The organism is Xenorhabdus sp. PB61.4 (assembly GCF_963894935.1).
In the GTDB taxonomy this organism is placed as follows: domain Bacteria; phylum Pseudomonadota; class Gammaproteobacteria; order Enterobacterales; family Enterobacteriaceae; genus Xenorhabdus; species Xenorhabdus stockiae.
The window spans coordinates 1-57671 of the sequence record NZ_CAWQJR010000046.1 but is presented as its reverse complement, the minus strand read 5'-3'; the positions used below and the strand labels follow the sequence as shown (position 1 = coordinate 57671).

50 protein-coding genes, 1 tRNA gene and 1 other RNA gene are annotated in these 57671 nt (G+C 42.5%); 19 read left to right on the top strand and 33 right to left on the bottom strand.

All coding sequences use genetic code 11. The annotated features are described in order from the left end of the window. Window positions 1-96 precede the first annotated feature (96 nt). From AACX68_RS03935 to xerD, 7 genes are all read right to left on the bottom strand, one after another. Window positions 97-792, bottom strand: coding sequence for an aspartate/glutamate racemase family protein (locus AACX68_RS03935; RefSeq protein ID WP_228858420.1), 696 nt, complete (start codon window positions 790-792; stop codon window positions 97-99). A gap of 286 nt (window positions 793-1078) precedes the next feature. Beyond that, window positions 1079-1151 (bottom strand) — tRNA-Gly (locus AACX68_RS03930). Between the two features lie 170 nt (window positions 1152-1321). Continuing rightward, window positions 1322-2836: a lysine--tRNA ligase gene (lysS, locus tag AACX68_RS03925; protein WP_228858419.1), complete on the bottom strand. Its 1515-nt coding sequence runs from the start codon at window positions 2834-2836 to the stop codon at window positions 1322-1324. 9 nt (window positions 2837-2845) lie between these two features. Next, a protein-coding gene (gene prfB, locus AACX68_RS03920) for a peptide chain release factor 2 (RefSeq protein ID WP_228858418.1) occupies window positions 2846-3944 on the bottom strand; the annotation gives its coding sequence in 2 pieces (ribosomal slippage) (window positions 2846-3868 and window positions 3870-3944; 1098 coding nt in all). A 214-nt stretch (window positions 3945-4158) separates the two neighbouring features. Further along, window positions 4159-5892: a single-stranded-DNA-specific exonuclease RecJ gene (gene recJ / locus AACX68_RS03915; protein ID WP_228858417.1), complete on the bottom strand. Its 1734-nt coding sequence runs from the start codon at window positions 5890-5892 to the stop codon at window positions 4159-4161. An 83-nt stretch (window positions 5893-5975) separates the two neighbouring features. Further along, window positions 5976-6677 (bottom strand): bifunctional protein-disulfide isomerase/oxidoreductase DsbC, encoded by a 702-nt coding sequence (dsbC, locus tag AACX68_RS03910; RefSeq protein ID WP_228858416.1) that lies wholly within the window; start codon window positions 6675-6677, stop codon window positions 5976-5978. A 74-nt stretch (window positions 6678-6751) separates the two neighbouring features. Next, window positions 6752-7630: a site-specific tyrosine recombinase XerD gene (gene xerD, locus AACX68_RS03905; RefSeq protein ID WP_228858428.1), complete on the bottom strand. Its 879-nt coding sequence runs from the start codon at window positions 7628-7630 to the stop codon at window positions 6752-6754. Between the two features lie 169 nt (window positions 7631-7799). Here xerD and fldB point away from each other — a divergent pair, with 169 nt between their 5' ends. Beyond that, window positions 7800-8318, top strand: a complete 519-nt coding sequence (gene fldB, locus AACX68_RS03900) for a flavodoxin FldB (RefSeq protein ID WP_099111413.1) — start codon at window positions 7800-7802, stop codon at window positions 8316-8318. A gap of 43 nt (window positions 8319-8361) precedes the next feature. Here the strand turns inward: fldB and AACX68_RS03895 are convergent, their stop codons facing one another. Together AACX68_RS03895 and sdhE are read right to left on the bottom strand one after the other, a co-directional pair. Then, window positions 8362-8802: a protein YgfX gene (locus AACX68_RS03895; RefSeq protein ID WP_228858415.1), complete on the bottom strand. Its 441-nt coding sequence runs from the start codon at window positions 8800-8802 to the stop codon at window positions 8362-8364. Then, window positions 8783-9049 (bottom strand): FAD assembly factor SdhE, encoded by a 267-nt coding sequence (sdhE, locus tag AACX68_RS03890; RefSeq protein WP_099111378.1) that lies wholly within the window; start codon window positions 9047-9049, stop codon window positions 8783-8785. The genes AACX68_RS03895 and sdhE overlap by 20 nt, the downstream gene beginning before the upstream one ends. 395 nt (window positions 9050-9444) lie before the next feature. Between sdhE and ygfZ the strand changes: the two genes are divergently transcribed. Continuing rightward, the gene (gene ygfZ / locus AACX68_RS03885) at window positions 9445-10443 is read left to right on the top strand and encodes a tRNA-modifying protein YgfZ (RefSeq protein ID WP_228858414.1); all 999 of its coding nucleotides are present in this window, start codon (window positions 9445-9447) and stop codon (window positions 10441-10443) included. A gap of 15 nt (window positions 10444-10458) precedes the next feature. Beyond that, window positions 10459-11067: an HD domain-containing protein gene (locus tag AACX68_RS03880; RefSeq protein WP_228858413.1), complete on the top strand. Its 609-nt coding sequence runs from the start codon at window positions 10459-10461 to the stop codon at window positions 11065-11067. 66 nt (window positions 11068-11133) lie between these two features. On the opposite strand, the gene AACX68_RS03875 is transcribed toward AACX68_RS03880, so the two are convergent. The 8 genes from AACX68_RS03875 to AACX68_RS03840 all read right to left on the bottom strand — a co-directional run bounded on the left by AACX68_RS03875 (window position 11134) and on the right by AACX68_RS03840 (window position 21314). Continuing rightward, window positions 11134-11856 carry a type 1 glutamine amidotransferase gene (locus AACX68_RS03875; RefSeq protein ID WP_228858412.1) on the bottom strand — a complete coding sequence of 241 codons (723 nt, stop codon included), beginning with the start codon at window positions 11854-11856 and terminating at the stop codon, window positions 11134-11136. A 117-nt stretch (window positions 11857-11973) separates the two neighbouring features. After that, the gene (gene gcvP, locus AACX68_RS03870; RefSeq protein ID WP_228858411.1) at window positions 11974-14850 is read right to left on the bottom strand and encodes an aminomethyl-transferring glycine dehydrogenase; all 2877 of its coding nucleotides are present in this window, start codon (window positions 14848-14850) and stop codon (window positions 11974-11976) included. Between the two features lie 91 nt (window positions 14851-14941). Next, a complete protein-coding gene (gcvH, locus tag AACX68_RS03865) occupies window positions 14942-15334 on the bottom strand; it encodes a glycine cleavage system protein GcvH (RefSeq protein WP_228858410.1) in 393 nt (130 codons plus the stop codon). A 47-nt stretch (window positions 15335-15381) separates the two neighbouring features. Then, window positions 15382-16479, bottom strand: a complete 1098-nt coding sequence (gcvT, locus tag AACX68_RS03860) for a glycine cleavage system aminomethyltransferase GcvT (protein ID WP_228858409.1) — start codon at window positions 16477-16479, stop codon at window positions 15382-15384. Between the two features lie 369 nt (window positions 16480-16848). After that, on the bottom strand, window positions 16849-18081 hold the full coding sequence (gene ubiI / locus AACX68_RS03855; protein ID WP_228858408.1) for an FAD-dependent 2-octaprenylphenol hydroxylase: 1233 nt from the start codon (window positions 18079-18081) through the stop codon (window positions 16849-16851). 24 nt (window positions 18082-18105) lie between these two features. Continuing rightward, entirely contained in the window at window positions 18106-19296 is a 1191-nt protein-coding gene (gene ubiH / locus AACX68_RS03850) for a 2-octaprenyl-6-methoxyphenyl hydroxylase (protein ID WP_228858407.1), read from the bottom strand. Between the two features lie 84 nt (window positions 19297-19380). Then, on the bottom strand, window positions 19381-20691 hold the full coding sequence (pepP, locus tag AACX68_RS03845) for a Xaa-Pro aminopeptidase (RefSeq protein ID WP_228858406.1): 1311 nt from the start codon (window positions 20689-20691) through the stop codon (window positions 19381-19383). A gap of 47 nt (window positions 20692-20738) precedes the next feature. Next, window positions 20739-21314 (bottom strand): YecA/YgfB family protein, encoded by a 576-nt coding sequence (locus AACX68_RS03840; RefSeq protein ID WP_228858405.1) that lies wholly within the window; start codon window positions 21312-21314, stop codon window positions 20739-20741. 242 nt (window positions 21315-21556) lie between these two features. Between AACX68_RS03840 and zapA the strand changes: the two genes are divergently transcribed. From zapA to AACX68_RS03825, 3 genes are all read left to right on the top strand, one after another. Continuing rightward, complete coding sequence (gene zapA / locus AACX68_RS03835; protein ID WP_086955933.1) at window positions 21557-21862, top strand: cell division protein ZapA; 306 nt, start codon at window positions 21557-21559, stop codon at window positions 21860-21862. 209 nt (window positions 21863-22071) lie between these two features. Continuing rightward, a non-coding RNA gene (gene ssrS, locus AACX68_RS03830) (6S RNA) lies at window positions 22072-22256 on the top strand. Between the two features lie 50 nt (window positions 22257-22306). After that, window positions 22307-22903: a 5-formyltetrahydrofolate cyclo-ligase gene (locus tag AACX68_RS03825; RefSeq protein ID WP_099111389.1), complete on the top strand. Its 597-nt coding sequence runs from the start codon at window positions 22307-22309 to the stop codon at window positions 22901-22903. A 70-nt stretch (window positions 22904-22973) separates the two neighbouring features. Here AACX68_RS03825 and serA read toward each other — a convergent pair whose 3' ends face one another. Both serA and rpiA read right to left on the bottom strand, forming a co-directional pair. Further along, a complete protein-coding gene (serA, locus tag AACX68_RS03820; protein WP_228858404.1) occupies window positions 22974-24215 on the bottom strand; it encodes a phosphoglycerate dehydrogenase in 1242 nt (413 codons plus the stop codon). 270 nt (window positions 24216-24485) lie between these two features. Beyond that, a complete protein-coding gene (rpiA, locus tag AACX68_RS03815) occupies window positions 24486-25145 on the bottom strand; it encodes a ribose-5-phosphate isomerase RpiA (protein ID WP_228858403.1) in 660 nt (219 codons plus the stop codon). A 195-nt stretch (window positions 25146-25340) separates the two neighbouring features. On the opposite strand from rpiA, the gene AACX68_RS03810 reads away from it, so the two are divergent. Next, window positions 25341-26246, top strand: a complete 906-nt coding sequence (locus AACX68_RS03810) for a LysR family transcriptional regulator ArgP (protein WP_228858402.1) — start codon at window positions 25341-25343, stop codon at window positions 26244-26246. Here the strand turns inward: AACX68_RS03810 and AACX68_RS03805 are convergent. Both AACX68_RS03805 and argO read right to left on the bottom strand, forming a co-directional pair. Then, window positions 26243-26971 (bottom strand): oxidative stress defense protein, encoded by a 729-nt coding sequence (locus tag AACX68_RS03805; protein WP_228858401.1) that lies wholly within the window; start codon window positions 26969-26971, stop codon window positions 26243-26245. The two genes, AACX68_RS03810 and AACX68_RS03805, sit on opposite strands and share 4 nt — an antisense overlap. Window positions 26972-27189: 218 nt before the next feature. Continuing rightward, window positions 27190-27813 carry an arginine exporter ArgO gene (argO, locus tag AACX68_RS03800; RefSeq protein ID WP_228858400.1) on the bottom strand — a complete coding sequence of 208 codons (624 nt, stop codon included), beginning with the start codon at window positions 27811-27813 and terminating at the stop codon, window positions 27190-27192. 351 nt (window positions 27814-28164) lie between these two features. Here argO and AACX68_RS03795 point away from each other — a divergent pair, with 351 nt between their 5' ends. Continuing rightward, a complete protein-coding gene (locus AACX68_RS03795; RefSeq protein WP_228858399.1) occupies window positions 28165-30051 on the top strand; it encodes an enterotoxin in 1887 nt (628 codons plus the stop codon). 110 nt (window positions 30052-30161) lie between these two features. Here AACX68_RS03795 and mscS read toward each other — a convergent pair whose 3' ends face one another. The 9 genes from mscS to ampD form a co-directional block, all read right to left on the bottom strand. Continuing rightward, window positions 30162-31034 carry a small-conductance mechanosensitive channel MscS gene (mscS, locus tag AACX68_RS03790; protein WP_099121376.1) on the bottom strand — a complete coding sequence of 291 codons (873 nt, stop codon included), beginning with the start codon at window positions 31032-31034 and terminating at the stop codon, window positions 30162-30164. 97 nt (window positions 31035-31131) lie between these two features. After that, entirely contained in the window at window positions 31132-31503 is a 372-nt protein-coding gene (locus AACX68_RS03785; RefSeq protein ID WP_228858398.1) for a YacL family protein, read from the bottom strand. A gap of 164 nt (window positions 31504-31667) precedes the next feature. Continuing rightward, a complete protein-coding gene (gene acnB, locus AACX68_RS03780) occupies window positions 31668-34265 on the bottom strand; it encodes a bifunctional aconitate hydratase 2/2-methylisocitrate dehydratase (RefSeq protein ID WP_228858397.1) in 2598 nt (865 codons plus the stop codon). Between the two features lie 430 nt (window positions 34266-34695). Beyond that, entirely contained in the window at window positions 34696-36123 is a 1428-nt protein-coding gene (gene lpdA, locus AACX68_RS03775) for a dihydrolipoyl dehydrogenase (RefSeq protein ID WP_099121379.1), read from the bottom strand. Window positions 36124-36325: 202 nt separating this feature from the next. Then, complete coding sequence (gene aceF / locus AACX68_RS03770; protein ID WP_228858396.1) at window positions 36326-38191, bottom strand: pyruvate dehydrogenase complex dihydrolipoyllysine-residue acetyltransferase; 1866 nt, start codon at window positions 38189-38191, stop codon at window positions 36326-36328. Window positions 38192-38204: 13 nt separating this feature from the next. Continuing rightward, window positions 38205-40868, bottom strand: coding sequence for a pyruvate dehydrogenase (acetyl-transferring), homodimeric type (aceE, locus tag AACX68_RS03765; protein ID WP_099125297.1), 2664 nt, complete (start codon window positions 40866-40868; stop codon window positions 38205-38207). 240 nt (window positions 40869-41108) lie between these two features. Next, the gene (pdhR, locus tag AACX68_RS03760; RefSeq protein WP_228858395.1) at window positions 41109-41873 is read right to left on the bottom strand and encodes a pyruvate dehydrogenase complex transcriptional repressor PdhR; all 765 of its coding nucleotides are present in this window, start codon (window positions 41871-41873) and stop codon (window positions 41109-41111) included. 1080 nt (window positions 41874-42953) lie between these two features. Then, the gene (ampE, locus tag AACX68_RS03755) at window positions 42954-43808 is read right to left on the bottom strand and encodes a beta-lactamase regulator AmpE (protein WP_228858394.1); all 855 of its coding nucleotides are present in this window, start codon (window positions 43806-43808) and stop codon (window positions 42954-42956) included. Further along, window positions 43805-44356, bottom strand: coding sequence for a 1,6-anhydro-N-acetylmuramyl-L-alanine amidase AmpD (ampD, locus tag AACX68_RS03750; RefSeq protein WP_228858393.1), 552 nt, complete (start codon window positions 44354-44356; stop codon window positions 43805-43807). The genes ampE and ampD overlap by 4 nt, the downstream gene beginning before the upstream one ends. Window positions 44357-44690: 334 nt before the next feature. On the opposite strand from ampD, the gene ppdD reads away from it, so the two are divergent. The 6 genes from ppdD (at window position 44691) to yacG (ending at window position 49768) form a co-directional block, all read left to right on the top strand. Beyond that, window positions 44691-45113, top strand: a complete 423-nt coding sequence (gene ppdD, locus AACX68_RS03745) for a prepilin peptidase-dependent pilin (RefSeq protein ID WP_228858392.1) — start codon at window positions 44691-44693, stop codon at window positions 45111-45113. 125 nt (window positions 45114-45238) lie between these two features. Beyond that, on the top strand, window positions 45239-46747 hold the full coding sequence (gene gspE / locus AACX68_RS03740; RefSeq protein WP_228858391.1) for a type II secretion system protein GspE: 1509 nt from the start codon (window positions 45239-45241) through the stop codon (window positions 46745-46747). Between the two features lie 29 nt (window positions 46748-46776). Beyond that, on the top strand, window positions 46777-47976 hold the full coding sequence (gene hofC / locus AACX68_RS03735) for a protein transport protein HofC (protein ID WP_228858390.1): 1200 nt from the start codon (window positions 46777-46779) through the stop codon (window positions 47974-47976). Window positions 47977-48164: 188 nt separating this feature from the next. Further along, on the top strand, window positions 48165-48788 hold the full coding sequence (gene coaE / locus AACX68_RS03730; protein WP_228858389.1) for a dephospho-CoA kinase: 624 nt from the start codon (window positions 48165-48167) through the stop codon (window positions 48786-48788). Further along, window positions 48781-49539 (top strand): cell division protein ZapD, encoded by a 759-nt coding sequence (gene zapD / locus AACX68_RS03725; protein WP_228858388.1) that lies wholly within the window; start codon window positions 48781-48783, stop codon window positions 49537-49539. Before coaE ends, zapD begins: the two co-directional genes overlap by 8 nt. 31 nt (window positions 49540-49570) lie before the next feature. Next, complete coding sequence (gene yacG / locus AACX68_RS03720) at window positions 49571-49768, top strand: DNA gyrase inhibitor YacG (protein ID WP_086955899.1); 198 nt, start codon at window positions 49571-49573, stop codon at window positions 49766-49768. Between the two features lie 248 nt (window positions 49769-50016). Here the strand turns inward: yacG and mutT are convergent, their stop codons facing one another. Further along, window positions 50017-50418: an 8-oxo-dGTP diphosphatase MutT gene (gene mutT / locus AACX68_RS03715; RefSeq protein ID WP_228858387.1), complete on the bottom strand. Its 402-nt coding sequence runs from the start codon at window positions 50416-50418 to the stop codon at window positions 50017-50019. Between the two features lie 419 nt (window positions 50419-50837). Here mutT and AACX68_RS03710 point away from each other — a divergent pair, with 419 nt between their 5' ends. Then, complete coding sequence (locus AACX68_RS03710) at window positions 50838-52427, top strand: ATP-binding cassette domain-containing protein (RefSeq protein WP_228858386.1); 1590 nt, start codon at window positions 50838-50840, stop codon at window positions 52425-52427. A 170-nt stretch (window positions 52428-52597) separates the two neighbouring features. Here the strand turns inward: AACX68_RS03710 and AACX68_RS03705 are convergent, their stop codons facing one another. Both AACX68_RS03705 and gap read right to left on the bottom strand, forming a co-directional pair. Then, window positions 52598-53161, bottom strand: coding sequence for a TetR/AcrR family transcriptional regulator (locus tag AACX68_RS03705; RefSeq protein ID WP_228858385.1), 564 nt, complete (start codon window positions 53159-53161; stop codon window positions 52598-52600). 66 nt (window positions 53162-53227) lie between these two features. Then, on the bottom strand, window positions 53228-54226 hold the full coding sequence (gene gap, locus AACX68_RS03700; protein WP_228858384.1) for a type I glyceraldehyde-3-phosphate dehydrogenase: 999 nt from the start codon (window positions 54224-54226) through the stop codon (window positions 53228-53230). A 232-nt stretch (window positions 54227-54458) separates the two neighbouring features. Here gap and AACX68_RS03695 point away from each other — a divergent pair, with 232 nt between their 5' ends. Genes AACX68_RS03695 through AACX68_RS03680 form a run of 4 tightly spaced genes read left to right on the top strand, consistent with a single transcriptional unit; the run spans window position 54459 to window position 57646 of the window. Further along, window positions 54459-55622, top strand: a complete 1164-nt coding sequence (locus tag AACX68_RS03695) for a LeuA family protein (protein WP_228858383.1) — start codon at window positions 54459-54461, stop codon at window positions 55620-55622. 8 nt (window positions 55623-55630) lie between these two features. Further along, entirely contained in the window at window positions 55631-56221 is a 591-nt protein-coding gene (locus AACX68_RS03690; RefSeq protein WP_228858382.1) for a cysteine hydrolase family protein, read from the top strand. Window position 56222: 1 nt separating this feature from the next. Next, complete coding sequence (locus AACX68_RS03685) at window positions 56223-57233, top strand: TauD/TfdA family dioxygenase (RefSeq protein ID WP_228858381.1); 1011 nt, start codon at window positions 56223-56225, stop codon at window positions 57231-57233. Between the two features lie 11 nt (window positions 57234-57244). Further along, the gene (locus AACX68_RS03680; protein WP_228858380.1) at window positions 57245-57646 is read left to right on the top strand and encodes a cupin domain-containing protein; all 402 of its coding nucleotides are present in this window, start codon (window positions 57245-57247) and stop codon (window positions 57644-57646) included. Window positions 57647-57671: the final 25 nt, after the last annotated feature.

Here is a 57671-nt window from a genome sequence, read left to right as displayed (position 1 = left end):
TTAGTCGAGTGCATAATTCAGTGAGGTGTATATTTGAAGTTTGGTGCTGGTTGTTAAAAAGGCCGTAATTGTGGCCTTTAAAGATATCGATAATACCTAGTTTTCCAATGCCATCTTCACTGCTTTCTCAGCATGTATAGCCGCCGTATCATACAATGGAATATTTGTATCAAGTTGGCTCACAAGCAAGCCAATTTCAGTGCATCCTAAAATAATGGCTTCAGCACCTTTGGAATAGAGATCTTGGATGATATTCAAATAACTCTGCCGTGAATTTGGTCGAATTTCACCAACACATAACTCATCATAAATGACACGATGAACTAAATCCCTCTGCTCGTCGTCTGGCACAATGACTTCAATATCAAATTTATTAGTTAATCTCGCTTTATAGAAATCTTCTTCCATTGTGAATCGCGTTCCTAATAAACCCACTTTATTGATGCCATCACCAATCAATACTTCTGCGGTTGCATCCGCGATATGAAGTACGGGAATAGAAATGGATTTTTCTATATCATCAGCAATCTTATGCATTGTATTGGTGCATATCACCAAAAAATCAGCTCCACCAGCTTCAACAGATTTAGCCGCAGCACTCAATAACGTAGCAGCTTCATTCCAGCGGGAAGAACGTTGTAATTTTTCAATTTCATCAAAATCTACACTCAACAAACATACCTTAGCAGAATGGAGGCCTTTTAATTCCTCCTTGACTTTCCGATTAATTGTTTGGTAATAGCTAACCGTCGATTCCCAGCTCATTCCCCCTAGCATACCGATTGTTTTCATTCATTATCCTCAATTTTTTTAAATGATCTTGCCGAAATTTGTAATTAATCTTAATAAAAGATAAATTAGATAATGACATTATCATTGAGGATTTTTAATACAAACAATATTTATTATATAGCCCTTAATTCAGTTATTAATGGGTATCAGAAAACAAAAAAACCATACCCCCTAATTGGGATGCATTTCAATAGATAACAGTAGACGATAATAGAGTGTGATTTTGAACTATTCTTTGATTTTAATGGGATTAATGGACTTTAATTGACTGCGGGAGATGTTTATGTGGAGCGATGAAGGGAATCGAACCCTCGTCGTAGGCTTGGGAAGCCTCTGCTCTACCATTGAGCTACACCCGCATCAGAGATTTAACGCAAATAAATATATACTTCTTACCGAATATCAGCAACTGTTTATCAATTAAAAGCGGTTCAATTTTAATTCGACTACATCAATTTATCTTATATATAAAAATACGCCCTGCACATTTAACTGAGCAGAGCATATTATAGGTTTTAATCAAAAATGATTATTTATTCGGGCGCATAGCCGGGAACAGGATCACGTCACGGATGGTATGGCTGTCAGTAAACAACATCACCATGCGGTCGATACCGATGCCCAGTCCTGCTGTTGGTGGCATGCCGTGTTCCAGTGCAGTGACGTAGTCATCATCGTAGAACATCGCTTCGTCATCACCTTCGTCTTTCTGACGAACCTGCTCTGCAAAACGTTCTGCCTGATCTTCTGCATCGTTCAGCTCGGAGAAACCGTTACCAATTTCACGTCCGCCAATGAAGAATTCAAAACGATCAGTAATGAATGGGTTATCATCATTACGACGTGCCAACGGAGAAACTTCTGCCGGATATTCAGTAATGAATGTTGGCTGGATTAAGTGGCTTTCAGCGGTTTCTTCAAAGATTTCGCACTGAATACGACCCAATCCCCAGCCTTTATCAATTTCAATACCGATAGATTCAGCGATAGCCACTGCTTTATCCATATCATCCAGATCCGCCATGTTGGTTTCCGGGCGATATTTGCAGATTGCTTCTTTCATGGTCATTTTGACGAAAGGTTTGCCAAAATCGAATTCTTGTTCGCCGTATTTGACTAAAGTCGTTCCCAGTACATCCTGAGTCAAGGTACGGAACAGTTCTTCAGTCAGAACGATCAGATCCTGATAATCCGCATAAGCCATGTAGAGTTCCATCATGGTGAACTCTGGGTTATGACGCGGAGAAATACCTTCGTTACGGAAGTTGCGGTTGATTTCAAACACGCGTTCAAAACCACCAACCACCAGACGTTTCAGATAAAGCTCTGGTGCAATACGCAGATACATGTCGATATCCAGCGCATTGTGGTGGGTAGTGAATGGACGTGCACTCGCCCCACCAGGAATAGCCTGCATCATTGGCGTTTCGACTTCCATGAAGTCTTTACTGACCATGAAATTACGCAGTGCAGCCATAACGCGGGAGCGGATCTGGAATGTCTTGCGCGATTCATCATTGGAGATCAGATCCAGATAACGCTGACGATAACGCGTTTCCTGATCCGCCAGGCCGTGGAATTTATCCGGCAATGGGCGCAGTGCTTTAGTCAGCAGACGCAACTCACTACAGTGGATAGAAAGCTCACCCGTTTTGGTTTTAAACAACTTACCGCGTGCACCTAAAATGTCACCCAAATCCCATTTTTTGAACTGCTCGTTATAGATGCCTTCCGGCAGATCATCACGAGAAACGTAGATCTGAATACGACCGCCCATATCCTGCAAGGTCGCAAAAGAGGCCTTGCCCATGATACGGCGGGTCATCATACGACCAGCAACAGTGACTTCAACATTCAGTGCTTCCAGCTCTTCCTGCGTCTTATCATCGTATTTTGCATGCAGATCTTCAGAAATGTTTTCACGACGAAAATCATTAGGAAATGCGATACCGTTGCTACGCAGTGTAACCAGTTTCTCACGGCGTGTTTTCAGTTCGTTATTTAAGTCAGGAGCCTGCTCAGCCCCCTGCTGTTGTTGCGACATTTTAGTTCCTCATAGGCCAGCTTTTAAGCTTGCTTCAATGAATTTGTCCAAATCACCATCCAACACAGATTGCGTATTACGGGTTTCAACACCTGTACGCAAGTCTTTAATGCGGGAATCATCTAAAACATAAGAGCGAATTTGGCTACCCCAGCCGATATCCGATTTGTTTTCTTCCATTACCTGTTTATCAGCATTTTTCTTTTGCATTTCCAGCTCATACAGTTTGGCTTTCAACTGTTTCATCGCCTGATCTTTGTTTTTATGCTGAGAACGATCATTCTGACACTGAGTGACAATGCCTGTCGGTTCGTGGGTAATACGCACTGCAGATTCGGTCTTGTTGACATGCTGACCACCAGCACCAGAAGCACGATATACATCAATACGCAAATCAGCAGGATTGATTTCAATATCAATGTCATCATCAACTTCAGGGTAAATAAAGGCGGAGCTGAATGATGTATGGCGACGACCACCGGAATCAAACGGGCTTTTACGTACCAAGCGATGTACGCCTGTTTCAGTACGCAGCCAGCCGTAAGCATACTCACCGATGATTTTGATGGTAGCGGATTTCAAACCGGCTACATCACCATCAGATTCTTCGATAATTTCAGTCTTGAAGCCCTTGCCATCTGCCCAGCGCAGATACATACGCATCAGCATACTGGCCCAGTCCTGTGCTTCTGTACCACCAGAGCCAGCCTGTAGATCCAGATAACAGTTCGCGTTGTCATACTCGCCTGAGAACATACGGCGGAATTCAAGCTGACCCAGTTTTTCTTCCAGTTGTTCCAATTCAGCTATTGCTTCATTGAAAGTCTCTTCATCATCAGCTTCAACGGCCAGCTCCAGCAAGCCGCTCACATCTTCCAGTCCCTGTTCAAGCTGATCAATCGTTTCAACGATGCCTTCCAATGATGAACGTTCTTTGCCTAACGCCTGTGCCCGCTCCGGCTCATTCCAGACATCAGGCTGCTCTAATTCAGCATTAACTTCTTCTAAACGTTCTTTCTTGGCATCATAGTCAAAGATACCCCCTCAGAACTGCTGTCCGCTCAGACAGGTTCTGAATCTGGTTTTTTACCGGATTAATTTCAAACATATTTCGTGTCTTATACGTTGTGGTTTATAAAAACGATGGTTTTTATAGAAAGATGACCATAGATATTGTCGAACCGTGCATTGTAACGGATCTGACGCAGGGTTTATAGCATTTCAATTGATTTGGCACATAATCAAACCTGATTATGTGGCAATGGATTCAGGCTTTGTCTTATCATTTCGGCGATGTAATCCGAGCAATCACTCTGGCTTATTTAACAGGGCCAGATGTGCTGGATCAAAAGCTGAACATCACGATTACCCCGAAACTCGTTAATATCGAGTTTATAAGCCAATTCTACCGTTTTAACACTATTATCAGGCCAGTACTTGGTGTCAATGTTAAAAGCAATACCATCCAGCATTGGCCCTCCGCTTAATGGCTCAATCATGACTTTCAGATGCTTTTCACCAACAATCCGCTGTTGCAACAACCTGAATTTTCCGTCAAATACCGGCTCAGAAAATGCCTGACCCCAAGGGCCGCCATCCCGAAGAACTTCTGCGATCTCCAGTGATAGCTCTCCCAGTGTCAGCTCTCCATCGCTCCAGACAACACCTTCCAGCTGTGCTATATCCAGCCACTCAGCGACCAAGGCAGAGAAATGGCACTGAAACAGCTCAAATTTATCCTGCTCCAACGATAATCCGGCAGCCATTGCATGACCACCAAATTTCAGCATTAATCCGGGATATAAAGTATCAAGGCGCTCAAGAGCATCGCGCATGTGCAGCCCATTGATGGAACGGCCCGAGCCTTTCAGTGTGCCGTCACCCGCAGGAGCAAAAGCAATCACTGGCCGGTGAAAGCGTTCTTTAATGCGAGATGCCAGAATGCCGACTACTCCCTGATGCCACTCTGGATGATAAATGGCCAGTCCATAAGGCAATTCGGTATGTGTGCGCTCAATCTGGTCACAAATTTGCAAAGCTTCCTGCTGCATTCCTTGCTCGATTTCACGCCGGGTCTGGTTCAGCCCATCCAGTTCACAGGCAATCTGCCGGGCCTGAAGTATATCGTCAGTTAATAACAGCGTGACCCCAACGGACATATCATCCAGCCGTCCTGCGGCATTTAACCGTGGCCCAAGGGAAAATCCCAAATCACTGGCTGATAATTTTGCTGCTTCCCGTTTAGAAATTTCCAGTAATGCCCGGATACCGGCACAGCAACGCCCAGCACGGATCCGATTCAATCCCTGATACACCAAAATGCGATTATTGGTATCCAGCGGAACCACATCAGCCACTGTTCCCAGCGCAACCAGATCAAGCAGTTCCGCCAGATTGGGCAAAGGAATACCCTGTTGCTCAAACCAGGCTATTTTACGTAATTCGGCCCTAAGAGCTGACATCAGATAAAAAGCGACACCGACACCTGCCAGCGCTTTTGAAGGGAAGGAGCAATCCGTCAGATTCGGGTTAACAATGGCATCTGCGGTTGGCAATGTTTCTCCCGGCAAATGGTGATCTGTGACGATCACTTTAAGCCCATGCTGATGTGCAACCATGACACCATCATGGGAAGAGATCCCATTATCCACTGTGATGATCAGATCTGCGCCTTTTTTCACGACATCATTTACAACCTGCACACTCAAGCCATAGCCATCTTCAAAGCGATTAGGCACAAAGTAATCCAGATCTCGATACCCCATTGCACGTAACGCCCGAATGCTTAATGCGGTACTGGTCGCACCGTCAGCATCAAAATCACCAACAATAACAATGCGCCAATGTTGCTGTAATGCTTCAACAAGCAGAGAAACAGCCCTGTCTATACCACTGAGGGACTGATAATTGAGTAATCCTTTAGCACCGCGTTCTAACTCATCAGCCTGACGTATGCCTCGTGTGACATAAAGACGGCGTAATAGTGGATGGATACTATCAGGAAGGAGACTATAATCCGCCGCTGGACGGCGGCGGAGCTGTGTTTTTCTATTCACTGGATTAATTCATCACTGGATTTTAATGATTACTGAGTTTAATTCACCACGTATTATTTGCTTACAGCAAGATACTCTGGTGATTATTCACCATGCTGTGCCAATGCTTTAGCTAAATCTTTTGGCGGTAAAAAACCACTAATCAGAGTACCATCTTTGAGTACAATTGCCGGTGTTCCATTGATACCAAACTGTAAACCAAGTTCGTAATGCTTGGCGATATCCTTTTTACAGCTCTCAATAGGTGAAATTTTATCCCCTTTGAAAGCAGAATCCAGTGCTTTGTTAGCTTTCGCACTGCACCAGATTGATTGCATATCTTTAGCTGACTGGTGTTCCAGACCGTGACGCGGGAATGCCAGATAACGGACCGTAATTCCTTCGTCATTATATTCCTTCATGTTTTCATGCAGCTTACGGCAATAACCACAAGTGATATCTGTAAACACCGTGACGACATATTTTTCTTTCGGTGCTTTATAAATAATCATCTGACCTTTCAGGGCTTCCAGCTTTTCCACCAGAGATTTATTGACAATTTGCTTTGGAATTTTGCCGCTGATGTCGTAAAGCGGGCCCTGAAACATATAATGGCCATCGTTGGATAGATAAATCGTTCCATGCTGAGTTAAAACACTACTTACACCAGCAATCCCTGATGGGCTAATACTTTCTGCTTTGAGGCCCATATTTGATAATGACTGATTAATCATACTATTATCAGCAAATACATTACCGGTAAAAGCAGTAAGTATTAAGGAAAGACAAAACGCAATCTTTTTCATTTTTTGTTCCTTTTTCATCCCGCTTCGCAATTTATCCACAAATAACGTCCGTTGAACCGCTATTTATAAATGAGTTATCCGCGAGGATGATGTTGTTGGTGCAGCACCTTGAGACGCTCAGTTGCCACATGAGTATAAATCTGCGTTGTGGAGAGATCACTGTGACCCAGTAACATCTGCACAACCCGTAAGTCAGCGCCATGATTAATTAAATGTGTTGCAAAAGCATGACGTAAAACGTGGGGGGATAAACGTTCCGAATCAATGCCAGCCAATACTGCATAATGCTTGATCCGGTGCCAGAAGGTCTGACGCGTCATCTGTGTACCGCGTTTACTGGGAAAAAATACATCGGATACTATGCCATTCAGCAGCCACGGACGTCCATATTCAAGATATTGTTCCAGCCAGTACAGTGCTTCTTCGCCTAAAGGAACTAACCTTTCTTTGTTCCCTTTTCCCACTATTCTGACAACTCCCTGACGCAAACTCACATCTGATAATGTCAGCCCGACTAATTCGGATACCCGTAAACCACAAGCATAAAGCACTTCAAGCATTGCCTTATCCCGTAACTCTATCGGCTGGTCACTCGAAGGCGTATTCAGCAAGTTTTCAACCTGTTTTTCGCTTAAATCTTTCGGCAAGCGCTTAGGTAATTTAGGGGCAGATAAAAGTACAGTAGGATCATCTGCCCGAATGTTTTCACGATAAAGATACTGAAATAATCTGCGCATTGCACTTAACAAACGCGCTGAACTACTGGCTTTATAACCGCCATCTACCCGTTCAGCCAAAAATGATTGTAATTCAATGGACTGAACAGAAAGTAAATCATAGCCCCCATGAACTAACCAGTTATTCAGACACTGTAAATCCAGCCTATAAGAAGCAAGTGTATTTTCAGCCAGATCCTTTTCCAGCCAGATCGCATCCAAAAATTGTTCTATCAGAGGATCAGGTAACGGGCTTTGTTCCGGTACATCATTTTTTGATAAGTCATGTTTTTTTGGCACAAGCCCTCCTTTGTATCCGTGCCTTCCGGTCAGCTATTATGCCTGAAAAAGCAATTCTTCTGTTACAATGCCTCTTCTGATATTAAAAATTCACTGATAATTAATGATGAAAATTGGTCTATTTTACGGTTCTACCACTTGCTACACTGAAATGGTAGCAGAAAAAATACGCGATATTCTTGGTGAAGATCTGATTGACCTGCATAACGTCAAAGATTGTGACCCTCAATTGATGGAAGAGTATTCCGTCTTAATTCTCGGTATGCCTACATGGGATTTCGGTGAAATACAGGAAGACTGGCTGGCTATTTGGGATCAACTTCCATCACTGGATTTATCAGGCAAAATTGTTGCCATGTATGGTATGGGTGATCAAATTGATTACAGTGAATGGTTTCTGGATGCGCTGGGAATGCTGTATCACCATCTGCTACCTACTGGCGCACAATTTATTGGTTTCTGGCCAACTGAAGGCTATGAATTCACCAGCCCAAAACCACTGACTGATGATGGCAAACAGTTTGTCGGCCTTGCTCTGGATGATGTAAACCAGTTCGAAGAGACTGACGAACGTCTGAGCCAGTGGTGTATGCAAATATTGGCAGAGATGGAAGCGCTATTTTAATACCCGAAGTCCACCGGACATAAGATTAGTTATTCTTTATTGGTTATGTATCGGGATATTGACGCATCAGCTGGTTGAAATAGCGCCACATCTCCGGTGGCATACTGTCTGATGCCACCCATAACCGAATAGCAGATTTATGACGAAAATCTTCCGGTTGCTCAAACGCACACAGTGAAAGCATCATTCCATAACGGCTAAACCACGGCGGCTGAGTCATTTCCCACCTTGCATTTTGCCAATGTACTTTATTGCCCTTCAACAGTATCAATCGCCCCTGACACTGTTGAATATTTTTCTGGCTTCGTACCCAACTCACCATAATCATGACAAGGATTGGAATAACAAGCACTGGGAACCCGAAATAAAAGTTTTTAGCAGGCCACGGTGCGAATAAAGCAGCCAGCGCAATCATTCCATGTACACAGGAAGAGAACCATCGCGTCTGGCGGGATAACCTCAGTTTACTGTTCCACAGGGCCACGAGCCTGATTTCTGCTTTGGATCAATTGCACCATACCGAAAAGCGCTTCATCTTCCGGACGACCATGATTCATCAGCCAGTTGAACAGATCAGGGTCCGGACATTCCAGCAAACGAACAAAAATATGCTTTTCATCATCACTTAAAGAATCATATTCATATTCAAAAAATGGCATGATAGAAATATCCAGCTCACGCATTCCACGACGACATGCCCAGTGAATACGCGCTTTATTGTTAATATCCATGTTTAAAAAGCCTCTTGATTATTTTCATTCGTGCCATTGGTGCGGTAAAGCTTTTACTCGATTGCTGCAAAGAACCTCTACCACAAGAAATTACTGTTGCCTCTGTAAAAACAACGGTTGTAAGAATAGAGTGAAAGGTTAACAAGTTTACCGCTATTACAAAAATGATCACGATTGCAAAATTTCACATTCAGGCATAATTATCAGCGATTCCATACTGTTTTTCACTATTTACAGCCCTGGATTCTGTTTTATATCTACAATATGCGAGAGGCTTCGCAACAGGTTAACAATAAACATTCAACAGAAAAATAACCGGAATAACCCCTTTGCATTGGGCTTCATCTCTTTTACCATTAACGTTATTTCTCAGATAGCTTATGGCAGGAGCTGTTATGGCTTACCAAATTCCGTTTTCTGCACAATCCCCATCACCTTCCGCAACGCTCCCACTCACGTTAATTTCCCTTGATGATTGGGCAATAGTGACCGCAATCGGAGCTGATGCCGAAAAATATCTGCAAGGTCAGGTAACTGCGGATATTCATTCTCTGGATGCAAACCAGCATGTGTTATGCGCACACTGTGATGCCAAAGGTAAGATGTGGAGTAATCTGCGGCTGTTTCATCGCGGAGAAGGTTTTGCCTATATCGGACGTCGTTCCATATTGGATACTCAACTGGCTGAATTGAAGAAATATGCTGTATTCTCTAAAGTCACCTTCGCCAAAGATGAAGAAAGTATTTTACTTGGTATCGCAGGTTCAGGAAGCAGGGAAGCACTGGCGGCATTTTTTCCGGTACTGCCTGATACAGAAACAGCCGTTATCCAGCATGAAACCACAACCCTTCTCCACTTCTCTCTTCCAACAGAGCGTTTTCTTCTCATAACAGATAACGCAACCGCAGCTCAGTTAACAGAAACGTTAGTAGAGAAGTCTCAGGCACAGATGAACAATAGCCCACAATGGCTGGCGCTGGAAATTGAAGCCGGGTTCCCTGTTATTGATGAAACTAACAGTGCGCAATTTATTCCGCAGGCCACCAATCTTCAGGCTCTTGAAGGCAGTATCAATTTCCAGAAAGGGTGTTATACCGGTCAGGAAATGGTAGCCCGGGCTAAATATCGCGGAGCTAATAAGCGGGCCATGTACTGGCTGGCTGGCAACGCTTCTTCCCTGCCTGTGGCTGGTGATGATTTGGAGTGGCAGTTAGGTGATACATGGCGCAGGACTGGTACAGTTCTCGCTTCAGCCAGATTGGTCGATGATTCAGTCTGGATACAAGTCGTCATGAATAATGATATGGGGGCAGACAGCGTATTCCGCGTTCGTGAGGATGAACACTCCTCCCTTTCTATACAGGCATTACCCTATTCATTGGAAGAAAAATAATAATTGAGGTCTCTTATGTCAAAAACTGTAACCGCTATTGATTTTGGGCCATTTACCGATGTCATTTCCTTTATCATGGAACTGGACAAGTTAAAGAATGTATACCGCAAAACAAAGATCCTGAGTAATGAGCGTCATGAAAACTCTGCGGAGCATAGCTGGCACTTTGCACTGGCAGTTATCAGTTTTGCGCCCTATGCCGGCAATGTAAATATCAGCCGTGTCATCCAGATGGCACTGATCCACGATATTGTCGAAATCGATGCAGGGGATGTTATCGCGTTTGATTTGGCGGCCCGTGAAGCCATCCACGAGCAAGAAGTACAGGCTGCTAAACGTATTTTCGGTTTACTGCCGGAATCGCAAAGAGATCATTTTCTGTCACTTTGGCATGAATACGAAGATGGAGAAACACCGGAAGCATGCTTTGCTAAAATGCTCGACAGAGTCATGCCAGTGTTGATGAACCTACATAACAACGGTCAAAGCTGGGTAGAAAACGGTATTCGTTTTGAACAGGCCTTTAATTTACTCAGCTTCATTTCTGAGAGTTACCCTGAATTCTGGAAATATTTACTGCCACAACTGGAAGCCGCAAGAGAGAAAGGCTGGTTAAAAGAGTAATTGTTTATAATAACAACAAATTAAACGATTCAATTGCACCGTAATATGCGGTGCAATTTATCTGTATTAATTCATCATGAGATATTGTTCAGTCAGCTTATCGAGAAAAACAAATAATTTATTATTCATCTCACTATAATCATGAGTGCGCAATACTTCTGGTGTCTGAACAAATTTATATTCATTCGCTTTACTCAGTTCTTTTTCTGAGTTTTGGATAAGTAGCTCAACCACCTCTGTGGTCAGCTCCATATGGCACTGGAAAGCATAAACCAGATTTTGATATTCAATAATCTGTCTGGGGCAACCTTCACTAAAAGCGATAACTTTTGCATCTGGCGTTAAACCCGGCATGTCACCATGCCAGTGCCCTACTTCAAGCATTTCACCAAAATGGCTAAATTTGTTATTTTTCAGACCTTCTTCAGTGAGCATAATTGGATACTTACCAATTTCTTTTTCAGGGCTATTCGCAAAACCTGCGCCCAGTGCTGCCCCGATTAATTGCGCACCAAGACAAACACCAATAACGACTTTACCTGATGAAATGGCTTTTAAAATAAGCTGCTTCTCTGATGCTGCATCAAAATGTGGACACTCAGCGATTGTGGTTGCCGGGCTTTGTGGCCCACCCATCACTATCAAAAAATCAATATTATCCAGTGAATCCGGTAATTTTTCCCCAAGATAAACCCGTGAAAATGTGATTTGGTATCCCCTCGCCTTAGCCCAGTCTTCATATGCTCCCGGTGCTTCAAAATACTCATGTACAACAAAATGAATTCGCATTACGTTATTGCCTTAGAAAAGAATCAAACTATTTCTTGTAAATTTAAAATCAGGTAAACCTAAAAAAGCAGTATGAGACTCCTCTCAGTACTGCTTTTATTTTTTAAACTCTTTTAATTAACGATAATCGTCAATTGGTGCACAGGAACAATGCAAATTACGGTCGCCATAAACATCATCCAGACGTTTTACTGTCGGCCAGTATTTATTTTCTTTTGTCTCGGTGGTTGGGAAAACGGCAACTTCACGGCTATACGCGTGCTCCCAGTCAGAAACCAGCTCAGCCTGAACGTGTGGTGCATTCACCAGCGGATTATCTTCCAGAGGCCAATCACCTTTTGCCACTTTGTTGATTTCTTCACGAATTGCCAGCATGGCATTAATAAAGCGATCAATTTCCATTTTGCTTTCAGATTCAGTTGGCTCAACCATCAGAGTTCCCGCAACAGGAAATGACATGGTTGGTGCATGGAAACCATAATCAATCAAGCGCTTAGCGATGTCCATTTCACTGATACCGAACTCTTCTTTCAATGGGCGAATATCCAGAATACATTCGTGAGCAACATAACCATCACGACCGGTATAGAGGATGTCATAAGCCCCTTTCAGGCGAGCAGCAATGTAATTTGCATTCAGGATCGCAACCTGACTGGCCTGTTTCAGACCTTTTGCACCCATCATACGAATGTACATCCAGCTAATCGGCAAAATGGAAGCACTACCAAATGGCGCTGCGGATACTGCTCCCTGCGAGGTTAATGAATCCATTTCCACCACAGAGTGCCCCGGAAGGAACGGTGCAAGGTGTTTTTTCACACCAATTGGCCCCATGCCCGGCCCGCCGCCACCGTGTGGAATACAGAAGGTTTTATGTAGGTTAAGGTGTGAAACATCAGCACCGATAAAGCCCGGAGTGGTGATCCCTACCTGAGCGTTCATATTTGCGCCATCAAGGTAAACCTGCCCGCCATTTTGGTGAATGATGTCACAAACTTGGCGGATTGTTTCTTCGTATACACCGTGGGTTGATGGGTATGTCACCATGATACAAGCTAGTTCATCACGATGTTTTTCGGCTTTTTCCCGCAGGTCAGTCAGATCGATATTGCCATCTTTATCACAATCGACCACAACCACGGTCATGCCAGCCATATGCGCGGATGCCGGGTTTGTGCCATGTGCAGAGCTTGGGATCAGGCAGATATGACGGTGTTGCTCGCCACGGCTGGCATAGTAATGGCGAATAGCCAGTAAACCGGCATATTCTCCCTGAGCACCTGAGTTTGGCTGCATGGATACTGCATCATAACCCGTCAGCAATACCAGCCAGTTAGACAGCTGGCTAATTAATTGCTGATAGCCCTGTGCCTGTTCTGGAGGGCAGAAAGGGTGCAGATCAGTAAATTCAGGCCATGTGATTGGCATAATTTCGGCGGCTGCGTTCAATTTCATTGTGCATGAACCCAACGGGATCATCGCTTGGTTCAAGGCCAGATCTTTACGTTCCAGACTGTGCAGATAGCGCATCATATCTGTTTCGCTGTGATAACGGCGGAAGTTATCATGGGTCAGCATTTCATCATTACGCAGCATTGAAACCGGAACAGACTGGCTGCCTTCTGAAATTTCAAGATCAAGTGCATCAATATCTAACACCGTTTCAGTACCAGTTAAAACCTGAAACAGGGTTATCAAATCTTCACGACTGGTTTTTTCACTTAATGACACACCAATTGCACCAAGAATATCTGTGCGCAAATTGATGTGTGCTTTTTCAGCACGTGCCAGTATTGGTGTCTTATCGGTGACTTCTACCGTCAATGTATCGAACCACGTTTTGTGGCGCAGGGTTAAACCCGCTTTTTGCAGAGCTGAAGCTAAAATATCAGTCAGCCGGTGAATACGCCCTGCTATTCTTTTCAGACCTTCAGCACCATGATAAACCGCATACATACCCGCAATATTTGCCAGTAATACCTGAGATGTACAGATATTGGAGTTCGCCTTTTCACGACGAATATGTTGCTCACGTGTCTGCATCGCCATACGTAATGCACGGTTTCCGGCAGCATCACGGGAAACGCCGATAATTCGGCCTGGCATTGAACGTTTGTATTCATCACGACAGGCAAAGAACGCGGCATATGGGCCACCGTAACCCATCGGAACACCAAAACGCTGTGCTGAACCAAAGACAATATCAGCACCCTGTTTACCCGGTGCTGTCAACATGACCAATGCCATGATATCAGCAGCAACGCTGACAATAATTTTTTGCTGTTTCAGTTTTGTAATGAGATCACTGTAATCATGGACTTCACCGGTAGTCCCTACCTGTTGCAGCAGAACACCAAAGATGCCTTCCAGTTCCAGTACTTTTTCTGCTTTATCAACAATGACATCAAACCCAAATGTCGCCGCTCTTGTACGAACCACATCCAGTGTCTGCGGGTGAATATCATCAGCAACAAAGAAACGTTCGGCATTTTTCAGTTTGCTGACACGTTTTGCCATTGCCATTGATTCTGCCGCCGCAGTAGCTTCATCCAATAGTGATGCTGAAGCGAGATCTAATCCGGTTAGATCGATGGTCACTTGCTGAAAATTCAGTAAAGCTTCCAGTCTCCCCTGAGAAACTTCCGGCTGGTATGGTGTATATGCAGTATACCAACCCGGGTTTTCCAACAGGTTACGCAGGATGACCGGCGGGAGAATTGAAGGAGCATATCCCATACCAATATAAGACTGGTAACGCTTGTTCTGACCTGCAATTGCCTTCAGTTCAGCCAGTGCCTGTTGTTCTGTCGCACCATCTCCTACTGCTGGTGGTTCTGCCAGTGCGATATCACGGGGAACAATTTTATTAGTGAGATCGTCAAGGGAGCTTGCATCTACCATTGCCAACATTTCTTTTTGCTGTCCGGCAGAAGAACCAATGTGGCGACGAATGAATTCACCTTGATTTTCAAGTTGGATTAGAGTCTGGGTCATTGATAATAATTTCCTGAAACTAGCTAAAAACGGCACATATGAAAAACGCCCCGCTCACGGTATAGTTCCAGTGGTGCGGGGCGATAAATGCTTACTCTTCTTCTACCAGTAATGCCCGATAACCGTCTGCATCAAGCAGCTCAGACAATTTACTTTCATCAGTCATCTTGATGCGGAACAACCAGCCATCATTATAAGGCCCGCTGTTCACTAATTCCGGCGAGCCTTCCAGAGCCGGGTTAACAGCAATGACTTCACCACTCAGTGGTGCGTAGATATCAGAAGCAGCCTTAACTGATTCAACAACAGCGCAATCATCACCAACATTTACCTGCATTCCGATTTCAGGTAAGTCAATGAACACCATATCGCCCAATAACTGCTGGGCATGTTCGGTAATACCCACGGTGTATTCGCCATTTCCTTCAGAACGAACCCACTCGTGTGACTCGGTATATTTTAATTCAACGGGTACATGACTCATCGGTTCCATCTCCTTATTTTTTATTAATTAAAATGTTGCGACCAAAATCATCCTACAAGCGATTTACCCATCCGCACAAAGCCCGGTTTCACAACCTGAACTGGCATCTCACGATTACGGATCTGGACAACCGCCTGCTTTCCAACCCCTCGCGGTATCCGTGCAAGGGCAATACTGAATCCTAATGTAGGGGAGAATGTCCCACTGGTAATAGCACCAAAATGTGTTGCACCCGTTTCATCTGTAAAACCGACTGTTAACCCACTGCGCAATACACCTTTCTCACGCATGATTAATCCGACTAGTTGTTCTGTTCCGGCCTCACGTTGTTTTAACAGGGCTTCACGGCCAATAAACTGGCGATCTTCCGGTTCCCATGCGATTGTCCATCCCATGTTAGCCGCCAATGGAGAGATGGATTCATCCATTTCCTGACCATAAAGGTTCATTCCGGCTTCAAGACGCAATGTATCCCGCGCGCCCAATCCTGCCGGCTTGACGCCTTCTTTGAGTAATTGTTGCCAAAAATCAGCAGCTTGTTCCTGAGGCATGGCAATTTCATATCCGGACTCACCGGTATAACCGGTAGTTGCAATAAATAAATCACTGGCCTGCACACCAAAAAATGGCTTCATACCTGTAATGGCTTGTTTTTGTTCATCACTTAACAAAGATTGAACTTTAGATTGTGCATTCGGGCCTTGCACCGCAATGAGTGCCAAATCATCACGCACGGTGATCTCAACAGGGTATTTTTCAGCATGCTGTTTTATCCACGCTAAATCTTTCTCGCGTGTTGCTGAGTTAACAACCATGCGATAAAAATCGTTCGTGAAAAAATAGACAATCAGGTCATCAATAACGCCGCCGGAAGCATTCAGCATACCGGTATAGAGTGCTTTGCCTTTTTCAGTCAGTTTGGCAACATCATTTGCCAGAAGATAGCGGAGAAAATCACGGCAACCAGTACCGTGTAAGTCGACGATGGTCATATGGGAAACATCGAACATACCAGCGTCAGTACGCACCGAGTGATGCTCGTCGATTTGTGAGCCGTAGTGAAGGGGCATCATCCAGCCATGAAAATCTACCATGCGCGCGCCGCATGCCAGATGTTGCTCATATAATGGGGTGTGTTTTGACATTATTTCCCTCTTTCCATTCTTGACATGAAGATGTTCTTGATCTGAGTAAATACGGCGTATTAACCGACAAATATTGGATCATGAAGCAGAAAAACGGTTAACAGCGCAAACGATACCTTGGACTAGAAGTTATCACTGAAAAAGGAAATGAACCATAGGATAAATTATTAACACTGTAGTGATAGCTTCAAAAATGCTTCACTATCATGCAGGATTTTTTTCTAATTTATTGTGGAAGGACGCTAAAAACTGGCAGTAAAATACAAAATATATACTTTTTTTATTAGAAACAGACTAAAGCGCGAAGCAAATTGACTGAATACACTTTAGCCTGATATAAAAAAAACTAATCCTAAATTTAAAGCGGCATTAGAATTTTTCAACTGAATCGGACTGAGTCATCAACCAATCCGGTAGATCATGAAGACCCATTGCATGGCGGAGTAACTGTGGTTTTACTCCGGGTAAACGGTCAGCCATAGCCAGCCCTACATCACGAACCAGCTTTTTGACAGGGTTATTTCCATCAAATAGCTGGCGAAAACCCTGCATGCCAGCCAGCATGACAGCCGCACTGTGTTTACGACGACGCTCATAACGACCAAGATAGAGATATTGCCCGATATCTTTGCCCTCCTGATTCAGCCGGCTAAGTTCGCCAATCAGCTCTGCTACATCCATAAACCCCAGATTGACTCCCTGACCGGCTAACGGATGGATCGTATGTGCTGCATCCCCTAGTAAAGCTAACCGATGAGCCGCAAAATTACGCGCATAACGCCCCATCAAAGGAATGGTTTGCCGCTCACTAACCAGCTCACATTGCCCCAGACGCATATCAAAGGTAGCACTCAACTGTCGGTTGAATAACTCGGTATCCATTGCTTTGCGCTGTTTTGCTGCTTCAGCAGGTAATGACCAGACAATAGAGCATAAATGTGGATCAGACAGTGGCAGAAAAGCAAGAATGCCATCCCCGTGGAAGACCTGGCGGGCAACGCCCTGATGGGGTTCCGCTGTATGAATGGTAGCGATCAGTGCATGATGTTCATAATCCCAGAACGTCAGTGGAATATCCGCATGCTGACGCAACCATGAGTGAGCACCATCCGCACCAACCACCAGCCGTGAAGTCAGCATGCTTTCATCAGACAGAGTAATAAAGGCTTCATTTTCTCCCCATGCAACATTTTTCAGCGAAACAGGAGAGTACACTGTGATGTCAGATAGACTTTCGGCCTGTTCCCACAACGCCTGCCTGATCACCCGGTTTTCGATGATATGCCCAAGGTGACTCAGACCATTTTCTGCTGCACTGAACTGAATACGCCCAAAACTATCCAGATCCCATACTTCCATTCCCTGATAAGGACTGGCACGCATTGCCAGTATCTTCTGCCAGACGCCAAGATGAGTTAATAATCTTTCACTGGCAGCATTGATGGCAGAAACACGCAGCGCATGCTCATCATTGGTATGAAATTTACCGGTTGGCGGGTGTTCTTCAACAATCGCGATACGCAAGCCGCTACCCTGTAAACCACAGGCCAGCGCAAGGCCAACCATCCCGCCTCCTGCGATCACCACATCAAATGACTGCATGTTTTTATTTCCTCTTAATCTGACTTACTCTGCCGTTGAATGATGGTTGACCCACCCAAGTGTCTGGCGAGCCAGTGTTCCTTTCGTCAATGGCAACATCTCCATCGCCATCAGTCCAAGATTTCTCCCGGCCTTCAACGGAAAATAATCATTGGCAAACAGCCTGACCAACCCATCAGTAATACCAATTGTTACTTCTCGATCAATATCCCGTTGCTGCCGATAACGCGCCAGAACGTTATAAGAACCAATATCTAGCCCTTCAATCACAGCTTCAGAAATCACCTGAGCCAGCGCCATAACATCACGCATACCCAGATTAAAACCTTGCCCAGCAATCGGATGCAGCGTTTGCGATGAGTTACCTACCAGTGCCAGACGATGGCTAATCTGCTGCCCGGCAGTGGATAAAACCAACGGATAACAGTGTCGCTGACCTGTTTCCAACATTTTACCCAGTCTCCAGCCAAAGGCTTTCTGTAACTGGTGAAGAAATTCACTATCTTTCCACTGACTGATTTCCGGCAGTTTTTCTGATGGATGGCACCAGACCAATGAACTGCGCCCTTCTGACATTGGCAGCAATGCTAATGGGCCATGCTTGGTAAACCGCTCAAACGCCCGTCCCTGAGGATTTTCAGATGTCAGAACATTAGCAATAATGGCCGCCTGACCATAGTTTTGCCGTTGCCACGGAATATGACAGGCACTGGCCACAGTGGACTGGCTTCCGTCTGCTGCTACCAGCAGTTTTCCCGTCAGTTTTTCACCGTTATCCAAAGTAATAGAGACAGAAGAGTCGAAACGCTCAACAGAACTCACTTTCACCGGACAGTAAAGCCGGATATTCGGTGCCTGTTTTAATAAACCAAACAAACGACTTCCGGCATTGTGCAATTCAATCACGTTGCCCAATGCCGGAATGTTATAGTCATCCGCTCGGATATTCACAAAACCGCTATGACCGCGATCACTGACATGAACGTGAGTAATTGGCGTCACACAATCTTTCAGGGCAGACCAGATGCCTATCTGGTTTAAACGCTGACATGTGCCATAAGCTAAGGCAATTGCCCTTGCATCAAAACCCGGATGTTCCTGTGCCGGCTCTGCCGCTTCAATTAAAGAAACCTGCAACTGCCCCCGACTTAAAGAAGAAATGGCAAGCGCCAGTGTTGCACCGGCCATTCCTCCTCCTACGATAATCACGCTCATTATCACTTCCTGATTACTTTCCCCTTCGTTTTTCAGACTGCCTCCTGACTGCGATGCAGTTTGAAACCCATCGGGTATATGACTCTATTTTACCTGTGCCATCAGTGCTTCAATTTCATCAGGATCTTTAACGACATATTCGGTTAAATTTTCATTACCTGATTCTGTAATCAAAATATCGTCTTCAATGCGGATCCCAATTCCCCGATATTCCGGCGGTACATCAGCATCCGGTGCGATATACAGCCCCGGTTCAACCGTCAGTACCATGCCCGGTTCCAGAATACGATCACGATCCACACCATAGTGCCCGACATCGTGAACATCCAGACCCAGCCAGTGACTTAAACCATGCATGAAAAATTGGCGATAAGCATTGGTCTCGATCAAATATTCGACTTCGCCATGCAAAATGCCCAGCTTAACCAATTCTTCAACCATAATACGCACAACCTGCCCCGTCACTTCTCGCATGCTGGTACCCGGTTTATAAAGCTCCAGAGAGACATTGATGGATTTCAGCACAATGTCATAAATTTCTCGCTGAGGGCGGGTAAATTTACCATTGACCGGAAATGTTCGCGTAATGTCACCCGCATAACCTTTATATTCACAACCGGCATCGATAAGCACCAAATCGCCAGCTTTCATACAGCGATCATTTTCTGTGTAATGCAGAATGCAGGCATTTTCGCCGGAACCAACAATGGTGTTATAAGCAGGATAGCGTGCACCATGATAGGTAAATTCATGATGAATTTCCGCTTCAAGCTGATATTCAAACATATCCGGGCGACAATGCTGCATCGCTCTGGTATGAGCCTGTGCACTGATTTGCCCCGCTTTACGCATGATTTCCAATTCAGCTTCTGATTTAAACAGACGCATTTCATGTAGCCACGGGCGCCAGTCAGCTATGATTGATGGCACAGTGAGATTACGACGGCTGTTTTTCCGCAATTTATCCAGGGCACTGAAGACTATCTTGTCGGCATATTCAAATTCGCCCTGTGCATGATAAACCACGTCCAGCCCGTTCAGCAGCAGGTAGAGTTGCTCATCAAGAGCATCAAAGGGTAAAGCGCGATTAACGCCCAGTTTTTCCGGCGCAGCTTCTTGCCCGAGCCGGCGACCAAACCAGATTTCCGCCGTCAAATCACGCACCCGGTTAAACAACACACTGTGATTATGAGTTTCATCACTTTTGATCAGGATAAGAACAGACTCTGGTTCATTAAATCCAGTCAAATAAAGAAAATCACTATGTTGACGATAAGGATATTCACTATCTGAATTGCGTGTCGCATGCGGGGCTGCAAAAATAATGGCCGCACTGGCCGGTGCCATTTTCGACAATAATACCTGACGACGGGACAAATATTCTTGTTTGGTCATACCCTCTCCTGCAATCTCATTATTATTAGTTATTAATTAATCACCAATCAATGCAGCGTTGGTTTTTCGTTTTTGGTATTGCCTGCTTTTTTAGGTGTCGCCAGTGCGATGTAGCAGAGTTGCACTGCAACACGAACATATTCCAGTACTTCTTCCAGTGCCTGAGCTAACTCTTCCTGATCTTCGCTTTCGTCATATCCCAGCATCCCTATATTACGTAAATCCGTAATAACTTCCTGAATTTCTTTTCTTTCTGTTAACTTAGGATCAGCTACGCCTATCCCTAACAAGAAGTGGTTTACCCAACCTGCCAACGCATCGGCACATGCAAAAACACCCTCTTCATCATCAGGAAGCAATAAATTAAAGTGAAAATTACTGTCATCCAATGACTCGAAGGTTGTTTCATACAATTCTCTGATTGGCTGCGCGAGGATCTGTGAAAATGCCAGACCATCATTGGCAAGATCATGAACAAGAGCCTGCCAGCTACTGTCGTGATTTCCACCACACAGTAACCCGCTGATTAAACCGTGCATTTCCGCAGCAGTTAAAGCGACGGACTGTTGATGCAAAATTTCATCAAATGACTGATAATTAGGTAATGAGTTTTGTATAGACATGTATATTGATCATCGTTGGCGATATAAGTTCATGCTATGCTACCATCAAGGGGAGTCGCTATACCAGACAACATAATCAGGTTGTTTTTTGGTATTGCACGGTAATGATTGGTGTCGGCCTTACTTTTATACCAGAATATGTTTTTACACCCTTTATTTTTCCAGATTACCGCAACTCTGGAAAGATAAAGGGTGTATGTCAAAATTAAGGTATCGGCACAGTAATAAATCAGGAAGGTGTCATGTCTGCACAACCAGTAGATATTCAGATTTTTGGGCGGTCATTACGTGTCAATTGTCCACCAGAGCAGATAGAAGCATTGCAGGCTGCTGCGGATGAACTTGATCAGCGTTTGCATAACCTCAAAGAACGCACCAGAGTGACTAACACTGAGCAACTGGTTTTTATTGTGGCGCTGAATATCTGTCACGAGTTGGCACAGGAAAAAATGAAAACCCGTGATTACGCCTATAATATGGAACAAAAAATTAAAATGCTTCAGCAGACGATTGAGCAGGCACTGTTAGAGCAAGGTAACAAAAGTTAGGGCAAAGTTACAAAAGTCCGAAATTAACCAGCTTTATATCGTCAGTAGACTTATCCTTGTTTAGAAATCAGGCAGTAGTCACGATAGATGAACATAAGCAGTTGCTTTCTCCATTTAGTTCCATACAATAGGCTACATGATATTACTTAAGACTAAATGGGTAGGTTCTGATTGTAGATTCCTGGCTAATTAGTTTAAAGTAATAAAAAATTTCTCTGAGGTGTTCGTGAGCGGGGATGTCCCCTGAGCCGATATTTCATATCTGATAGAATGTGGTGCTCCGTTTCTTGTGAGCATGCTTGGCTAGTCCAAGAAGCCTAATAGGGGCGACACCATGTTCACCTTGAACCAAGGGTTCAAGGGTTACCACCTGCAGCGGCATCTTGGAGAACCCTATCTATCTGTTTTGTATCCTTTTCTGCACTACTTTAATAGGCAGGTACTATGCAATCAGATTCCTTTTTCTCTCTTCGAAAAAGCATCAGACAAGACATTCGTCAACTACGTAAAAACCTCTCCCCTGAACAACAATTGCGATTCGCCCTACAGGCCGCTGAGCGGGTTATGGAACATCCTAAAATCCTGCAAGCAAAAAAAATTGCCTTGTATCTCTCTTTTGATGGTGAACTAGATACACGCCCGTTGATTCAGCAACTCTGGCAACAAAATAAACAGGTCTATTTGCCGGTATTACACCCTTTCAGTCGGAATCATTTGCTGTTTCTTCGTTATCAGCCTGACACTCCTCTCATCCGGAATCAATTCAGGATAGAAGAACCGCCACTGGATATCCGGCAGGTTTTACCTGTTTCTGAGCTGGATATTATGTTTATTCCGCTCGTTGCTTTTGATCGTAGCGGGCAGCGCTTAGGGATGGGCGGAGGTTTCTACGACAGGACGCTTGCCAAATGGCAACAGCAAAACTTTTATCCAATTGGGTTAGCACATAATTTTCAACTGGTTGACTCATTACCCAGCGCAAGTTGGGATATTCCTTTACCTGAAATAATCACTCCAGAAAAAACATGGCGCTGGGTATAACCGCTGAAAATTATTTATTCTTAAATTTCAATGCGTAAGGGCTATAATAATAGCCCTTATATCATTTTAGTTAGTAAAGCATACGAGAGCGAATAGTACCAGGCAAAGCTTTTAGCTGTTGCAGGACTAATTCCGCCTGAGCCGGATTTTGCGTCATAATATCGATAACAACATAACCCATATCACCTTCAGTGCGCAGATATTGTGCCTCAATATTGATTTCCTGATCGGTGAAAACCTGGTTAATGCTGGTTAAGATACCCGGACGATTTTCGTGGATATGCAATAACCGATTGGTATCCTTCGCATGCAGAGGCAATGAAACTTCCGGGAAGTTTACTGCGGATAATGTAGAACCATTATCAGAATATTTAACCAGTTTACCTGCAACTTCATAACCGATGTTCTGTTGTGCTTCTTGCGTAGAACCACCGATATGAGGCGTCAGCAATACGTTGTCAAATTTGATTAGCGGTGAGACAAAAGGTTCGCTGTTTGTTGCCGGCTCTTCAGGGAAGACATCAATCGCAGCACCAGAAAGGTGCCCGATTTCCAGCGCTTCAGTCAGTGCAGGAATATCGATCACAGTACCACGTGATGCATTGATCAAAATCGAGCCCGGTTTCATCAGTTCTAATTCTGCCGCCCCAATCATGTTTTTGGTTGAATGAGTTTCAGGGACATGCAGACTGATAACATCACTCATATTTAGCAATTCCGATAAGTGATGAACCTGCTGAGCATTGCCCAGTGGTAGTTTGTGTTCCAAATCATAGAAATAAACATTAAGGCCGATACTTTCAGCCAAAACACTTAGCTGTGAGCCGATATGACCGTAGCCAATAATGCCCAGTTTTTTACCACGTGCTTCATAGCAGCCCGCTGCCTGTTTATTCCATATACCTTTATGAGCTTTTGCATTAGCTTCAGGAACCCGGCGCAACAGCAGCAACAGCTGCCCTAATACCATTTCAGCCACTGAGCGCGTATTAGAGAATGGGGCGTTGAATACGGGAATACCGCGTTTTGCTGCTGCGTTCAAATCAACCTGATTAGTACCGATGCAGAAACACCCGACTGCCACCAGCTTTTCAGCCGCCTCAAAAATTTCTTCAGTTAACTGAGTACGGGAACGGATCCCAACAAATTTAGCATCACGGATGGCTTCTTTCAGCTCTTCCGGCTCTAATGCCCCTTTATGATATTCAATATTGCTGTACCCTGCTGCCCGCAGATTGTCGACTGTGCTTTGATGAACACCTTCCAGCAGCAGAAACTTAATTTTTTCCTTTTCTAAAGATACCTTAACCATTTACCCGCCCTAGTTGTACTAACTTTCATAATGCCGATAGATTTCACTAAAATAACAAAAAAAACGTTAACAGCAATATAATCGTTTGCCTGTAAAACAGCATAAGAAACAGTAAAAAAGTTGTTACGCAAAGTAAAGGGTTTCGTTACAAGGTAAAATCAGGATTTTGAGGAAGATTTAATCAATAATACAATATATATATCTGAATTTTATTTTTTGAATAAGTCAGAAAATTTTTTAAGGGCAGAATATTCTGCCCTTCGCAAGCGGTTACTCTGTAATCGTTTTCACTCCGTTAGAACTGCCAACCAGTACGACATTCGCGCCACGATTAGCAAACAGGCCTACCGTTACTACTCCTGCAATCGCATTAATTTTATTTTCTAACTCGATAGGATTCAGAATGGCAAGATTGTGAACATCTAAAATAACGTTACCATTATCAGTGATAACATTCTGACGATAAACCGGCGTTCCTCCGAGTTTTACCAGCTCACGGGCAACGTAAGATCGAGCCATCGGGATAACTTCCACAGGTAACGGGAATTTACCCAACACGTCAACCTGTTTGGATTCATCAATAATACAAATGAATTTCTTTGCTACCGCAGCAATGATCTTCTCTCTGGTCAGTGCCGCACCACCACCTTTAATCATCTGCATTTGAGCATTAATTTCGTCAGCTCCGTCAACATAAATGTCTAAAGAGTCAACTTCATTACAGTCAAACACAGGGATGCCAAGACTTTTCAATTTCTCAGTTGATGCTTCTGAGCTGGATACCGCACCTTCGATTTGATCTTTCATTGTCCCCAGCGCATCAATAAAATGAGATGCCGTTGAACCGGTACCAACTCCCACAACTGTTCCCGGTTTAACATATTCCAGCGCTGCCCAGCCTACCGCTTTTTTCAGTTCATCCTGTGTCATATCAATCACTGCCTATAATCAATTACAAGAAAAATCCAGCCGCCAGTATAAACAATATTTTATCTTACCCTGTGAAAAAATATGGCATAGTGCTACCTAGACCGAAAAATATTTTGGGCACACAATATCATTCTATAATAAATACCATTCCAGAATAATCGAAGAGTTAATGACAAACGGAGAGCCTGATTTTCAATGAAACGTCCTGATTACCGATCCTTACAGGCGTTAGACGCCGTGATCCGCGAACGCGGCTTCGAACGTGCAGCCCAAAAGCTTTGTATTACTCAATCCGCCGTGTCCCAGCGTATCAAGCAATTAGAAAACTTATTTGGTCAACCACTCTTAGTGCGTACTGTTCCGCCCCGTCCTACAGAGCAGGGACAGAAATTGCTGGCGTTATTACATCAGGTGGAATTACTCGAAGCACAATGGCTCGGTGATGAGAATGGCAATGAAACTCCCCTGTTACTTTCTCTTGCGGTCAATGCAGATAGTCTGGCTACCTGGCTTTTACCGGCACTCCATCCGGTGCTTTCTGATTTACCCATCAGGCTCAATATTCAGGTGGAAGATGAAACCCGGACACAGGAAAGCCTGAGACGCGGGGAAGTTGTCGGAGCCATCAGTATTCAGTCACAACCACTGCCAAGCTGTCTGGTGGATAAATTAGGCGCTCTCGATTATCTCTTCGTCGCTTCTCCTAAATTTGCTGATCGCTTTTTCCCTAATGGAGTGACACGCTCTGCCTTATTGAAAGCACCAGCGGTTGCATTTGACCATCTGGATGATATGCATCAGGCCTTTTTACAGCAGTACTTTGATTTATCTCCGGGTAGTGTGCCCTGCCATATCGTTAACTCATCTGAAGCCTTTGTTCAATTAGCAAAACAAGGCACGACATGCTGTATGATCCCTCATTTACAAATTGACAGAGAACTAAAAGCAAGTGAATTAGTTGATTTAACACCCGGGCTGTACCAGCGCCGTATGCTTTACTGGCACCGGTTTGCCCCAGAAAGCAGTGCAATGAGAAAAGTCACTGACGCCCTGTTAAAACTTGGGCGCCAGATGTTACGTCAGGAAGATGAGATTAATTAACGCTGTAATTCAAAAACTGCATCAACGTGATCAGAAAACTCTATGCTTTGTGGTTCATAAGTTTCATCTGCTGAATCCCCTGCTGGTGCAGCTGCCATCTGAGTTGTCCTTAATTGCAGTCTGTTCATTGGATAAGGTACAGCTTCAGGGGGACGATAAGTGACACTATATACAGCACCTAACTTACTGTTAAAGCCTTTTGCCAGTTCAGTTGCCTGTTGAATCGCATTTGCGATCGCTTTCTGTCTGGCTTCACTACGATATAGCTGAGGATCAGCAACGCTGAATTGCACAGAATTAATTTCATTCAGTCCTGCTTTCAAAGCTCCATCCAGCAACGGATTCAGTTGATCCAATTTATGTACTTTGACTTCAACTGAGCGAGATGCGCTATACCCTATAATGGTCGATTTACCATTTTTCTGATCATATTGATATTCTGGCTGAGTCCGGATATTGGCCGCATTAATATCCTTTTTATCGATACCACTCGCCTTCAAAAAATCAAAATACTTGGCAACACGTGCATCAACTTTATGCTTGGCCTCGGTCGCGCTTTTCTGGCTCACTTTGACATGAATCATCAGAGTTGCCATATCCGGGGCTGCTTTGATTGTTGCACTACCAGAAGTAGATATATGTGGAACAGATGGTAATTCCGCCGCTGAAACTGACATACTGCCTACAGCCAGCATAACAGCAAATATCAGTGAGTTACGTTTCACTAAAACCTCCTTTCGGATATACCCACCCTCTTTCAAGCCACTGTTAACTCGAAACAAACTGGATATACAGCAAATAAATAAGCATTTTGGTCAGACTCTAATAACCTGTAACAGTCTAATAGGCTAGAAGATCCCAATAGACAGTATGACAAGCAATTTTCAGAAACATTAGCACACTATTTATAAAGAATTGTTTAAATTATAAAGAATTGTTTCAGTTAATTAAAAATCTGTAATCCCTGCTTCAATAAATTCCATGCGATATACCACATTACACATCCCACAAACAGATTAATGATGCGTTGAGAACGCGGTTGATTAAGGACTGGAGAAAACCACGCGGCGAGTATCGCCAATGCGAAAAACCAACTGATAGAGGCAGTCACTGCACCGATGGTAAACCACGGCCTCAACTCAGCTGATAATCTACCTCCAATGCTACCTAATACAACAAAGGTATCCAGATAAACATGAGGATTCAGCCAGGTGACTGCAAATAATGTCACAATAATCCGCCAGCGGCTTTGAACAACCACATCTTTATTGGACAGTGAAAAATCCGCAAATAATGCGACCCGAAAAGCCCCCCATCCATACCATAAGAGGAATGCAACGCCTCCCCATGTCACCGCCTGTAACAGAAAAGTAGATTGCCCAAGTAGGGCACTTCCACCAAAGATCCCAGCCATAATCAGAATCATGTCACTGATGGCACATAATGCGGCACTCATCAGATGAAATTGTTTTTTACTGCCCTGCTGCATCACAAAAACATTTTGGGGTCCAAGTGGGATGATCATTGCAGCACTAAGAAAAAAGCCCTGAATTAACGTCGAAAACATGCAGAAATTCCTAATAATTATTCAATAAAATGAGGTCTATCTGCATATTAGGCAAACACATTCATTAGTAAAAATTAATTATTCTTATTCATCATTAATAAAATTAATAAATCACTGAGCAGGTAAACAGTCCGCCTGATTATTTCCTTCCGCATGTGACGGACGGTTGAAGTATACCATGCTACATATAGCCCTTGATTAAGGGGGGATAGAGACATACTCTTCCCCTCGCGGTTTATTTTTATTTGAACATGAACGCAGCTGCCAAGCTAAAAAACATTTTTTTCACTTTTATTCTTATTTCAATTACCGAAATGTTTTCCTTTTCTAAATAAAAATAAAGAGCTTCCTATGAAAAATATCACAAAAGTTTCATTAATTAGCCTGCTTATTTCGAATAGCGCTTTTGCCGCAAATTATGTCCTGACCAACGACAATATTAAGATCTCGTTTGAAGAGCCTAAGTCTGTCGTTACGATTCAGGATAAACCGTTCCACCGCCAGATCACATCACAGGAACTCTTTTTCCTAACACTGCCAAATCAAGATGTGATTCATACCGCTGATTTTAAAATCAAACATATAGAACAACGGGATAACGCAATTAAGATTGATTATTCCCACAAGGATTTTAACGTCACCGTCGTACTGAGCATGCTGAAAAAGAAATATGCCAGCATTAATTACACTATCACTGCGGTAGGTAAACCCAGAGAAATTACTAACATCACCTTCTTCCCAACTAAGCAGCAATCTCCGGCACCTTATATTGATGGCGAAATCAACAGCTCACCAATCATTGCCAACCCATTTGTCATTCTGCCCAAAAAACCTTTTGTGAATACCAATGTCCATGAAGCAAGCAGTAGCCTGAACGTCGAGCTGAAAATGGCTATCCAGCCTAAAATTCCGCTCAGCTATACTCTCTTCCTTGGCACCTTTCCGGAAACCAATCAACTACGCCGCAGTGTTAACCAACTGATCAACACACTGCGACCACGTCCATATAAACCCTATCTACACTACAATAGCTGGATGGATATAGGCTTTGGCTCCGCCTACACCGAACAAGATGTATTGAAACGGATAGATGAATGGAATAAAGAATTCATTACCGGACGTGGTGTGAAGCTTGATGCCTTTCTACTGGATGATGGCTGGGATGACCTCACTGGCAGATGGCTGTTTAGCCCTGCCTTCAGCCATTTCGATACCATTAGAAACAAAGCAGCCAGCCTGCACAGTTCAATAGGTTTGTGGCTTTCCCCATGGGGTGGCTATGGTGAATCAGGCAAAACCCGCGTCTCGCATGCCAAAGAATATGGTTTTGAAACAGCTAATGGAGGGTTCGCTCTCTCTGGTCCAAATTATTTCAAAAGCTTTAACGCCCAAGTTCTTAACCTCATCAAAAATGAACACATTACTTCCTTCAAGCTGGACGGTATGGGTAATGCCAATTCGCATATTAAAGGTAGCCCGTTTGCTTCCGATTTCGATGCCTCGATTGCCCTCATTAATAATATGCGAGCGGCTAACAAGGATCTGTTCATCAACCTGACAACCGGCACCACTGCCAGCCCTTCCTGGCTGTTCTACGCCGATTCTATCTGGCGTCAGGGTTCTGATATCAATTTAGACGGTAAAGGTTCGCCAGCTCAGAAGTGGGTCACTTACCGTGATGCAGAGACTTATCGCTCGATTGTGAAAAAGAGTCCGTTATTACCACTTAATTCATTGATGTACCACGGCATCGTCAGCGCGAAAAGCTCCTATGATGGACTGGAGAAGGTACAAACGGATGGTGATTTCGCCGATCAGGTCTGGAGCTACTTCGCCACCGGTTCACAGCTACAAGAGCTATATATCACACCGTCTATGCTGAATAAGGCCAAATGGGATACGCTGGAGAAAGCGGCTAAGTGGTCACGGAGCAATTCAGATGTACTGATAGATAGCCACTGGATAGGCGGCGATCCCCATGCACTGAAAATTTACGGCTGGGCATCATGGAATAAACGTAAAGCAATTCTCGGTCTTCGCAATCCGTCAGATAAAGAACAAACATATTATCTGGATATGGCAAAAGACTTTGAAATCCCGAGAGGAGAAACCTCGCATTTCAGACTAATCCCCGTATACGACAATAACTCCACTGTACCGGAAAACTATACCAAAGCTGTCACCGTGACACTAAAACCGCTGGAAATGCTTGTATTTGAAGCCGTACCTATGAAGTAAGCAACACCGACTTCTCTGATTAAAAATTTAAATGCCGTTTAAGCAAACTCTGACTTGGTGTGAGTGTATCTATTTCTCACACCAAGTATTTCTTACATCAAAATTTTTGGTTAATTGTCTGTGTTCTTCTGCAAAGCAATCTGTTGCTGATGAAGATAAACATCCATTTGTGGGAAAGGAATACCAATCTTATGTTTATCTAAAGCTCGCTTGAAGTTTTCCATCAGATCCCAATAAACACTCCAGGCATCACCATTGGTTGTCCATACACGTACAATAAAATTAAGTGATGAAGGTGCCATTTCATGCAACCGAATAGTTACACCTTTGTCATGCTGGATACGGTTATCCGCTTGAATAACATCACCCAATACTTTTTTAACTTCATCAATATCTGCGTCATATGCCACACCGACCATAATCTGAGTACGGCGGTTTGGTTCACGGCTGGTATTGATTATATTATTTGTAATAATCTTTCCATTAGGGATAACAATGATACGATCATCTGCCGTACGTAATGTTGTAGAGAAAATCTGCACCTGTACGACCGTCCCTTCCACTGACCCAATGATGACATACTCACCAACACGAAGCGGGCGGAAAATAACCAGCAGCACACCTGCCGCAAAATTTGATAATGAGCCCTGTAATGCCAGACCAACAGCCAAACCGGCGGCACCAATAACCGCAATAACAGATGCAGTCTGGATCCCTAACCTTCCGAGAACGGCAATGATAGTAAACGCGATAATGGCATAACGAATTATGGCTGATAAAAAGTCAGAAATAGTCGTATCAACACCACGTAACGACATAACGCGTTTCACTGCCTTACATGCCAGCTTGGCAATAGACAGACCGACTATCAGAATTAAAATGGCAAATACGATATTCATTGCATACTGGATCAGTATTTCTTGATTATTGACCAGCCAATGTGTTGCTTTATCTATCTCACCGGACAGATTGATCTCTTCCATAAAAGCCTACCTTTTTTTGTTGGAACCTATCTACATGAACACGAAAGCGATGGAATAGAAATTATGGCAGAAAGCAGCATGGATTGAACATAACCACTTACCCTTTATTTTTTTGCAAAACAAAATCTCTATAATTTGCCAGCATATCGATAAAATCATCTGTACCGCAAAATGCCAGACTTTCGTTATCGTAGTAACTCATTCCCTCTTCCATTTCTTCAGTATCAAACTGGAGTTGATTGGCTCTTATCATGATTTCTTCTTCATTCATTAACAGTGTGTATTCATGACCGTTCAATTGCCACTGGCGTGCACTGCCTTTTATTTCTATCAGCGCTGAGGTTATTTTCTCTAATATGCTCAAATCGTCTTTCACCTCCTCATTAAGCCAATGGCCAATAGCTTCATGATCCATTGAAAAACGAGCTGTAACCTGACCAGTGATATCCTGCATAAATTCATATTCCATCACATACCTCCACATTTTACTTATCTCAATCACATCCGGATTTTAAACATTTCCGATGCTCCCACCTCAGAGCCAGCCCACAAACTGACACAAAATCTGCCGCAAAAATCAGGCACAAAAAAGGGAGGCATGTGCCTCCCTTATTCATTCAGCAATATACTTTTTTATACGGCAGTTTGGAAGATAACATCATCCGCTTTTTCAGTATACTCGTTCAACTGATCAAAATTGAGGTAGCGGTAAGTATCTGCTGCGGTTTCATCAACTTTCTCCATGAATTGCAGATACTCTTCCGGCGTTGGCAGACGCCCCAGTAATGAAGCCACAGCCGCCAGTTCCGCAGATGCAAGATAAACATTAGCTCCTGCACCTAAACGGTTCGGGAAGTTACGTGTTGAAGTAGAAACCACCGTAGCACCATCAGCAACCCGGGCCTGGTTACCCATACACAATGAACAACCCGGAATTTCGATACGCGCCCCACTCTTACCAAAGACACTGTAATAGCCTTCTTCGGTCAATTGAGCCGCATCCATTTTAGTTGGCGGAGCAACCCACAGACGAGTTGGTAACTGACCTTTATGCTGATCGAGTAACTTACCGGCAGCACGGAAGTGACCAATGTTTGTCATACAGGAGCCGATAAACACTTCATCGATTTTGCTGTTAGCAACATCTGATAACAAGCGGGCATCATCCGGATCATTGGGTGCACACAAAATAGGCTCTTTGATCTCAGCCAGATCAATCTCAATCACTGCGGCATATTCTGCATCTGTATCCGCCTCGAGTAACTGAGGATCTTTCAGCCAGTTTTCCATACCAATAATACGGCGTTCCAGCGTCCGGCGATCGCCGTAACCTTCTGCAATCATCCATTTCAACAGAATAATGTTGGATTGCAGGTATTCAATAATCGGTGACTTATCCAGTTTTATCGTACAGCCCGCAGCAGAACGTTCGGCAGATGCATCTGCCAGTTCAAATGCCTGCTCAACTTTGAGTTCTGGCAAACCTTCAATTTCCAGAATACGGCCAGAGAAAATATTTTTCTTACCTTTTTTCTCTACGGTTAATAAACCTTGCTGGATCGCATAGTAAGGAATGGCATGAACCAGATCACGCAAAGTGATACCCGGTTGCATTTTCCCTTTAAAACGCACTAATACAGATTCCGGCATGTCCAACGGCATAACTCCCGTTGCCGCTGCAAATGCAACCAAACCAGAACCCGCAGGGAAAGAAATACCAATAGGGAAACGGGTGTGAGAGTCACCGCCTGTACCTACGGTATCCGGCAGTAACATACGATTCAGCCATGAATGGATAATGCCATCACCCGGGCGCAGAGATACGCCGCCACGGTTCATGATGAAGTCAGGTAATGTATGATGGGTCGTCACATCAACAGGTTTTGGATAAGCAGCAGTATGGCAGAATGACTGCATGACCAGATCCGCGGAGAAGCCCAGACAGGCCAAATCTTTCAACTCATCACGGGTCATTGGCCCGGTTGTATCCTGCGAACCAACAGAGGTCATCTTCGGTTCACAATATTCTCCCGGACGGATCCCGGTAGTACCACAGGCACGGCCAACCATTTTCTGCGCCAGTGTGAAACCGCGGTTACTTTTCTCAACAGTTTTTGCCTGACGGAAAACATCACTGTATGGTAACCCTAAAGATTCGCGGGCTTTGGTTGTCAGGCCACGACCTATAATTAATGGAATTCGGCCTCCGGCACGTACTTCATCAATCAGTACATCTGTTTTCAGTTCAAAAGTTGACAATACTTCATTGGTATCATGAAGGCGGATCTCACCTTTATATGGGTAGATATCAATTACATCTCCCATATTCAGTCGGGATACATCAACTTCAACCGGCAATGCGCCAGCATCTTCCATCGTGTTGAAGAAGATTGGAGCAATTTTTCCACCCAATACAACGCCGCCGCCACGTTTATTCGGCACAAACGGGATATCTTCCCCCATAAACCACAAAACAGAGTTTGTAGCAGATTTACGGGAAGAACCGGTTCCCACAACATCCCCTACATAGGCCAGAGGATGACCTTTTTCATTGAGTTCTTCAATTTGCTTGATTGGGCCAACAACGCCAGCCTGATCAGGCACGATACCTTCACGGGAATTTTTCAGCATTGCTAACGCATGTAATGGAATATCGGGGCGTGACCACGCATCTGGTGCAGGAGAAAGATCATCCGTATTAGTTTCACCAGTGACCTTGAAGACCGTAGCAGTAATTTTCTCAGCCAGTGCCGGACGTTGCAGGAACCATTCTGCATCTGCCCATGACTGGATAATTTGTTTGGCATGTGGATTACCTGCTTTCGCTTTTTCTTCCACATCATAGAAACTGTCGAACATCAGTAAAGTGTGAGACAGAGCCTTAGCGGCAATGGGTGCCAGTTTTTCATCATCGAGAGCGTCAATCAGAGCATGGATATTGTACCCACCCTGCATGGTTCCCAATAATTCAATCGCTTTTTCCGGTGTAATAAGTGGTGAAGTCGTTTCACTCTTCGAGATTGCAGCAAGAAAGCCCGCTTTTACATAAGCAGCTTCATCAACACCGGGGGGAACTCGGTTCGTCAACAGATCTAGCAGGAAATCTTCTTCACCTTGAGGTGGGTTCTTCAGTAATTCGACCAGCGCGGCTGCTTGAGCTGCGTCTAATGGCTTAGGGACGATGCCTTGCTCGGCACGTTCGGCTACGTGCCTACGGTATTCTTCTAGCACGACTAACTCCTCGCTCTCATTGTCTTTTATATGCCCGGCTGTCTGCACCCGGTAACGATCACCATGAAATGACCATTAGGGATGCCAGGTCAGAGGATTTGCTCACATAACATCAAAATTATGCCGAGCTTCGGGCAATTAGCATACCAAAATTTGAATGGCATGTTAATTCATTCACATAAAATCAACATTGGAGTGCAGTAAAGTTCTGGATAGAGGTGCATAAAGCGTGTATTTAAGATTTAAATACTATTTGTTGATGTTTTGTCCTGAAAACCTCTTATCTCTATTTATATTTATGAAAATAATTAGATGAGGAAAACAGCAGACTCTCCATGCAAGAGCTAATTAACAACAAAATAAATAAGAAACGGCTCCTATAATAGAAGCCGCCTATATTCACTGCAAAAATAACGCAAAATCTAATGCATTATTTCTTTTTCTTTGCCTTAGGGTTTGGCAAGTCAGTGATGCTGCCTTCGTACATTTCAGCAGCCATACCGATTGATTCGTACAGAGTCGGGTGAGCGTGAACAGTCAGAGCGATATCTTCTGCATCACAACCCATCTCGATAGCCAGACCGATTTCACCCAGCAGTTCGCCACCGTTAGTACCAACAATAGCGCCACCGATGATACGGTTACTTTCTTTATCGAAAATCAGTTTAGTCATACCATCTGAACAATCAGATGCGATTGCACGACCGGAAGCAGCCCATGGGAAAGTTGCAGTTTCGTAACTGATGCCTTTCTCTTTCGCTTCTTTCTCAGTCAGACCAACCCATGCAACTTCTGGCTCGGTGTAAGCAATGGATGGGATCACTTTTGGATCGAAATAATGTTTCTTACCGGAGATAACTTCAGCAGCAACATGGCCTTCATGAACACCTTTGTGTGCCAGCATTGGCTGACCAACGATGTCACCGATAGCGAAGATATGAGGTACGTTAGTACGCATTTGCTTATCAACATTGATAAAGCCACGCTCATCAACAGCAACACCTGCCTGACCAGCATCGATCAGTTTACCGTTTGGTACACGGCCGATAGCAACCAGAACCGCGTCATAACGCTGAGGTTCTGCCGGTGCTTTTTTACCTTCCATTGTCACGTAGATACCATCTTCTTTGGCTTCTACAGCAGTCACTTTGGTTTCCAGCATCAGATTGAATTTCTTGCTGATACGCTTAGTGAATACTTTAACAACGTCTTTGTCCGCAGCAGGGATAACCTGATCGAACATTTCAACCACGTCAATCTGAGAACCCAGAGCGTGATAAACAGTGCCCATTTCCAGACCGATGATACCGCCGCCCATAACCAGCATGCGTTCCGGAACTGTTTTCAGCTCCAGCGCATCAGTAGAATCCCATACGCGAGGGTCATCATGCGGAATGAATGGCAGCTGAATTGGGCGTGAACCCGCTGCAATAATGGCATTATCAAAATTAATCGTTGTTGCGCCATTCTCGCCTTCAACTACCAGAGTGTTAGCACCTGTGAATTTACCAACACCGTTAACAACGTTAACTTTACGGCCCTTAGCCATGCCACCCAGACCACCTGTCAACTGGGAAATAACTTTTTCTTTCCAGAGACGGATTTTATCGATATCAGTTTGTGGCTCACCAAACACGATACCGTGTTGTGCCAGCGCTTTTGCTTCTTCAATTACTTTAGCAACGTGAAGCAATGCTTTAGATGGGATACAACCAACGTTAAGGCAAACACCACCCAGAGTAGAGTAGCGCTCAACCAGAACGGTATCCAAACCTAAGTCTGCACAACGAAAAGCAGCAGAATACCCTGCTGGGCCTGCTCCAAGCACCACTACCTGGGCTTTAATTTCAGTACTCATCATGACCTCTTAATTGTTTGTCCGGCGGGTCAGACGAAAAAAAACCATATTCCACCGGGACGTACACACCGCGAGCAGTTTACAGAATTGTAAATAACCTGAAAAGCGCGTTAACGTGACGGAAATCTCAACCTGTCAGATACAAGTATAAAATTTCCATCACTGTCGTAATTATTAGGCCGGCTATTCACCGGCCTTTGCATTACATCACCAGACGGCGAATATCGCTCATCAACTGATTAATATAAGTGATGAAACGAGCACCATCAGCTCCATCGATCACACGGTGGTCGAAAGACAGAGACATAGGCAGGATCAGACGAGGAACGAATTCCTTGCCATTCCAGACCGGCTTCATAGAAGAACGGGACAGACCCATAATCGCAACTTCTGGCGCGTTCACGATTGGTGCAAAGCCGGTTGTACCGATACCACCCAGGCTGGAAATGGTGAAGCAGCCGCCCTGCATGTCGGAAGCAGTCAGTTTACCAGCACGAGCTTTCTTAGATACTTCCGCCAGTTCTCTTGACAGTTCCATGATGCCTTTTTTGTTAACATCTTTGAATACAGGAACAACCAGACCGTTAGGTGTATCAACCGCAATACCGATGTTGACGTATTTTTTCAGGATCAGCTTTTGGCCATCTTCAGAGATAGAGCTGTTAAAGCGAGGCATTGCTTCCAGTGCTTTCGCAGCCGCTTTCATGACGAATACCAGCGGAGTGATTTTCACACCCAGCTGTTTCTTCTCTGCTTCTTTGTTTTGCTGTTTACGGAATTCTTCAACTTCAGTGATATCCGCTTCATCGAACAGGTTAACGTGAGGGATCATTACCCAGTTACGGCTCAGGTTTGCACCGGAGATTTTCTGGATACGGCTCATTTCAACTTCTTCGATTTCACCAAACTTGCTGAAATCAACTTTCGGCCAAGGCAGCATACCAGGTAAGCCACCGCCCGCAGCCGCTGGTGCCGCTTCAGCGCGCTTGATCGCATCTTTCACATAAGCCTGAACGTCTTCGCGCAGGATACGACCTTTACGACCAGTACCTTTAACTTTAGCAAGGTTTACACCGAATTCACGAGCCAGACGGCGAATAACCGGAGTTGCATGAACGTAGGCGTCATTTTCTGCAAACTCATTTTTGCCTTCTGCTGGCTTAGCCGCAGCCGGAGCTGGTGCTGCTTTCGCCGGTGCAGCCGCAGGAGCCGGAGCCGCTGTAGGTGCTGCCACAGGTGCTGCGCCTGCAACTTCAAATACCATGATCAGAGAGCCAGTTTTTACTTTATCACCAACCGCGATTTTGATCTCTTTCACAGTACCTGCGAATGGCGCAGGCACTTCCATGGAAGCCTTGTCACCTTCAACAGTGATCAGTGACTGCTCTTCAGCAATGGTGTCACCCACTTTAACCATGATTTCGGTAACTTCAACTTCATCACCACCGATATCCGGTACATTAACTTCTTTTGCCGCAGATGCCGCAGGCGCTGCTGCTGGAGCAGGAGCTGCTGCCGGAGCTGGCGCTGCACCAGAACCCGCGACTTCAAATACCATGATCAGAGAGCCGGTTTTCACTTTATCGCCAACCGCAATTTTGATCTCTTTCACAGTACCTGAGAATGGCGCAGGCACTTCCATAGAAGCCTTGTCACCTTCAACAGTCAGCAGAGATTGCTCTTCAGTGATGGTATCACCGACTTTTACCATGATTTCGGTAACTTCAACTTCATCACCACCGATATCCGGTACAGTAACTTCTTTGCTTTCAGCTGCAACAGGCGCTGCTGCCGGAGCTGCTTCCTGCTGTACAGGTGCTGCTTCTGCTGCACCAGTTGCGGATTCAAAGATCATAATCAGTTTGCCGGTTTCAACTTTGTCACCAACTGTAACTTTGATCTCTTTAACCACACCCGCCTGTGGAGAAGGAACTTCCATAGAAGCCTTGTCACCTTCAACAGTGATCAGTGACTGTTCTACTTCTACTGTGTCACCAACTTTCACCAGAATCTCGGTAACTTCAACTTCATCTGCACCAATATCAGGCACGTTAATTTCGATAGACATTAATCTTTACCTCTTATGCCAGACGTGGGTTAACTTTTTCTGGGTTGATGCTGTATTTTTTGATGGCTTCTTCAACCACTTTCACATCAACTTCGCCACGTTTAGCCAATTCACCCAGAGCAGCAACAACCACGTAAGAAGCATCAACTTCAAAGTGGTGACGCAGGTTTTCACGGCTGTCAGAACGACCGAAGCCGTCAGTACCCAGTACGCGGAATTCGCTTGCTGGTACAAAGTTACGAACCTGCTCAGCAAACAGCTTCATGTAATCGGTAGAAGCAACTGCTGGTGCTTCGTTCATGATCTGAGCGATATAAGGAACGCGTGGTTCTTCTGATGGGTGCAGCATGTTCCAACGCTCACAATCCTGACCATCACGAGCCAGTTCAGTGAAGGAAGTTACGCTATAAACGTCAGAAGCAACACCGTACTCGTCAGACAGGATCTTAGCTGCTTCACGAACGTGACGCAGGATAGAACCGGAGCCCAACAACTGAACTTTACCTTTCGCGCCTTCCATGCTTTCCAGTTTATAGATACCTTTACGGATACCTTCTTCAGCACCTTCCGGCATTGCTGGCATGTGGTAGTTTTCGTTCAGAGTGGTGATGTAGTAGTAGATGTTTTCTTGTTTCTCACCATACATACGCTCCAGACCGTCATGCATGATAACAGCCACTTCATAAGCGAACGCTGGATCATAAGAGATACAGTTAGGAATAGTCAGAGACTGAATATGGCTATGACCATCTTCGTGTTGCAGACCTTCACCGTTCAGAGTCGTACGACCGGAAGTACCACCAACCAGGAAGCCGCGAGCCTGCTGATCACCAGCAGCCCAGCACAAATCACCAATACGCTGGAATCCGAACATGGAGTAGTAGATGTAGAACGGGATCATCGGCAGGTTATTGGTGCTGTAAGAAGTTGCAGCCGCCAGCCAAGATGATGCCGCACCCAGTTCGTTGATACCTTCCTGCAGGATCTGACCTTTAGCGTCTTCTTTATAGTATGCAACCTGCTCACGGTCCTGCGGGGTATACTGCTGACCATTCGGGCTGTAGATACCGATCTGACGGAACAGACCTTCCATACCGAAAGTACGCGCTTCGTCAGCAATGATTGGAACCAGACGATCTTTGATAGACTTGTTCTTCAGCATTACGTTCAGGGCACGAACGAAAGCGATAGTGGTAGAAATTTCTTTGGATTGCTCTTCCAGCAGAGAGTTGAACTCTTCCAGTGCCGGGATTTCCAGTTTGTCGTCGAAGTTAACACGACGGCTTGGCAGGTAACCACCCAGTGCATTACGACGCTCATGCAGATATTTAGCTTCTTCTGAGTCTTTGTCGAAAGTCACGTATTGCAGGTTTTCAACTTGCTCATCAGATGCAGGCACATTGAAACGATCACGGAACTGGCGAACGCCTTCCATGTTCATTTTCTTAACCTGATGAGCAATGTTTTTACCTTCAGCGGTATCACCCATGCCGTAACCTTTAACGGTCTGAGCCAGGATTACAGTTGGTTGGCCTTTCGTTTCCTGCGCTTTATTCAGTGCAGCGTAAACTTTCTTAGGATCATGACCACCACGGTTCAGAGCCCAAATCTCGTCATCAGTCATATCTTTGACCAATTCCGCAGTTTCTGGGTAACGACCGAAGAAGTGTTTACGGACATAAGCACCATCTTTAGACTTGAATGTCTGATAGTCGCCGTCCAGAGTTTCGTTCATCAGCTGAACCAGTTTACCGCTGGTATCTTTACGCAGCAGTGCATCCCAACGCTCGCCCCACAGGACTTTCAGTACCTGCCAGCCAGCGCCTGCGAAGATGCCTTCCAGTTCATTAACAATTTTACCGTTACCAGTTACTGGGCCATCCAGACGCTGTAAGTTACAGTTGATGATAAATACCAGGTTGTCCAGTTTTTCACGGGTTGCGATAGTGATCGCACCTTTGGATTCTGGCTCATCCATCTCACCGTCGCCCAGGAAAGCATAAACGGTTTGTTTAGACGTATCTTTCAGACCACGGTTTTCCAGATACTTCAGGAATTTAGCCTGATAAATTGCAGAGATTGGGCCCAGACCCATTGAAACAGTCGGGAACTGCCAGAAGTCAGGCATCAGTTTAGGGTGCGGATAAGAAGACAGACCGTTACCACCGATTTCCTGACGGAAGTTGTTCATCTGCTCTTCAGTCAGGCGACCTTCAAGGAATGCACGAGCATAAACGCCCGGAGAAATGTGGCCCTGGAAGTAAACCAAGTCGCCGCCATCATTATCATTACGAGCGCGGAAGAAATGGTTAAAGCAAACTTCATAAACAGTAGCGGAAGACTGGAATGAAGCCATGTGACCGCCCAGCTCCAAATCTTTCTTGGATGCACGCAGAACAGTCATGATGGCATTCCAGCGAATTGCAGAACGAATACGGCGCTCCAAATCCAGATTACCAGGGTAAGCCGGCTCATCCTCAACCGGAATAGTGTTGATGTAATCACGGCTTGCAGTACCAGCTGCTACACTAACACCACCTTTACGTGCTTCGTTCAAAACCTGATCAATCAGGAATTGAGCGCGTTCAACACCTTCTTCACGGATGACCGATTCGATCGCCTGTAACCAGTCGCGAGTTTCGATCGGATCCACGTCATTTTTCAAAATATCTGACATGGTGTGTTCCTTATCTGTTATCTATTTCTAATGGTTGTTTTGGAGCCTATCTTCTGGTCATACCCTTTGACATTCAGTCAGTCATGACCGGAAGATAGGCCCTGCTATATGTTGCCGCTAAAACTCTTCAAAAAGAGCATAACGACTGTACAGACGCAGCAGCCAGGATCTGCACAGTCAATTTAGGTCCTACCCCATTTGGGAGTTGTTTTAATCCATGACGCCCCGGAGGATAGGCTCTTATTCCTGATGTTGTTGGAGCCGTCTCTGTGAGCGCTCACGACGAGTATGCTCACGAGTCAGATCCAATAAAACTTCTTCAATGAAAGACAAATGACGATGCGAAGCTTCACGGGCTTTTTCCGGTTCTTTCGCCATTATCGCGTGAAAAATCGCTGCCCTATGGTCACTCACTGCCGCCAGCATTTCTTTACGGGTATAAATGAACTCGAAATTGCGCCGGATATTTTGTTCCAGCATCGGGATCATACAACGCAGTAAATGCAGCAAAACCACATTATGTGCTGCTTCTGTGACAATAAGTTGATATTGCAGAACTGCATCAGATTCCGCACCAATATTCCCGCTTTGCTGTGCTTCCTGAATCGCGAGATGGCTTTCCTTAATGCGTTTAAAATCTTCATCTGTTCCTCTGAGCGCCGCATAATAAGCTGCGATACCTTCCAGCGCATGACGTGCTTCGAGGAGATCAAATTGTGATTCCTGATTCTCTGCAATAAGTTGGGCGAGCGGGTCACTGAAACTTTGCCAGAGATTATTCTGTACAAAAGTTCCTCCACCCTGACGACGGAAAAGAAACCCTTTGGCTTCTAGTTTTTGAATGGCTTCGCGCAATGAAGGACGTGATACCTCAAACTGCTTCGCCAGCTCACGCTCAGGCGGCAGCTTTTCCCCGGGGCGCAACGAGCCCTCGAGAATGAGGTTTTCCAGACGCTGCTCAATCACATCTGATAACTTTGGTTGGCGAATTTTGCTATAAGCCATATCTGCTGTAAGCCATTCAGTAAGTAAGTGTTACTTTGAACAATTTATGGTTGAACTATACCCCTATACCCTGTTTAACAGAGTATTCAGACTAACCTTCAGTTGATCGACCTCATTCAATTAACCTCGCTTAGCCGGGATTTAGTCAATTGGTAATACCAATTTAGAATACAGGCCATAAAGTAACAAAGTATTCACTAGCTGTCTATAAAGACCTTGGGCTAAATCATAAAAACCTGCAAATTTTAACAAATTATTTTAATTTTTATCAGAAAATTATAACCAAATGGGATTTTTAGTCAGTAAAACAGGTAGGAGTGGTAAAGATACAGATTAAATTCATTAGTCATTGTTATAATTTATTTAATATATTGATTCTTTTGTTTATTTGTTATTTAAATTTATACATTACTATTTAACTTACACAATATAGTGAAAAATTAAGCGTTATAGTGCTTGTTACTTATCATGACAGCACCATTATTAAGTTATTAACAGAACTTAATTTAAAATAGTTAATCACAAAAATATATTAAATATTTTACTGTGTAACCAATCTACCGTGCAGATTTCATACTGAATCGTTTTATTACAGTTGTAGACAAGATAGCAGTGGCAAACCAATGCAGTGGCAGTAACAAGTAGTCAAAAACACATATAAAACACGTTAAATACAATACCCCTCCCTTCAGGAATAACAAAAATATTATGGACATTTCTTAAGTGGTTAATTTAAGTGCCAACTCAGGGAATATTCTAACGTTTCAGGATGAATATATACCCAATAGATTTCGAGTTGAGTCACGTCGGCAAATGCAAATAGAGTCGGTTATCAGTAACATAGCGAACTATGTATATCTAACTGAAAAACCAGCCAACGCAGAAGTTACTCTAAAGATTAAGGGTATACTCAGGCTAATTTGATATATACCAACATATTTCAAGTTGTCTAACTGGGGTCAATGATGCCCATTAGCAGTATCACTAGCCGGAAGCTACAACCTGAAAAAATGAACGGTATAAAAATCCTTTTAAAGTAATTCCCGCCAGATGTCACATATAGACACAGGCGGGATTTTTTTATGCTAGCGCCCCATAAATCGTCAACAGTGCGACAATAATCACAATGGTAAATGTTGCTTTTTTCGCAATTTTTACTGCAGCAAGGGGGCTATTCAAAAGATCTAAATGAGGTTCCTTGCTCAATGCAAATTGAGCCAATTGACTGACCACTTTATATTGTGATGTCCGCAAATCACTCAGTGATGCAATCCAGGCCGGTAACGCTTTTTCCCCATGCCCTAGCAAAGCATAAGCAATACCCGCCAAACGTGCTGGTACCCAATCCAAACAATTTAATAGCGCATCAACCCCGGATTGCGCACGCTGCACAGAAGTTCTGCATTGCACCAACCATCTTTGATAAGCTCTCAGGAAACAATATCCCATTAAAATGGCCGGACCAAACTCGCCCATAACAACTAACCAGAAAATCGGGGCAAGATAATAGCGGAAATTTATCCAGATCAATGCGTTCTGTATTTCACGCAATCGATCATCTTTTGTCATCTCAGCCGGGTTCTGTTGCCTTATGAGTAAATTTGTAAGATGAATATTCTGTTGCTCTAAATCACCAGTGCGTACAGAACGGAGATATTCACGATAACTATGGCGCAAAGAGCCGGCACCAATACATAACAAGCTAATCATGATGCATAACAGGATCGCAGGGATACCAAAAGCAATAACACTCAGTACATCAATAATTTTCCAGGTCAAAAAAGCAACCACAAATGCCATCACTAAACTGACCCACAGTGAATATACTTTTACTCTGGCAAAAAAAGGAGACAGATAATGTTCTAACTGCCAGTGATCTCCCATCTTAAAAATGCGTTCCCATGCCAGTATTAACAATAGAATAAAGAGAGTCATCCAACTCGCTCCTTTAATAGCTGCCGATACTGTTCCCAGTAAAAATAAGGCCCTGGGTCAGTTTTCCTGCCCGGAGCAATATCACTGTGACCTGTAATATTATTACGGATATCAGGATAATGACTGATAAGTAACTCAGTCACCTCAGCCAGCTTAGTGTACTGAATTTCAGTAAATGGCTCGTAATCTGTACCTTCTAACTCAATGCCTATTGAAAAATCATTGCACGTTTCCCGCTCACAATAACAGGAAACCCCTGCATGCCAGGCTCTTTTGTCGAAAGGAACATATTGCACAACTTCACCATCACGACGAATCAAACAGTGCGCAGAAACCCTTAATCCTTTTATTTCCTGAAAGAAAGGGGCTTCATTCGGATCTAACGTCCCCATAAATAGCTGATCAATATACGGCCCGCCAAACTTACCGGGCGGTAAACTAATGTTATGTATAACCAATAATGATGGGATTTCCCCTGCTGGACGCAGATCATAATGCGGTGAAATCACCTTTCTGGCATCAACAATCCACCCTTCATGCAACCTCATACCCTAGATTCCTCCATCTTTCAAAACCTATTGAGTATATACCCTATGAATTTCAAGATGCAGCCAAAGTGTAACAGGTTGGGTTTTTCAATCGAGGAGTATTTTTGTTCATATTTTCATTTGCGAGCAAGCTCGAAAACTTCCTGGTATAAAATGTAATTAATAATTATTTTCTTTGAATCGCTTCCATAAATTTCATTTATCTTATTTTATTTTTTAAGAAAACCTTCATTCTAACTGGCATCAGCAAATAATAAATATCATGCTTCTATTTTAAAAAATAATAGAGCCATGTAGAGATCGAATAAAAAACACAAAATGAGGAAGCAATAATATGAATCAACAAGGATTTACATTAATGGAAGTTATGGTGGTAATGGCAATAGTGTCTATCCTCGGTGCGATTGGTATCCCTAGTTATCAGGGATATATCCAAAAGGCAGCACTGACTGATATGCTACAATCTATTGTTCCTTATAAATCTGGCATCGACATTTGTCATTTTGAAACCGGAAATTACAAAGAATGCAGTTCTGGGCATAAATCAATTCCATCAGGATTTAATAGCCGTTACATCAATACAATTACAGTAAAAGAAGGAGAAGCAAATATTATTGGACAGAAAAACCTCAGTGGCCTGAGTATCACCTTAAAACCAGAGCAAGATACCAAAATCGGTATGACTCACTGGCAAGTTATGTGCCATTCTGAAAGTGAATCGTTAAAAAAAAAATGTCAGGAAACATTTAAGTTTTAAAAAAAGCAAAAACAAACATATTAGAATTTAAATTATAACGTAAATATAGCCCTCCACTGAAAGTGTAAACAGCCTTATATTTACAAAAACAGCCATTCATTTTTAAAACCAAAGGAATATGTTAAATGAGAAATATGGAAAGCAACTTAATGGAAAAAGAAATTGACGAATTATGCCAGAAACATCAGGCAATAATTATAAAAAGAAATAGTTATTCTATCACTATTGCCTGTAGCCAATCACCTAATGAAGAGTTTATTACTGCATTACGTTTTATTTCTGGTGCAATAATTGATTTTAATATTTGGCCAAAAGCCAAAATAGAATCCATGTTGACACAAAAAAACATACTACCTTCCTACGCAGAAAACTATTGCTCAGAAAATGGTGAAACAGAAACCTATCGGATAGAAAATTTAACCACTCCAAATAACAATTACAATGAAAAACAAATGATTGAAAATAATTCAGAAAATATTGACACTCCTGTTATTCAGTTAATTAATCAAACAATATCTATCTCTATACAAAAAAGAGCGTCAGATATTCACTTTGAGCCATTACAAAACAGCTATCAAATACGTATTCGGGTTGATGGTTCATTACATTTTATGCCACCACCATCTCCTCAAATGAATACAGGCATCCCTGCCCGTTTAAAAATTATGGCGAAACTTAATATTGCGGAAAAACGTCAGCCACAAGATGGGCAATTTGACTGGAATGATAATAAGAACCGTTATGCAATACGTATCTCAACATTACCCACTCTGTATGGAGAAAAAATTGTTCTACGTATTCTCAGTACCATACAACAACTATCATTAGAACAACTTGGCCTGTCTGAATCTCAGCTACAGCTTTTAGTTCAGAAACTTCACGTACCACAGGGAATGATTGTAGTAACCGGCCCTACAGGAAGCGGGAAAACCGTCACGTTATACAGTTGCCTGAAATATTTAAATCAAACTCAGAAAAACATCTGTAGCGTTGAGGATCCTATAGAAATCCCCTTACAGGGAATTAATCAAACACAAGTAAATAATAAAATCGGGCTAGATTTTGCCAAAGTTTTGCGGGCATTACTCAGACAGGATCCCGATATCATCATGGTTGGTGAGATTCGTGATAATGAAACTGCTGAAATATCGATGAAGTCTGCTCAAACGGGCCACTTGGTTTTATCCACCCTACATACCAATTCGACGATAGATACCTTATCACGCCTGCAACATCTGGGGATTTCAGGTTATACCACCGCTTCATGTGTTAAATTAATTATTGCTCAAAGATTAGTCCGTAAGCTTTGCCCCCATTGTCGTCAACCTGCAGAAAATCCCGAATTCATACATACTGAAAATAACGATACAAAACAAAATATAACAGTAAAAACATGGGTAGCTGTCGGCTGTGAGCACTGCTTTTCTGGCTATTATGGCAGGACAGCCATCTATGAATTTCTCGAAATAAAACCTGAACTTCAACAAATTTTATCAGAACAACCTTCTGACAAGATTCCCTGCTTACCAACCCTGCAACAAAAAGACACGCTTTTATCTGCCGGCTTAACATTGGTCGGGCAAGGTATAACAACTCTGGAAGAGATTTATCAGACTCTAGGCCAGGAAGCATAATCAATAAATATCCATATAGAAGGCAAAGAATGAAAATAGAATTTATTTATCACTGGAAAGCTGTGAATAAAAAAGGAAATATTGTAACAGGAGAAAATATAGGTCAGAACAGACAAATGATTTTCAACCATCTCAGCCAGCTGGATCTACAACCCTACGCCATTAAACGCCGACAGATTATTTATTACAGTGAAAAAGAAATGGCTTATCGGCTACATTTTACCCAACAACTAAATACATTGCTGACATCAGGTATTCCTTTGTTACAGGCTCTTAATATTCTCTTACCAGAATGTAAAAATGTTATCTGGAGATGCATATTAGCTAATATTATCCATAAGATTAGTCAGGGAGAATCATTCTCTACCGCTTTACAGAATTATCCACAACTGTTTTCTCCTTTATTCTGCCAGTTTATTGCAGTAGGAGAACAAACAGGTCAACTTGAATCTTGCTGTCAGTTGCTTATTAATCGACTAGAGCAACAGAACATATTGCATAAAAAATTCCAAAAAGCGTATCGCTATCCATTGATAATTTCTCTTGTTGCTATAATTGTTATCTTATTAATGATGATTTTCGTTCTACCGGAATTCAAACAAGTTTATTCTGCATTTGGTGCCTCACTACCTTTATTAACACAGCTGATCTTATCTGCCTCTGACTTTCTGATTAATCATGGTTTTTTTATTTTGATAACAACATTAATAATGACAGTTAGTTATTTAGCGTTACGCTCTCGATTTCCTACATTACACGAAAAAGAAAAAATACTTTTCACCCGGCTACCACTTTTCAAAAAACTCATAACATATCGGCATACCAGCCAGATATTTCATATTCTATTTATGACTCAAAAAGCAGGATTAACGTTAACCATTGGTTTGGAATGTGCAATAAATGCAACCCATCATCCTTTATTTATAGCTGGAATCAAAAATCTTCATCGAAAAATACAGCAAGGTATTCCAATGAGTCATGCCTTGAAAAAAGAGTATTGTTTTCCCCCATTATGTAAACAGTTCGTCATAATTGGTGAAGAATCGGGTGAACTTGAGCTATTTTTAGGTAATCTAGCGATATGGTATCAAGAGCAATTTATAAACAGTGCTGATAATTTAGCTAACTTACTTGAACCTGTATTAATGCTGATCATGGCAATAATTGTAGGCCTGTTACTACTCGCTATGTATTTGCCAATTTTTCAATTGGGTACTATTTTGACGTAACGTATTATATACACTGAATTTCTAGTTATGTTGGGGCGGCACTGATATGAATCTTGCAAGGGGAGCGATAACTATGTAAGTGGAGCATGATTGTAATAACAAGAATTATATATGTTTGTTTATAGCCCATATGCCTCCCTTGAGTTACAATTTGTTTATATAGGCTATCAGAATATTTGAAGGATAGAATGACTTATATTGTTGCACTCACAGGTGGAATTGGTAGTGGTAAAACAACTATCTCTAATGTATTTTCATCCCTTGGTGTCCCGCTTGTTGATGCAGATGTTATTGCCAGAGAAGTTGTTGCTCTTGGTTCTCCCGCATTAAAGACAATCGCTGAACACTTTGGTTCGGATATCCTATTATCGGATGGTAGTTTAAACCGTGCCGTGCTACGCCAAAAAATTTTTGCTGCCCCAGAAGAAAAACAGTGGCTCAACTCACTTCTTCATCCACTCATACACGCAGAAACACAACGGCAACTGAACCAAATCAACGCTCCTTATGCTATTTGGGTTATACCTCTGTTAATAGAAAATAATTTAATGCATTTAGCTGACCGAATCTTAGTAGTTGATGTCTCCCCTGAAGTACAAATCAGCCGGACAATCACGCGTGATGGCGTCAGTCGGGAACAGGTTGAAAATATTCTGGCTGCACAGGCTGACCGCAATGAACGTCTGGAAAAAGCAGATGATGTCATATTAAACGATCAAAAAGAGCAAGATCTCACTGTACGTATAGCCGAATTACATCAACAATATTTGAAACAAGCAGAATCAGTCAGACAGGAAGAACGCAATGAGTGATGCAACCTCTACTATTATTTTTGAACACCCGCTAAATGAAAAAATGCGTTCATGGTTGAGGATTGAATCTTCACTGCAACAACTCGAAAAACAGTCTCATCTGGATTCACAAGCAAACAGCTTGGCATTTTTTCGCACAATCGCCGAGTTAATTGAGATACTGGAACGTGGTGAAGTACGTTCTGAGTTATTAAAGGAACTGGAACGCCAGCAAATAAAATTAAGACAATGGCTCAATGCTCCCAATGTAGATACGACGATGGTTCACAGTCTGGTAGAGCAACTGAAAGAGCGGAGCCTTGCATTACACCATGCTCCCCGCCTTAGCCAACAGATTAAAGAAGACCGAATCATCAGCATGGTTCGTCAACGGCTCAGTATTCCGGGCGGATGTTGTAGTTTTGATCTGCCGACATTGTATCTGTGGCTTCATCTGCCACAGTCTACCCGGGATGAAACCGTCAGCTCTTGGCTAAACAGTCTCCTACCACTAAAACAGGCATTAGAAAGCATTCTGGAACTGATACGACAGTCAACAATGTTCTCTTCTCAGGTAAGCCATAACGGTTTTTTTCAGGGGAATGCTGGTGATGCCGATCTGCTAAGGTTAAAACTAGATATTTCGGAAAACCAATTAATTTATCCGCAAGTTTCTGGCCACAAAACCCGCTTTGCTATCCGGTTTCTGCCAATGGATAGTGAAAATGGTACAGTACCTGCACATTTGTCATTTGAATTAGCCTGCTGTTAACATACCCTCAAATTAAGCAGGAGAAAACAGCATGTCTGAAATATTGACTGTCGCATGTCCTACATGTGGCCAGGCCGTAATCTGGGGGGAAATTAGCCCGCACCGACCGTTTTGCAGTAAGCGTTGTCAATTAATCGACTTAGGTGAATGGGCTAATGAAGAAAAGAAAATACCAAGTCAGGGCGACAGCACAGAAAACGATGAATGGAGTGAACTGCCTGAACAGTAAAATCCCTTGATGGATTTCAAAATGCGTCGCGGAGGCAAGGGAGTAACAAATTCGTCTGAAACGAATTTGCCCAGCCAAAGGCTGGCCTCTGGTGAGAGGCAGGAGCCTCTCAGTAATCCCCGGGAGCATAGATAATCGTCTTTTTATAAAAACGGTGACCGGGGTGAGCGAACGTAACCAACAAAGAGGCAACTTTAAAGATGAAGTGTAGATAGCGTCGGATAAATTCGACGCTATCTTTGCTCGATTTAGCCTGCAGATTTAGTCAATAAACCAACGATACTACGGTTTGCTGGCGGGAATTCATCAGCAACTAATTCAGTTTGCAGGAGCCAGCGGGAAGGCTGCCCTTCTTTTCCAAATGGCTCATCCTCCCATTGATCAACCATAAAAAAGTAAAGAGTGATATTCCTATCCGTAAATTCATGAGTGATAGTTTCCGTCAGTTCACAATGAGTTACCGTGATACCAACCTCTTCTTTTAACTCTCTTATTAACGCTTGTTCTGGTGTTTCTCCCTGTTCAAGCTTTCCTCCCGGAAATTCCCAAAATCCGCCCATATGTGAATCGGCACGACGTTGGGTAATAAAAATTTCATTATTGCTGTTTTTAATAATACCTGCCGCAATGCGCAGATGTTTTTTTTCCATAACGTTTTCCATGATGGTCGTTCTTACAGGCCACAATAAACAGCCTTATGGGAAGATATAATCTCACGAGACCTGCATCAATTCACATTTCTTTTTATCTGCTCTTTCATGCATAAAAGAATATTATATATACTCGACACATTTCTATTCATAAGAAGTATATTTAATCGATTTCAAAGTGTATCACTGCGGCAAGAAAACGCTCCTTAGGCGCTTAGATAATCTATGCTTGTAACTACGCTAACCGGATGAACAACGCAGATAATAAAAAGCAATTTGAAGAACAACAAACTTACATTAACCAAACAATACGACAACAAGAAGGCAGCCAGAAAATGAATGGAAAAAACGTCAAATAAGGTTTTATCCAAGAATAAAAATAATTAAATCATACAATAAAGATTGAGGGAGAATCATTCATGCAATATGAAGGTCAACCATTAATCGAAGCAAAAAAAATAGCCCACCAATTTTCGGGTGAACTCAAACCACTATTTTCCGATATTGATATTACTCTGCATACAGGGCAACACGCACTGATAGGCCGTAATGGTATTGGTAAATCCTGGTTAGCATCAATACTGGCAAAACAAACTTCACCATCGGAAGGAAGTGTCAAACATTTTTGTGATGTGGGTTATCTGTCACAAGGCCTGTCTACTTTTACAGGTAGTGCAGCCAACATATTCGGACTCACTGATATTATCAATGCCAATGAGCGTATTCTTGCTGGTATTGGTGAAGCCGCAGATTTTGATGTTATGGAAGGAAACTGGGATTGGCAATTTCAGATCGAATCTTTACTGGCAGAAGGTGAACTGGCCCCAGAGATATTAAATCAGCCCTTTAATTTACTCAGCGGAGGAGAACAAACCCGACTTCGGCTACTGTCTCTCAAAAAACAGGGGGCCGGCTTTATGATTCTGGATGAACCGAGTAACCATCTTGATCGACAGGGACGCCTCTGGTTATCCCAATGGTTGGCAACTTTCAATGGTGGCATTTTACTGGTTACACATGATACGAAACTCTTACAGCATGTTTCCGTTGTTTATGAGCTTAGCGGGTTAGGGCTATCACATAGCGTCGGTGGCTGGGAAACATGGCTGGACAGTAAAGAACAGCTAAGACTAGGTATACAGCGCGATGTAGATCAGACCAGAAAAAACCTCAAACAAGCCATACGGGATAAACAAAGAGATCGAGAAAAATCTGATAAAAGACAGAGCCAGGGGAAACAACGTAGGGAAAATGCTAATCAAGCTACAATTCTGCTGGATCGCGCATTGAACCGCTCTGAATCCACACTGTCACGGCTGGCAAAACAGAATGAAGAAAGGCTACAGCGCAGTTCTTCCTTAGCGACTGATGCCAGAGCAAAACTCGACATTATTGATCCGCTGTCAATTGCTGTTGCAACTCCTCAGGCAGCAACTCCTCCGTTACTTTATCTACAGGATATTATTTTACCCTTTGGGTCAGATTCCCCTATCAGCTTGACCATCAATAACGGTGATCGCCTCGCTATCACAGGAAAAAATGGCAGTGGAAAATCGACTTTACTGAAAGTCATGACTGGCTCACTGGTGCCAAAACAGGGCGCTTGTCGCATCACATCTTCACATCGTTTAATGGACCAGCATTTCTCATTCCTCGATAAAACCCAGTCAGCTTTGTATAACTTTCAATTACAGTCACCAGGCTGGACGGAAGATCGTTATCGCACTCGGCTAGCGCAACTGCGTATGCGAGGTGAAGAGGCTCTAAAACCTGTCGGTTATCTAAGTGGAGGAGAACAACTGAAAGTCGCCCTTGCCTGTTTATTTTGTGGGCCTTCAGCACCGGCACTCCTGCTATTGGATGAACCGGATAATCATCTGGATATTGAATCTCGTGAATTACTCCAGAAAGCACTACATGATTACACTGGTGCTATGGTATTAATTTCTCATGATGATCAATTTATTGAGAGTATAGGCAATATGCAGGAACTCACACTGGGAGGTTAATCTGACTATGTGATTTGATGAATTGTAAATTTTATGAACTACTATAAATATGCTGAAATCATTTGAACCTAAAAATAACAAAAAAACCCCGCCTCAAGTGGCGGGTAATAGATGTATTAGTTCAGATCTAACCGGAACTAACATGTACAGAATAAAATTTAAAATAAATTTTATTTCAATGACTTAAGCAAGGCATTAATACTAATTTGAAAGTAAGTTTCATCTTGTAATCCCTTAGCCGTGATATAAGAACCCTGCAAAGTAGAAATAATAAGTGTTGTAGCTTCTAATGGTGCTAATGTATTTGATATAGAACCATCAGAAATGCATAATCTTACAAGTTCCTCAATGCATTGTTTCATCCATTTAAAACCTCTTTTAACCTCTTCTGCTAGCTTAGCATCTTCCATAATACGGCGATCTCGAGCCATTTGACCAATCAAACAACCACGAGTGATATTTCTTTTTTTATGAAGGAAATCAACTAACTTCTCATAAGCACATTTTTCTGTGTTTAAAATAGTCTCAGTAGCATTAATAAGCTGATTTGTGTTGTATTTAATGGCATAAAAAGCAAGGTCTTCTTTACCCTGAAAATGATGGTATAAACTACCTTGACCAACACCTGAGCGGGTTAAAATATCTTTCGGGCTTGTATTAGCCAGCCCCTTTTCTAAAAGAAGCTCCCCCATTGCCTCAATTAATTTTTGCTTTGAATTTAATTCGTTAGACATTTTCCACCTTAACTTGATAAAACACGCCCTTTTTCCAAAAAGCGTGTTTTAATTATGAAATGCAATTTAGGCCATTTGTATGACGGTATCCACTAAGCGGTTAGAAAACCCCCACTCATTGTCATACCAACAGACAATTTTCAACATCCTACCATCAATAACTTTGGTAAGTTTTGCATCAAAAATAGAGGATGCAGGGTTATGAATGATATCCGAAGATACGATCTCATCTTCTGTATATTCGAGAATTCCTTTCAACACTGTACTATTAGCCGCTTCTTTGACAATTTTATTTACCATTTCTGCGCTGACATCTCGTTCAAGCATGACAGTAAGATCAACCATTGAGCCAGTAATTACAGGTACACGAACTGAACCACCATCAAGTTTACCATTCAGCTCTGGAATCACGATGCCAATAGCTTTAGCCGCTCCTGTTGAAGTAGGTACAATATTCTGAGCTGCACAACGAGCTCTTCTCATATCTTTATGCGGTGCATCTTGTAAATTTTGATCTTGGGTATATGCATGAATAGTTGTCATAAAACCAGACGTAATACCAAAACTCTTACTCAAAACTTTTGCTATAGGCGCTAAACAATTTGTTGTACAAGATGCATTAGATACAATGTGATGTCGTTTCTTATCATAGTATTGGTGGTTTACACCTTGGACTATTGTCAAATCAACACTACTCGCAGGAGCAGATATCAATACCTTCCTTGCACCACTCTTAAGGTGCGCTATAGCTTTATGGCCATCATTGAAAACACCAGTTGATTCAAGAACAACATCGATATCATGTTTTTCCCACGGCAAATTTTCTGGGTTACGTTCTTGGTAAACAAGAATCTCTTTATCACCAATAACAAGTTTGTTTCTATCAAGACTTATATCTTTTGGGAAAACCCCCAAAGTTGTATCATATTTAAGCAAATGAGCTAATTGATCAATCGACCCCAAATCATTGACAGCAACAATATTGATATCTTGCGGATTTTCTTCCAGTGCACGAACAAAATTGCGCCCAATTCTACCAAACCCATTAATAGCTACGTTAATCATAATCATTATCCTTTAAAGTATCACCTAAAAACATACTATTATGTATGCTATCAAGTCAAAAGCATTATTCAAATGTCACGATAAAAAAAGTTCAAATTGCGACCTCGTAACACATATAAGTCACAAAATTAACAATTATGTGACCTTGATCATAAAATTATCTTATGTATTTCTATACCATTCACGGCACATACCTACTGGTATTTATGTTTGATAATTTGGGAAATGGTAAATGAATAAGGTATCGATATTAGATACAACTTTAAGGGATGGAGAACAGGCGCCAGAAAATGCCATGAATCCAGAACAAAAATTAAAAATCGCACTAAAGCTTGAAGAACTCGGTGTAGATCATATTGAAACAGGATTTCCTGCATCATCTAATTTCGACTATCAAGCAACAAAGCTAATTAGCAAAGAAATTACTCGATCAGGAATTGCAACTTTTTCTCGCACTCTAATTAAAGATATCCAATTGGCCTTAGATGCAGCAGGAACAGAAAAAAATCATACAGTTCAAATGGTTGCAACAGGAAGCGATCTGCATCTAAAAAACAAACGCAATATCACGAGAACTCAATCCATTAATGAAGTGATCAAATCTGTTCAATTTGCAAAACAAAATAGTGATTGCCGAATTTCTGTTGGGATAGAAGATGCCAGCAGAGCTGATTTTCTGTTCATGGGTGAAATGGCTCAAGCTTCTGTCGATGCTGGCGCACAGCAGATCATCTTGGCCGATACAACAGGACATTCTAATCCTCATGAGTTTAAGGAGATTATCAAATTCATAAAATCTCAGGTCGGACAAGGAATTAGTATTTCTACCCATTGTCATAACGATTTAGGATTGGCACTCGCGAATACGCTAGCTGGTATTGAAGGTGGTGCTGATGAAGTTCAAGTAACTCTAGGCGGGATTGGTGAACGTGCAGGAAATGCATCTTTAGAAATGGTTGCATCAAATTTATATTTTAAAAGCCAGCAATACAGTGCATATACAAATATCGATTTAAGCAAAATGTACTCTGCTTATAAAATACTCTGTGAAGTGATTTCCATGCCAATTCCTAGAAATCAACCAATATTCGGTACATATGCTTTTGGAACAGCAGCGGGTATTCACCAGCAAGGAATATTATCCAACCCAGATACATATGAATTCGTAAAACCAAACATCTTTAATCGACAACGTGAATTTTTTGTTTCTCGTCATTCAGGAAAATCCATTATCAAATATATTCTTCAACAGAAAGGTATTACTAGTAATGTTGAGTTAGTCGAAGAATTATATGAAGTCTATATTAATAGTCGATCTGAAAGTAATTGTTTAAGCATGAACGAATTACAACAACGAATTAATAAACATATTTTATTAAATACCCAGGTTGCATAAGGTGCCATATGACAAAAAAAGCTATTCTGGTATTAGATGTTATTAATGATTTAGTCCACCCAGAAGGTAGCGTCGGTAAAGATGGGTTTTATAAACAAGCTTATCAACGTGGATTAATCAAAAATATAGATCAATTACTTAACTTTGCAAGAAAAAAAGAAATAACAATCATATATGTTGTCGTAGGTTTTAATGAAAATTATAATGAATGGTCTCCAAAATCAAAACTTTTTAAGCATGTTAAAGAAAAAAAACAAGTTATTTTAGGTGACTGGTCAACTCAAATTCATGAGGATATTCTTCCACAAGAAAGGGAAATAATTATTCAAAAGAATAGAATAGATCCATTCTTTAACACTAACTTAGATCTCATATTACGTACAAATAATATTGAAGAAATTGTGTTAACAGGAGTCTCTTCCGAATTTGTTGTATTGTCTACAGCATTATCAGCTCATGATAGAGATTACAATGTTGTAGTTCTAGAGGATTGTATATCATCATCAGATCTTCATAGTCATGAATGTGCCATACACATTATTAATAAAATTTCCGATGTAATGTGTTCAACTGATTTTAAAACAAAAGTTAATATTTAAAATGAAACCACTATATACATTTACTGAAAAAGAAAAAAAACAAATAGAAAACATAATAAACACTAACCCTTACAATCCATACACTCAATATTTTAAATTTAAAGATTATATTTCATCTATTATAAAAAACCATCCATTGCCAGATAATCTAGTTGAGGTATGCAGAATAATTGTTGATGACCGGATTAAGAATGGCAATCATGTGCACGTTATTAAAAACTGCCCTATAGATCTAAAACTACCTAACTTAGATTTAAATAACCCTGTACAACATAAATATGAATCAAAACTAACATATATTGGTGAAGGATTTTTAGAATTAATTTCTCAAATCCAGAGAACTCCTTTATTTTCGTATAAAAGCAGAAATAATGGTGACTATTTTACGGACCTAGTTTCATTCAATAAATTCAAAGGGAAAAAGACTGGATTTACCGATGGCGATTTAATTTATCATAGTGATCGTTCATATCACCCTGTCCGAGCAGACTATGTATCACTACTTGGTCTGCAAGTAACCGAATCAGAACTTATTTATACAACTTATATGGATGTCAAAGAGTTGAAGAAATACTTAAGTAAAGAAACCATTTCAATACTTGAGAAAGAGATATTCCAAACTGATGTTGATGATCGATCAAAAGAAAATAACAGTAGTTGGCAAAGTTCAGCTACCCACGCAATTTTCTTAAAAGAAAATTTAATTCGCTATCAGGATACTTTTACTCGGCCCATTGATCAGGATAACATTGATGCGATCAAAGCTATTCTTGAATTAAAACATGCAATGAGTAGAAGTGAGAAATTACGTCATATGATCAAAAAAGGAGATTTGCTCATCTTTGGAAACCAAAGTGGGATCCATAACCGTGAATGGATTGATGTAAAAAATCCAGAAGAAGGGCGAAAAAGATGGCTTTTAAAAACTTATAGTCTCGACAATGAAGAGAAAGTTCAACAGTATTCTAAATGGGCTACAAAACAAGATCCTTACTGTATTACAGATAATTAATAGAAAATAAAATGGAAAATTTATTAAATTTTGATACGGTAAGAAATTCTTTACCAAAATTATTAATCGGTTCTTTAAGTGAAAATTTACATTCAGAAAATTTAAAATTCGAATCCATTAATAAAAGCGGTAGAGCAAGTGCTGAAGTACATTGGCTTTTTAAACCAGAAGAAGCAAATGGCTCAGCTGCTGCAATTATTCATTATTATGCAGGCGGTAGTGCACCGCCTCATTTACACAATGGATTTGAATTAATTTATATATTAGAAGGAGAAATGAAAACCTCTACTGGAATAGTTAAAAAAAATGATCTCGTGTTACTTAAACCTGGTTCTATTCACGAGTCAAGTAGTGAAATAGGTTGTGTTGCTTTAATTATTTGGCAACAACCAGTAACAGTCATTAACGAATAAACTAACGTTTCAATTTGTATATAAA

What these genes read in the sequence shown, in the direction of transcription:
- AACX68_RS03935 (WP_228858420.1), bottom strand. Translation starts at nt 792, where the DNA reads ATGAAAACAATCGGTATGCTAGGGGGAATGAGCTGGGAATCGACGGTT.
- lysS (WP_228858419.1), bottom strand. Translation starts at nt 2,836, where the DNA reads ATGTCGCAACAACAGCAGGGGGCTGAGCAGGCTCCTGACTTAAATAAC.
- dsbC (WP_228858416.1), bottom strand. Translation starts at nt 6,677, where the DNA reads ATGAAAAAGATTGCGTTTTGTCTTTCCTTAATACTTACTGCTTTTACC.
- fldB (WP_099111413.1), top strand. Translation starts at nt 7,800, where the DNA reads ATGAAAATTGGTCTATTTTACGGTTCTACCACTTGCTACACTGAAATG.
- sdhE (WP_099111378.1), bottom strand. Translation starts at nt 9,049, where the DNA reads ATGGATATTAACAATAAAGCGCGTATTCACTGGGCATGTCGTCGTGGA.
- ygfZ (WP_228858414.1), top strand. Translation starts at nt 9,445, where the DNA reads ATGGCTTACCAAATTCCGTTTTCTGCACAATCCCCATCACCTTCCGCA.
- AACX68_RS03880 (WP_228858413.1), top strand. Translation starts at nt 10,459, where the DNA reads ATGTCAAAAACTGTAACCGCTATTGATTTTGGGCCATTTACCGATGTC.
- AACX68_RS03875 (WP_228858412.1), bottom strand. Translation starts at nt 11,856, where the DNA reads ATGCGAATTCATTTTGTTGTACATGAGTATTTTGAAGCACCGGGAGCA.
- gcvP (WP_228858411.1), bottom strand. Translation starts at nt 14,850, where the DNA reads ATGACCCAGACTCTAATCCAACTTGAAAATCAAGGTGAATTCATTCGT.
- gcvH (WP_228858410.1), bottom strand. Translation starts at nt 15,334, where the DNA reads ATGAGTCATGTACCCGTTGAATTAAAATATACCGAGTCACACGAGTGG.
- gcvT (WP_228858409.1), bottom strand. Translation starts at nt 16,479, where the DNA reads ATGTCAAAACACACCCCATTATATGAGCAACATCTGGCATGCGGCGCG.
- ubiI (WP_228858408.1), bottom strand. Translation starts at nt 18,081, where the DNA reads ATGCAGTCATTTGATGTGGTGATCGCAGGAGGCGGGATGGTTGGCCTT.
- ubiH (WP_228858407.1), bottom strand. Translation starts at nt 19,296, where the DNA reads ATGAGCGTGATTATCGTAGGAGGAGGAATGGCCGGTGCAACACTGGCG.
- pepP (WP_228858406.1), bottom strand. Translation starts at nt 20,691, where the DNA reads ATGACCAAACAAGAATATTTGTCCCGTCGTCAGGTATTATTGTCGAAA.
- AACX68_RS03840 (WP_228858405.1), bottom strand. Translation starts at nt 21,314, where the DNA reads ATGTCTATACAAAACTCATTACCTAATTATCAGTCATTTGATGAAATT.
- zapA (WP_086955933.1), top strand. Translation starts at nt 21,557, where the DNA reads ATGTCTGCACAACCAGTAGATATTCAGATTTTTGGGCGGTCATTACGT.
- AACX68_RS03825 (WP_099111389.1), top strand. Translation starts at nt 22,307, where the DNA reads ATGCAATCAGATTCCTTTTTCTCTCTTCGAAAAAGCATCAGACAAGAC.
- serA (WP_228858404.1), bottom strand. Translation starts at nt 24,215, where the DNA reads ATGGTTAAGGTATCTTTAGAAAAGGAAAAAATTAAGTTTCTGCTGCTG.
- rpiA (WP_228858403.1), bottom strand. Translation starts at nt 25,145, where the DNA reads ATGACACAGGATGAACTGAAAAAAGCGGTAGGCTGGGCAGCGCTGGAA.
- AACX68_RS03810 (WP_228858402.1), top strand. Translation starts at nt 25,341, where the DNA reads ATGAAACGTCCTGATTACCGATCCTTACAGGCGTTAGACGCCGTGATC.
- argO (WP_228858400.1), bottom strand. Translation starts at nt 27,813, where the DNA reads ATGTTTTCGACGTTAATTCAGGGCTTTTTTCTTAGTGCTGCAATGATC.
- AACX68_RS03795 (WP_228858399.1), top strand. Translation starts at nt 28,165, where the DNA reads ATGAAAAATATCACAAAAGTTTCATTAATTAGCCTGCTTATTTCGAAT.
- mscS (WP_099121376.1), bottom strand. Translation starts at nt 31,034, where the DNA reads ATGGAAGAGATCAATCTGTCCGGTGAGATAGATAAAGCAACACATTGG.
- AACX68_RS03785 (WP_228858398.1), bottom strand. Translation starts at nt 31,503, where the DNA reads ATGGAATATGAATTTATGCAGGATATCACTGGTCAGGTTACAGCTCGT.
- lpdA (WP_099121379.1), bottom strand. Translation starts at nt 36,123, where the DNA reads ATGAGTACTGAAATTAAAGCCCAGGTAGTGGTGCTTGGAGCAGGCCCA.
- aceF (WP_228858396.1), bottom strand. Translation starts at nt 38,191, where the DNA reads ATGTCTATCGAAATTAACGTGCCTGATATTGGTGCAGATGAAGTTGAA.
- aceE (WP_099125297.1), bottom strand. Translation starts at nt 40,868, where the DNA reads ATGTCAGATATTTTGAAAAATGACGTGGATCCGATCGAAACTCGCGAC.
- pdhR (WP_228858395.1), bottom strand. Translation starts at nt 41,873, where the DNA reads ATGGCTTATAGCAAAATTCGCCAACCAAAGTTATCAGATGTGATTGAG.
- ampE (WP_228858394.1), bottom strand. Translation starts at nt 43,808, where the DNA reads ATGACTCTCTTTATTCTATTGTTAATACTGGCATGGGAACGCATTTTT.
- ampD (WP_228858393.1), bottom strand. Translation starts at nt 44,356, where the DNA reads ATGAGGTTGCATGAAGGGTGGATTGTTGATGCCAGAAAGGTGATTTCA.
- ppdD (WP_228858392.1), top strand. Translation starts at nt 44,691, where the DNA reads ATGAATCAACAAGGATTTACATTAATGGAAGTTATGGTGGTAATGGCA.
- gspE (WP_228858391.1), top strand. Translation starts at nt 45,239, where the DNA reads ATGAGAAATATGGAAAGCAACTTAATGGAAAAAGAAATTGACGAATTA.
- hofC (WP_228858390.1), top strand. Translation starts at nt 46,777, where the DNA reads ATGAAAATAGAATTTATTTATCACTGGAAAGCTGTGAATAAAAAAGGA.
- coaE (WP_228858389.1), top strand. Translation starts at nt 48,165, where the DNA reads ATGACTTATATTGTTGCACTCACAGGTGGAATTGGTAGTGGTAAAACA.
- zapD (WP_228858388.1), top strand. Translation starts at nt 48,781, where the DNA reads ATGAGTGATGCAACCTCTACTATTATTTTTGAACACCCGCTAAATGAA.
- yacG (WP_086955899.1), top strand. Translation starts at nt 49,571, where the DNA reads ATGTCTGAAATATTGACTGTCGCATGTCCTACATGTGGCCAGGCCGTA.
- mutT (WP_228858387.1), bottom strand. Translation starts at nt 50,418, where the DNA reads ATGGAAAAAAAACATCTGCGCATTGCGGCAGGTATTATTAAAAACAGC.
- AACX68_RS03710 (WP_228858386.1), top strand. Translation starts at nt 50,838, where the DNA reads ATGCAATATGAAGGTCAACCATTAATCGAAGCAAAAAAAATAGCCCAC.
- AACX68_RS03705 (WP_228858385.1), bottom strand. Translation starts at nt 53,161, where the DNA reads ATGTCTAACGAATTAAATTCAAAGCAAAAATTAATTGAGGCAATGGGG.
- gap (WP_228858384.1), bottom strand. Translation starts at nt 54,226, where the DNA reads ATGATTAACGTAGCTATTAATGGGTTTGGTAGAATTGGGCGCAATTTT.
- AACX68_RS03695 (WP_228858383.1), top strand. Translation starts at nt 54,459, where the DNA reads ATGAATAAGGTATCGATATTAGATACAACTTTAAGGGATGGAGAACAG.
- AACX68_RS03690 (WP_228858382.1), top strand. Translation starts at nt 55,631, where the DNA reads ATGACAAAAAAAGCTATTCTGGTATTAGATGTTATTAATGATTTAGTC.
- AACX68_RS03685 (WP_228858381.1), top strand. Translation starts at nt 56,223, where the DNA reads ATGAAACCACTATATACATTTACTGAAAAAGAAAAAAAACAAATAGAA.
- AACX68_RS03680 (WP_228858380.1), top strand. Translation starts at nt 57,245, where the DNA reads ATGGAAAATTTATTAAATTTTGATACGGTAAGAAATTCTTTACCAAAA.